The organism is Eubacterium sp. BIOML-A2 (assembly GCF_009680135.1).
GTDB lineage: Bacteria > Bacillota > Clostridia > Lachnospirales > Lachnospiraceae > Faecalicatena > Faecalicatena contortus_B.
Map to the genome: position 1 here is coordinate 1 of NZ_WKZK01000012.1, position 57,671 is coordinate 57,671.

A 57,671-nucleotide genomic window follows, 5' to 3' on the forward strand; every position below is an offset into this window, starting at 1 on the left:
TTATTTCTGTATAGTTTAACATTTGGACTTACCTATGTCCTGAAACTTTTTACTTACCTATGTCCTGAAACTGGACAACACAAAACGTTCAACTTCCGGGAGTTTCTAATGAGAAGATATAGGAGCACTGGGGCAGCACTTTTCTGTGCCGCCGGCAACAATACGCTGCTCCCGTCCGGGATCCCCTCCCGGTATTGGCCACTTGCCGGCTGGGATACACCAGCTGTCCAAAATTGCACTGCGGCAGGCAATCCCTGACCCGAAAACAGGGGTGTCTGGAAGCGTCTTATGGCTGTTAGCAGGAGTTAAGCAAAAAGAATGGAAAACTGAGGGAAATATTGTAATTCCGAATTACAATATTTCCTGGCCCCAGCGCGCGAAGCCATCAGGCTTCGGGTGATGTGGCCAGGTTCCCTCAGTTTTCCACTCTTTTTACTTTACTCCTGCTTACAGACCATAACCAGTTTCCAGACACCCCTGTTTTCGGGTCAGGGATTGCCTGCCGCAGTGCAATTTTGGACAGCGTCCGTTCCCCATTCGCCTGCTCACTCCAATACCTGATACAAAGCCACCTCATCGGTTTCTCGGTTTGCTGATATGAGGATGTCCTCTCCATCTCTGGTGAAGTGATATACGTTTGCGGGGCCGCAGTCATGATCCAGTATTTCTGACTGGTAGGATTTTGTTTCCTTATTGTATGTAAAGGCGATGAGGTTTCTTTCCCCCTGTCTGTGGCCTACGACAAGGGCCGGACGGTTCAGCAGATTTCCGCCGTAGATCGCGTGGGTGAACTCCGCTGGTTTCCCGTATTCGTATACCTGGGTAAATACGCCTTCTTTTCTTTTGTAAATGCTGATCTTATCTCCATGGAACGGAGACAAAACTGCCAGTTCTTTTTCTCCGTCTTCGTCCAGATCAATCAGGACGGCATCACTTGCTGCTGTGTCAAGCAGGGTGCGGATCGTCCAGTCGCCTCCGGCAGACTCCGGCGGGATGAACTGGAATACTCCGCAGTCTGCAGAAATAATGCAGGTGTCGGTTCCCTGGTCGTCTACCCGGTAGTAGCCGTGGTTTTTCAGCATATTGTCTTTTATGACTTTCAATTCCAGCTGGTTGTCTTCCCCGAAACCGCTTAGATCCTCCGGGAGGACTGCTGCATATACTTTGCCCGGCATCGACCAGTCGTCTTTGTATTCATGGCCCGATTTGAGGGCACAGGCGATTAGATATCTTATACCGTTTCGCTCTACGATATCAAATCGGTGTACGTGGGGAAGCTCTGCCAGCGTCCTCACTTCCCAGTTCCCTTTCGAGATCGGAGTGACTATGACGATCCTGGCTTCTTTGGAGTCGTTGGGTGAGTAGAATTTGTGTGTGGCCAGGAACTGACCGTTTGTTCCCGGTACCTGCACCATACTCATTACCCCGCCAGGTTCTTTCCACACGGTGTCCACCTCGCGTCCCTCCTGGTCAAACAGGATGCATCTGTCCACTTTCTCCGCTGCCACCAGGAAATAATTGCTTCCATTATATTTTAACGGCGCTATAGAATAGCACTTTGTCAGATTCGATATTACTTGCTTGCATACTTTCACGAAATCGTTATCTCCTTTCCTCGTCATCCAGTATCTTTCTGAACATTTTGCTCGCTGACTTTAGATCCTCCGCCCAGGTATCGCTTCCGGTATACCAGAATTCGGTGACATACTTACGGATGCCTAATTCCCAAGCCGTATGGACAGCATTTTCAAAATCCACGTGCCCGGTGCCGTATGGAATTTCGCGGAATCTGCCCGGTACCGTCTCTTTGAGATGCATTGCAACCAGATGTCCTTTTCCGATATAGAGGTCTTCCAGCACATCTGTCTTATAGGTATGCGCGGCATTTGTTATATTTCCGATATCCGGGTATACATTCAAATAACTGGAACCCACCAGGGTTACATATTTCATTGCCTTTTCCACGGTGTTCATAAACTCATTTTCCATCGTCTCAAATCCCAGAAGCACACCGGTCCGTTCCGCCATATTGACCGCCTTCTTCAGATTTGTCAAAAATCTTTTTTTCGTTTCCAGGCTGGATTCTTCGTAGTATACGTCATAACCTGCGAGCTGTATGATCCGGACTCCCAGGTCATCCGCAAGCTGTATCGCTTTCTGCATAATCTCCATACCCCGGCCGCAGACCTGCGGGTCACTGCTTCCGAGGGGGTATTTCCTGTGCCCGCTCAGGCACATGGTGCGGATCGGTATTCCAGTCTCTGCCATCAGACGGACCAGCTCCAGCCTCTCCTGGCTGGTCATTTCCAGACGGCTCAGCTTCTCATCGGTCTCGTCTATACTGATCTCCACAAAATCATATCCGGCACTTTTTGCAGCCAGCAGCTTTTCTTTCCACGTTAAGCTGCCGGGCATTGCTTTCTCATAAAGCCCAAGCGTATATCCTTTCATCAAACTATCTCCTTTAAGCCTATTCTTCCAGCAGCCGCATCACAGAATCTATGACAGGCTGTTTCATTACTTCACCGGCAAGCCTCTGTGCCTCTTCATAGGAGGTACTGCGGATCTGGTGTTTTACCCCCGCCGCCTCGCCAGGTGACACACTGAATTCATCCAGTCCCATTCCCAGCAGCATTTTTACCGCTTTTGTATCGCTGGCAAACTCTCCGCACATACCCACCTTTCGGTTATACTTGTGCCCTGCCTGTATGGTCTTGTATATTGCGCGCAGAACCGCAGGATGGTAAGAATTGTACATAGCCGCAATCTTCTGATTTCCTCTGTCCACCGCCAGAAAATACTGGGTCAGGTCGTTTGTCCCGATACTGAAGAAATCTACCTTCTCTGCCAGTTCTTCCGCCATCATAACTGCCGCAGGCGTCTCAATCATAACCCCTGCCTCTATCTCTTCCTGGAACGGAATGCCTTCTTTGTGAAGTTCGTCCTTGCATTCCTCCAGCACCGCATATGCGTCCACCACTTCTTCAATGGAAATGATCATGGGGAACATAATGCGGATATGTCCATATGTACCTGCCCGCAGAAGAGCCCTGAGCTGTGTCTTCAGAATCTCTTTCTGATCCAGGCCGATGCGGATTGCCCGGTATCCAAGGAAAGGATTTTCTTCCTTTGGAAACTCAAAATAATCCAGGCCTTTATCGCCGCCGATGTCCAGAGTCCGAATGGTCAGCTCACGTTCTCCCAGAAGCTCAGCCGCCTGTCTGTATACATTGAACTGCTCTTCCTCCGTTGGAAAATGGTCGCTCTCCATGTAGAGGAACTCACTTCTGAAAAGTCCGATTCCGTCAATCCGGAACTTCACGGCATTTTTCACGTCTTCCAGGCTTCCCACGTTTCCGCATACCTCCAGCTTTCTGCCGTCTGCCGTAACGGTGGGAAGAGCGCTGGATTCTTCCAGTTCCTTCTGGCATCTATCAAACTCGTTTGCTTTCTTTTTATATTCTTCAATTACTTCCGGTTCAGGGTTAATAATAATTACACCACGGGAGGCGTCCATGATTACAAAGTCACCGGGACGTACCGCGTCCATAATTCCTTCTACCCCGACAAGCGCAGGGATACCCATCCCTCTTGCCATGATAGATACGTGGCTTGTCACACCGCCCAGCTCTGTGATAAATCCCAGAATATATTCCAGGTTCAGCTTCGCCGTATCCGACGGCGCTAGATCCCTTGCAACCAGGATCACTTTTTCGGTAATCGAATCAAAATCCCCGTCACCGATCCCTTTCAGCTTACGCATCAGGCGGTTTCTAATATCCAGTATATCTGCAGCACGCTCACGCATGTACTCGTCTTCCATCATCTCAAAGATCATGCGGAATTCTTCCGCGGTTTCATGCAGCGCCTTCTGTGCGCAGTATGACTGCGTTTGAATCCGGTTCAGCACGCCCTCTTTTAACGCGATATCTTTTGCCAGCTCCAGATGCCCTGCAAATATGTCCGACTTCTCGGCCAAAGGCTCCAGATCTGCAATGACTTCCTCGACAGCACGCTCATAAGCTGCCTTCTCAGCGTCCGCCTGCCCGACTTCAATTACTTTTTCCTCCGGACTCAGATCCTGCTCCCTGACCACGAACACATTTCCCATAACAATGCCTTTTGAAGACGTTTTACTCACTTCAATCCTTTTCATTGCTCTGACTCCTTACTCTCCTAATCCGCTTGCAATCGCATCAATGATGGTCTTTAAATCATCTGCTTCCGACTCACCTGCACATTCCACTGTTATCTCATCTCCGCATTTGATGCCCGCTGCCATAAGAACCAGCACGCTCTTAGGATTCACTCTCTTGTCTCCTTTTACGAGAGTAACGTCAGATACGCATTTTGATGCGATATTGGACAGGATTCCTGCCGGTCTTAAATGTAATCCTGAAGGGTTCTTGACTGTGATTTTTTCGCTTACCATGGTTGAATTCTCCTTTTCTTCTTCACTTTTTTACTTTTTCTTCTTTAACAGAAAGTACTGCATTTTGCAAGTTGGCCTGTGTCTGGTATTCCGCTTTGCGAAAGGCCCGCTCCGCAGGGGCATACATCATCAAGTGCGCTTTATTTATACGCACTTTTTCATACTCAGGACGTCATCGAGTGAACTCTGAATATATATATTGGAAACATGCTGTTCCAGCACCCGTAAAACCTCTTTCAGTTTATACTTGCTGAAATACAGCTTATGTTTGCCTTTCTCCGTCTGACAGACCACTTTGATCCTGGAGGTCTGGTATTCATCAATATGTACGGATTGAACCAGATCCCAGTTCACCGTGTAAAATACCTTTTCCATTCCCTTTTCGGAAAACCCTCTCTTAATGCCGGCTGACCCGAAAATAGCCACAAGTATCAGGATATTCCGGATATTCTCTACCACGCTGCCCATGTCCGAGAGCGGAAAGATCATCAATGCAAAAAGTACAATCAGCGTAAATGTAAAGAAATCATCCTTGCCCTTCATCACAATCTTACGGTTTCTTTTGAGGATAAACACCACCTCAACAATTAGAACAACAATAAACACGAAACATAACATATAATTCCATATCATAGCTCTCCACTCCTTTCTTTATGTTCATTATATCACCGTGTTTTTTATAAATCAATCACTTTGTTCTTAATTATATGATTATTTATCCTATTTATAAGATCATTTTTGTCTTATAATAAATACAAAAGAACTTTATGAACTTTTTTCATAAAAATTCACATTAGCAATATACACTGTTCTGCCATGAACATAAACAAAGTGGGCAAGCCCGCTTAAGCTACCTCCCCTCCACATACAAATTGAAAAAACCGCCCACTTCTGAGCGGCCCTTTTCCAGCCTATCCGGACTATTCAATCCTGAACCGCCCCCATGTACCGCCCAGGCCCTCAATTACTGCTCGGTAAGTCCTGTATTTTTCTTCATATACTTCTTTATAAAACGGACGCGGCAATACGGTCTTTGTAATCTTGACGGTGCGGTTCACTGCCTCCCGGTAATCCCGGTAAATTCCTGCTGCAATTCCTGCTGCAATCGCCGCTCCCTGGGCTCCCAGTTCCTTATCTTCTATCACATCCACCGGGATCTGCAGAGCATCTGCAAAGATCTGTACCCACACATCCGAATTGGCAGCACCGCCTGACAGACGGATGGACTTTGGCGCTTCCCGGTTCTGCAGAAGTTTTTTCACATGTGTAAGATGAGAGAATACAACTCCTTCGTACACCGCCCTCAGCATATGCTTTTTACTGTGGTAAGCGCTTAGGCCTGCAAATGTACCTTTTGCAAGTGCATCCTCATTAGAGCCATTCAGAAACGGCAGGAAAATGAGATTGCAATCCTGCGGTTCTACTGATTCCGCCCAGTCATTGGTCAACTCATAGACCGATCCTCCCGCTGTCCTGCATTCTTCTTTCTCATGGCTCATCAGATTCGTAATAAACCACTCCATATTGCCGGCCGAGGTAGGGCTGCTCTCTTCCACAAGGAAATATCCTGGGATACAGAACATGGAATTGAGCGACACGCTGCCGTTGGTCACTGGTTCCCGGCGGATAAATTCGTTAATGCTCCAGGTTCCCGCCACCATGCACATCTGTTCCTCATCGCACAGCCCGGAGGCAATTCCGCAGGCATCCACATCAAACATTCCCGCCGCCACCGGAATACCGGCCGGCAGATTCGTCTGCCGGGCAGCCTCCTTCGTCACATAACCGCAGATATCGGCGGCATATCTGAGCGGAGGGAGTTTGTCATAGATCTCTTCCAGCCCGAACAGCCCCAAAAGCTCTCTGTCATATTCTTTTGTGGTCAGGTTTACCAAATTAGCACCGGAAAAGTCCGTATACTCCGCATATGCCTCCCCTGTAATCTGAAAACGGATATAATCCTTTACCGCAAATATGTGCTTCACATCCCGGAGCACCTCCGGATAGTGGTCCCGGAACCATGCCAGCAGGCTGACAGGCTGACAGGCAAGGATCGTCTGACAGGATCTTTCGAATACCTTGTCCATCGTACCGTCTTTCTCCCAGCTTTCTACATACTCCCATGCCCGCGTGTCCGTAGAAATGATCCCATTATACGCGGGAGTCCCGTCTCCCTTCACCATGTACAGCCCTTTCCCGTGCCCGGAAAAAGAGACACCTGCAATATCAGACGGGCAGATGCCGCTCTTTTCAATTGCCGTGCGCACTGCCAGTACGTTGACCTCCCACAGCTGTGTCATATCCCGCTCCGTGTACCCCGGTTTTGGAGTAATGGTTGTTGTCGGCACGCTGGCCGCGGCGATTTGACTCCCATCTTCATCAAAGACAGCGGCTTTTGAAAACGTTCCCCCGTTGTCTATCCCAACCAAATATCTCATGTTCCGCCTCCTTCTGTGTCCATATTTCCACCCTTATCTCAAATGGCACCCTGCTCGTTGTTATCAGCGGTACTGTACCGGCATGCCAATTTTGCTTTCAACACACCGGCACTTCTTTCACTGTTTTTATCCGCAGACACTTCTCGGCACATCCGGATGGTTCGGGCCAAAATGTTTTAAGAGCACCAGTGGTTCCACCCGGCTCAGGTTCGTGATCGTGACCCCTCTCCCGGCTGCGTCCTCTGAAACAAAAAACTCATCCGTACTCTGCTGCCCAAAGCGGAGCAAGGCAGCCGCTTCCGCATCGTAGCCCCCTATTTTTCCGTGTCCCTGTATAAAGATGCAGCCATAAGCAGCACCATCCTTAATCGTAACCGTCCGGCCCGGATAAACGGTCAGCTCTTTTGCGGCAATATACTCATTGGCATAGGTGATCCAATTTTCAGTATAGTCTTCCGTCCGGGATGCGGTTACCGGCGGCCGGAAGTAATGTTTCCGATAATGCGGATCCACATTTTTCTCCCAGTCCAGGAGGCTGAAAATATAGTCAATGTCGCCCTGTCTGTCCGCCGGACATTCCTCATCCAACATCTCCGGAGGATACACCTCCCCGGAAACTATATTTTCATAAACAGAATTGACATCGGAGTTCCACTGCGGCTCATAGGTCAGCACCGATGCAGGCGCATGAATGACCCCTGCCGGCGTATACCATCCCGTCCCCAGTTCGATCCTGTACGCACGGGAAAGTTCCGTAATTCTCGTATCATCGTCCCCAAAATGTCGGATTCTTTCTTTGACCTCTTCCGGCGTCACATCCGGGTCAAACCCAAAGTAGGTGTAGCCTGCTTCTCCGAAATAATTGTTCAGCTGTTTCGGGAAATAATAACACTCCGGTTTGCCAAGCTTGCCTACCCTTGCCGCGTCTTCAAACATCAGATGGACATGGTGGAAGAGAGGATTTTCATTATCGAAAAACTTGGAATACATGGGCCAGCCGTTATACCGCCCCATCAGCTCTTCTCCCACCAGTTCTTTCCCCAGAACCTTGACCGCATCCCGCAAGGCAAACTTTTCATCAGAATCATATGAGACGCTTACATAGCTCATCCCTTCATCTGCTTTAGACAATTCTCCGTTTTGTGCGGCAATAGTAGATGCAAACCAGCGCTCCGTTATGGAACCTCTGGCCATTCCGAATGCAAAATAGTCGTCCGGGTGCAGTTTTAATCTGCGGCCTGCTTTCCCAAACCTTCTGGGAACAAATGCAGGAAATAAGCGGAGGATCCCTTCGCCCGCCTCAAATGTTTTCCGAATGACCGCCTCATCTTCTGTTGCATCCTTTACCACAAGATTGCCGCTCTTCTTTGCCTCACGTAATCTCTCATCCAGCTCTTCGCTGCTTTTTATGATTAATTCTTTTTCCGTCATATGTGATGTCTCCTTTTCTTTAACCCAGATTTTCAATCTCCTCACGGCAGATTTCAACCCAGCGGCATGCATTATACGGGTTATGTCCCAGCGTATTATTATCCTTCATGATCAATTCCGGGATGCAGTCCCTGGTGCAGGCCAGCGCCTTTCTCACCGTTTTCCTGACCTCATCCTCGTTCATTACCGGAGAGGCAAGCGCTGTGGGCTGTGGTTTGAGCGATGCTATATACCGGTTTCCCAGAAGCTCCGGTATCAATGTCCAGTCCGCCCATGCAGACATGGAGACCCTTCTCAGGTTCGGAATTTGTTTAGCATACTCAAATCTCTCAGTAACAGACTCACAGCACCCAAAGCAGTTCAGCCCGAACCGGCTGGCCAGCCTTTTATGGTATGGAAGTATGAACTCTCCGTACATTTCTGCACTCACGGTATTCGTCTCCTGGCTTTCCACAAATCCCCACATCTCCTTTGTGGTCACCGGCCGTTTCAGTTCCTGCTCTGTAGGAAGCTGATTTGTCCAGCCGAATCCGCCCGAGCCCACATATGCCCCCTCCGTATTTAAGGCAAGCAGGCGCTCCTTCTCAAACCAGTCCAGCCGTTTTTCAATCCCCGTCGTCATCAGATCCATCACCTTATGTATGTACTCCGGCTCCAGAATGAAGTCACATAAAAAGTTATCAAATCCCCTGAGCATAATGTAATCCACCGTCATCCCCAGGGACCACCACCACACCGGATGCCGCCTGACCGTCAGAATCCCGTCAAAAACCTCATGCGCCAGATTCAGCACACGGTCGGACTCTTCATAGTCGATAGTAATAACAGGATAATGCAGTTTTTCAAAGTCTTCCTCATAGTCCCTCAATCCGCCGATCATCTTGTAGGCGCCGCCCATCTCGCCGCCCTCTTTTTTCATCTCTACGCCCCATCCATCGTCGGAAAAGGAATAATGTACGTCAAAATATGGTTCAATCACTTTGTCATCTTTTAGATTTTCATGCCAGTAGATCTGTTTCAGAAGATGCATTTCCCATACCCTGGCCATATTGTCGTGACATTCCAGCATCTCCGGCGTGATGATCTCATTCCAGCCATTTTCCGGATCTATGAATACAAGCGGCTGGGTGGTCTGCAGGTCATTGTGGGCAGTCCAGAGCCTGGCCTTTTCCTTTTGAACGGGCAGCGCCGCAATTTCCGCGACCCGCTTTCCCAACGTGCGGAGACGTTCTATCTCCTGAGGTGTGAACATAAGACTGCTGTTCATCGCCTGGATCGGCGGAAATCCCGTCGCCAGATGCTCTTTGGCCGGATCCCAGGATGTATGATTGCTGTTGCTCACGCTTAAAATAGCGCTTTTCTCTTTTCTCATTTTATCTGCCTCTCTTTCTGTTTCCAACTGCTTCCCCGTCTCTAAATTCCGGCCAGTTCGTCTTCCCTCTTCCGGTTGTTCCATGCATCCAGGATGACAATCGCAACAACAACTGCACCCTGTATCAGCTGCTGGAGATATGCATATGCATTGATATGGGTAAATATCTGGCTCAGCATTCCGATAAATACCATCCCCAGGAAGGTACGAAATACGCTTCCCCTGCCGCCAGGCAGGCTTGTTCCCCCTAAAACCGTAGCAGATACTACAGACATGGAAACGTCGCTTCCATATAAAGGGGAACCAGCCTGCAGTCTGCAAGTCAGAAGAACTCCCGCAAAAGCTGAAGCAAATCCCAAAATCACAAATAACAGAAACTTGATCTTTTTCACACTGATCCCGGCATACTCTGCCACATTATAATTGCCGCCGGTTGCAAATACATTTCGCCCGAAAGCAGTCTTTGTAAGCACATAATGGGTAATAAGGACACAGATAAAAAATAAAATGGCAATGTATGCAATTCCGCCAATATTTCCCGTCCCGAACGCCCTGGTCGCTTGATTGACGGCTGGGATCGGCATCCCATTGCAGAAAGTGAGCATAATCCCTTCCACGGCAAGCATTGTAGACAGAGTCACAATAAAGGCATTCAACTTCAGGATCGAAACAAAGAAACCATTCACCGCACCGATCACGCCCCCCGTGATCAATATAAGGACAATAGACGCAAAGATCCCGATCCTGGGCATCAGATAAGCAAAAAGCAGGGTAGAAAACGGCAGAATAGACCCGACACTCAAGTCGAATTCCCCTCCGATGATCGCTATCGTCATCGCGCATGCCACGATCCCATATACAGAAATCTGTATCAGCAGTCCTTTAAAAGTAGAGAAGGAAAAGTAACTCGGATAAAAAATGGCCATAAACACAAGTAATACTGCAATACAGACAATTACCAGATAAGATTTACAAAATTTGCTGACTCGTTTTATCATCTTTTCCACCTCACACTTTCGTCGCAAGCATCTCGTTTTCAGCCTTTGCGCTGCGCAGATCCATCAGAACCGCTGCCAGTATGATGGCGCCTCTTACAATTTTCTGCGGATAAGCAGTTACACCGACTACGTTCAGGGCATTTGTAAGAACACCCATAATCACAACGCCCATCAGAGTTTTCCAAATACTTCCCGCACCGCCGCCCATCCGGCTGCCTCCCAACAGTACCACTGCTATGGCGTCCAGCTCATATCCGGTTCCCTGTGTGGGCGACGCGCTGCGCACACGCGAACACAGGCAGATCCCTCCAGCCGCTGCCATAAGTCCGGATATCGCATATACGCTGATTCTGATCAGCCTTGTCCGAATTCCGGACAGGCGCGTAGCCTCTTCATTGACCCCGATACAGTACACTAATCTCCCGAAACTGGTCTTCTTCAGGATGATCTGCGTCGCTACAATAAAGATAAGAAAGATTGCAACTGTAATCGGTATCACGCCCCAGTAGCCCTGTCCGATCACCATATAGCTTTTATACTTTGACGCGTATGCGATAGCTCCGTTGGTAATACACAGTGCAGCGGAGCCTAATACCGTTGACATTCCAAAAGTGATAATAAAAGAGCTTCCCATCGTCCCGCCAGTCGCCGATACAAAAATACCGTTAAAAACTCCCAGTACAAGCCCTGACAGCAATGCCAGAACCATGGCGCCAGGAACGCCAACCTGTGGGATCAGCACAACGGAGATTACCCCGCAAATAGACATCAAAGATCCAACCGACAGATCAACGCCTCCTGATATGATAACAAAGGTCATTCCAATGGCCAAAAGCCCGGTCGCCGAAATCTGCTTGAAAATATTAATGATGTTCTGGCCCGTTAAGAAAGCCGGGTTAATGATACCTGCAATAATTATGATAAGGATCAGAATCGAAAGCATGCCGTATTTACTTGCAATATAGTTCAGCTTTCTTCCCGCCTGATTACCCTGACTTTTTATCAATGTATTCTGCCTCCTCTCATTCAATGGCGTATTTCAGCACGGCTTCTGGATTGATCTCTGCGCCCTCAAGTTCGCCGCGTATTTCTCCGTCATGCATCACGATTACCCTGTCACTCATTGCTACCACTTCATTCATATCAGAGGAAATCATAATGATCGCTTTTCCCTGTGCTGCCAGCTCGTTCATGACCATGTAGATTTCGTACTTCGCCCCCACATCAATGCCCCGTGTCGGTTCATCAAAAATCAGGATATCAGCGCCTGAAAACAGCCATTTTGCAATAACTACCTTCTGCTGGTTCCCGCCTGACAGGAAGGAAACCCTCTGCGTAGCGGAGGGCGCCTTAATCTTTAGTGTCTTGAAGTACTTCTGCGCTTCTTCTTTTTCAATGCTTTCACCGATCAGGCGGAATTTATTTTTGACTTTCTCCAGCCCCACCACGCTGATGTTCTGCGTAATGGGCATTTCCAAAAGCAGGCCCTGCGTCTTCCTGTCCTCGGGAAGCAAGACGATTCCGTTCTTTTTTGCCTCCAGGGGGGATTTCATATTCAGCTTCTGCCCTTTTATCTCCACTGTTCCACTGACGGCCTTGTCCGCGCCGACCAGCAGCCTCACTGCCTCGGTCCTGCCGGCGCCAACCAGGCCTGCCAGACCCAGTATCTCTCCTTTTCGCAATTCAAAAGAGACGTTTTTTACTTTATTTCCACGATTCAGCGCGCTTACCTTCAGCACCGTCTCTCCTAATACCGCATCCCTTGCCGGGAATTCCTGCTCCAGTTTTCTGCCGACCATTTTTTCGATCAGCTGCTGTTTTGTCGTATCTTTTACAGCCGATGTATCAATAATCTGCCCGTCTCTGAGTACCGTTACGGAGTCACATATCTGGAAGATCTCCTCCAGGCGGTGCGAAATATAGATAACCGTAATTCCCTTACTTTTCAGATCCAGAACAATATCGAATAAATTCTTCAGTTCATTTTCCGTAAGCACGGCTGACGGTTCATCCATAATAATCACCTTTGCATCAACAGACAGCGCCTTGGTGATCTCGATCATCTGCTTCTCGGCGACACTTAAATTCTCAACGGCCTCTCTCACATCAATGTTGTAATTAAGGCTGTGCATCAGTTCTTCGGCCTTTTTATTAATATCTTTCCATTGAATTGCCTTCTTCCCCTTTTTCAGCCGCCCAATAAAAATATTCTCCGCTACGCTTAAAGACGGAACCAGGTTAAATTCCTGATAAATGATCGACAAGCCATTTTTCTGGGCCTCTAGGGGATTTTTATTCATAACCCGTTTGCCGTGCATCCATATCTCCCCGCTATCCGCAGAGTATACTCCATTGAGTATCTTCATCAGGGTAGACTTTCCAGCGCCGTTTTCTCCTACCAGCGCCCGGATCTCTCCTTTATTGACGCGAAATGAAACATCATCTAAAGCAATAACTCCGGGAAATCTTTTGGTAATATTCTTCATTTCCAATATAACATCTGACATGTCTGACCTCCTAAGTTAAACGGATATTCAACATCCGCATGCTGTTTTATTACAGCCGGCAGCCCGGTGAACAGGCTGCCGTTGAAACAGTAAGGGAGGCGGGCCTCCCTTACGTTTGTTATTGATTATAACCATGATCAATACTTTCACAGTTTTCTTTTGTAACAGCCAGACATTCTGTCTTATACCAGGTATCAACCTCTTTGCCTTTGATCACATCTATAGCAACATCAAGAGCGGTAATACCTTCCCATGACGGAGACTGCGTGCAGGTACCAAGGAGGCTGCCGTCCAACAGAGCTTCTTTGGATTCATCGCCCATATAACCAAGGCCCATAACTTTAATCTGGTCTTCTTTCCCCGCTGCCTTTACCGCTTCGATCGCTCCCAGAGCCATAGAGTCATCCTGTGCAAAGATCATCGCCAAATCCGGATAAGCCGCAATCATATCGTCTGTCGCTGACATTGCTTTTGCCTTGTCCCAGTCGCAGATCACCTGCTGTACGATCTCAATCTTGCTTCCCTTAATTCCTTTTTGGAAACCTTCTGTTCTGTAAATCTGCGCCTCCTGGCCTGCAAAACCTTCCAGTGTGACGCATTTTCCGCCTTCCGGCAGCTGCTCAACGGCAAGCTTCCCAACGACTTCACCCTCATAACTCGGGTCACAGCAGACCAGAGAATCAGTCAATGCTTTCACAGATTCGTCGACACGTGTATTGCAGACAATTAAGGGCAGCCCGGCATCGTGGATTGCTTCTACAATCGAAACAGAACCCGCCATATCGCTTGGCGTCAATATCACTGCATCAAAATCCTGCTCGATAATGCTCAGTGCCTGGTCGAACATCACCTGATTATCCGTTTTTCCGTCCAGGATCTGTAGTTCAACCCCCAGCTCCTTCGCATGCCCTTCCATAGCACTGTTTAAGTATCCGAAATATGGGGTTGAAACCAGTGCATTCAAATAGGCAATTTTATACCCGCCGCTCTTTGTTTCCCCATCCGTCTTTTCCTCTTTGGTCTCTTTCGTATCTTCTGTTTTTGTTTCCGCACTCTTTTTCTCTGATTCCCCTGAGCCACATCCGATTAACATAGACGTAACCAATGCAACACTAAGAACTACACTCAACATTTTCTTTTTCATACGATTTCCTCCTGTTTTTAAATTGTTTTTTGATTATCATTAAAGCTTTCGTCCCAGCTTTAATTTCATTGCATTGATCATGAAAACAAATCAATTTTCCTCAAACTTTCCTGCCAGCTGCTGGTTCAGGTCAAACACTTTGCGGAGGCCATTTACATCATCCCTGGCCTTGCCGGATGCATCTGCAAAAGGACTCTCCTCAATAAAATCTGCTACGTATTCAAGCCACTTTTTTCCGACCTCGCTTTTCCCGAACTTCTCCGTATACGTCGTCATATCCTCACACTCAACGAATACCAATGCTTTGTTTCCCAGCATAAATATGTACTCTTCCTTTGTTCCCGCAGCCTTCAGACATTCCAGCAGCTCATCCCATGGATACAGATGCGCATTTACGTAATCCTCTAAACGCTCCGGTTTAATTTCATTTACAATACAATATTTTTTCATACCCTCACGATGCCCTCCATCACTTTCTCTTTGCGTGAATCAGTTACTTCGCTAATCTGCCTGACGCGGCAGTATAAAATCCCCCCTTCCCTTCTCTGTACCTTTTCCGTTTTATCTGGTTCGTATTCTTTAATGTCAGAAAAACGTTTTTCTAAGAGTCAAAAAAAATTTTGATTGATTGTGTGCCGTCCCTTTTTTACTCTTAAAACTTGTCTTAAGCATATTCCCATAACCCCCTTTTGTCAATGCTTTATAACAGAAAAACGATTTTTTGTATAAAATATAAGATACCACACCCCAAATTTTATACACAATTCACAAAAAACGTTTTTCTCTAGGCGGTTTTTGTGTAAGGGGGTCGCTGCGGGAAGCGGACATAAGGGGGGCTGGAAACGGGTTAGGGCTGTAAGAAGGAGTAAAGCAAAAAAGAAGGGAACTCCGGGCAACCTTGACACATCACCCAAAGCCCGATGGCTTTGCGCGCTGGGTCCAGGAAAATGTGTAATTCGGTATTACAAATTTTGCCCGGGTCTACCAATCGGCCAATATCCAGTCTTCGGGGGCATCTGCCACTGTTGATTTTCGTACCACAAGCCTGCTGTCCATTTTGATTCCCACGGGTGCTCTTTTTTCCCCGGGATTATCGATCCGTTCCATCAGCAGCTTTGCCGCCTCGATTCCGGCATGGCGTTTTCGTATGTGTATGGTGGATATAGCCGGTTCTACAACGCTTGATATGAATACATCATCGTATCCAATCAGTTTTACTTCCTCGGGTATTTTTTTTCCGTATTCCCTCAGGAGCTTCAATGCTCCTACGGCCATCTGGTCGTTTGCACAGAAGACACCGTCCAGGCCCGGTACGTTGTCCAACAGCGCTTTCATTCCCCTGTATCCGCTTTGGTGGCTGTAATCGCCCCTCACGATCATCGTGTTTTTATCCACTGGTAAATCGTTTTTTTCCATGCTGGTTAAATAACCCTGCACACGCTCTTCCGCGACCTCCATGATTTCAGGGCCTGAAATATGAACAATTTTCCTGCAGCCGCAGTCTACCAGATGCTGCACTGCCTTCTGCGAATTCTCATAGGCATCAAAATAGACGGAATCTATACCAAACTGGGTGAAATCTCTTTCCATACTGACAAGTGGGACCGGCTTATACCGCTGGGACGCCTTGATCAGCTTACTCAAATACTTCTCCCTGTCCTCACCGGAAACAAGAGACACAAAAATAATGCCGTCAACACGGCTTGAAATCAGATTCTTGAATATATCCTGCTCCCGTTTTGCCGCATCCTTGTCCCCATATTCCCCCCGCGTGTCGCAGATAACCATATGGTAACCGGCACGCTCGGTAATCGAAGCAATCCCTTTTATAATATAGGGATAAAAAACACCGCAGATATCTTCCGTTATGATTCCGATCGTCCCCGATCTGTTACTCTTCATACTTCTTGCAATTGGATTTACCTCATATGACAATTCCTCTACTGCCGCTTCCACCTTGCGAACCAGTTCGGGACTGACATATTTTGTTTTATTTAAAACATTTGAAACCGTAGAAATAGAAACTCCGGCCTTTTGCGCCACATCTTTTATTCCATGCATCTTCGTTATCCGTACCTCCTCTGAAGGTCCTGCACCGCTATCAATCCATTACATTATAAAGTATTTCCCCAAACATATCAATCGGGATTTAGCGGCGGGTTTTAGCCCAGGCGCGGATGGAAGGGGGACGCTTACCGTGAGCCGGGAGATGCTGCGGCTCACGGTAAACTGGTTCATCCGACCGGTCGGTTATGCCCCGTTACTAAGGTGGCGCTCAAACGGGGGCAGCGGATGAAGTGGGCTATGCGTATCATGCATCTTGCTTAAATAAATTTTAAGGCTTTTATGTATGGGTCCTTTGGGACTGTTTTTGAAGACCAGTATATTCACGGATAACAAGGCAATCTAAAACTTACACCAACAGAAACGAATCACCAGTTCTATCCCATCCGCTGCTACCGTACGGGACCTCTCCAGGGAATGAGCTCTTAACTACCGTTTGGATGCAACAGCGAATGACGAGGTGAGTGCGGGAGCTGGCGGGGCAATGTCTGCTGGTGAAAAGTCCGTAAAGCGAGCGATTAGAAGCTGTTGAAGAAAACGGAACGGGAAGGGAGGGCAGAATTTGCCTTACCAGGCTAATTCTGATGCCGCCTGCGGCGCGAATGCATCGGCATTCGGGCCAAATGCGGCATGTACCTCCCTTCCCATTCCGTTTTCTTCTACAGCTTCTTCGCACAGTGTCAGGATATTTCACCAGCAGACATTGCCCCGCCAGCTCCCGCACTCACCTCGTCATTCGCGTCCCCCCATCCGTCAACAAGTCTAAAGCTTGTTACTACTCCCATATTGATTTGCGGTTTTTATGAGTGCGCAGAGGTTTTCATAAGGTACATCCTCCTGGATCTCCTGGGACGGCCCTGTAATATACCCTCCATTTTCTTTCATGGCTTCTATGACTTTTCTGGCCTCCGCTTCCACTTCCTCCGCAGTCCCATAAGGCAGCACTCTTTGTGTACTGATCCCCCCATAGAATGCGATGCGCTTTCCATAATCCTTTTTCAGCCGGTAGATATCCATGCACTCGGGCTGGATGGGATTCAGGCACTCTACTCCCATCTCTGCAAGGTCATCCATAATCCGTATGATATTTCCACATGAATGTACAAAAACATTTTTCTTGTATTTTTTATTAACTTATACTCTTGGATCTCGCCTTCTTTGATAAGGGTGCGGAAGCACTCGGGGGACATGATCAGGTCATTTTGTGTTCCCCAGTCTGATCCTAGAAGCACGCCGTCTATATATGGGCATGTCAAGATGTTTTCGAGCATAACAAGGTTTTTTCTGATGATGAGCTCCAGCAGTTTACGGCACCACTCTGGGTCAGCCGCCAGGTCGCACAGAAAGTTTTCTATGCCCCGGCTGAAATAGGCCTTTTCCCAGTGGCTTCCCCAAATGGTAACCAAAATGTATGCATCGTAATTCTTTTTCAGATATTCCACCTTTTCAAAAAATGCTTCATAGCTTCCTTTTCCGATTGTATCAGGTAATCCCTCGGGAGTGTCCTCTTCTTTAAACTCTGCCGGAAGGTTAATCCAGTCCCACCAAGGTGCTTCAGCATAAAGAATAAAATTACCAATTGCAAGGGATGCAGCTTCCTTTTGGCTTAGCTTACCCTGCCGATAGTCCGTCTGTATTTTTTCATTTCCATAGTCGTCAATCAGACGGTCTCCGTATAGCCCATACCCCTCTTCTGTCAGATATATAGAATATGGCACTATTCCGGGATCTTCAAAATTCAGAGATTTCTTTACAATCTGCGTTCGGTTCATTACATCCTCCTATCGTTTATACTCTTGCTCCTAAGATAATCTTACTTCCACAATCTGGTGTCCGTTCACCTCCGGGACATGGAATATCACTCTTTCCTTTTCAGATCGGTACTCAAGCGGAACATTCTGCGGCTGGCAGTATACTCCTTTCACTTCTCCCGGTACTTCTACACTGCACTCAATATTATAAACAGGCAGCACATCCTCAATGACGTCAATAGATTCGCAGCGCCTTTCAGGAATGTAATGCAGCAGATGCACAATCCTTCTGTTTTGGGCCGGCTGGTCATTTACAGCGGTAAGCAGTGCGGAAGGTCCGTTATGTGTGATAATCCGTTCCTGAAGAAGCAGACATACCGCATCCTTCACCATCTTTTTGCACCAAAGAGGTGCATTGTATTGATATTGTGTGAAGACAGGATGTGAAAAATAAATGCTATTTCCGTTTTGTACGACAGCCGGCTGTGCTATTTCTCCCGAGCAGGGCGACTGCCTGTGTGAACAAAAGTGCTGGTAATCTCTGTCGAAAACAGAGGCATACGCATTTACAAGCACGTTTGCTCCCTCTTTTGCATCCACGTCAACGCCTCTCGCATACATGACATGATAGTCCTTTGGCAGATCCTTTCCGATCACATCCCCCGGAAGAATATACTGGCAGTAATCTCCTCTGTCATAGATCTTTCCGACTACATCTTCTCCGTATACGTCAACTGGCTGTTCCGCTCTCTTTGTTACGCCGATATCCAGTGCGAAGCTGGCTTCGTCAGGAGTGAGTCCCGATTTACACGTAAATATAACCTTTCCTCCATTTTCCAAATAAACGGAAAGTTTATCGGCAAGCAGCGGATCAACAGGGATTTGATCCGGGAGGATCAGCAGCCTGTATTTTGCGAAGTCACTCTGCGTGTCCACCACGTCAAATTGAAATGCGCATTCCTGGAGCATCCTGACTGCTCCCTGGAGTGATTTCGGCAGATTGTCATTTGAGGCACCCACAAACTCCTCTGCGGTAAATACGCCTATTTCCACTGCGGGTTTCACGTCATCGCACCAGGCCTCTTTTTCTTCTACCTGCTCATACACTTTTCCTATAAGGTCATAAACCGCAGGTGACAGCCTCCCGTCTGGATTGAGCTGATCCCCGATTAGGCACTTTGCCCCCATTGCCAGCATATGAAAACATTCAAATTCCAGAGCTGCCTGATTCTTGTAGGAATGAAAATCACCCCACATGGTATGGAATTTGCCTGTCTGGGCGAGATACTCTTTCCCCAGGTTCCTGGCATAGCGCACTGTGGAGGGAAAGTGAAGATATCCCCAGATACCGCTCGGGAGCGACTCCAGTTCGTAATGGGTATAGGTATCCCCATTGCGCCTCTGATCCGTCCCCACATGTCCTCTGTTGTAAAAGATCGTGGTATTCTCAGATTTGCTGTGGATAAATTCCGTCATTTCTCGCTGCCATTCGTCGATTGTTTTCTTATAAAATTCCAGCCTGTCCCCGCGATCCAGAGGATTGTATCCGTTCTGTTCCATCAGCTTCCTGCAGGCAGGACATGCACAGGGCACGGGAAAAACAATGTCCAGAAACAATCCGTCGATTACCTCAAATGTATCCAGAATCTCTTCCACATGCTCTTTCAAAAATTCCCGGTAACCGGTATTCAGGCACAGCGTCTCGTAAAAGCCTGCCTCAAACGGCTCCTGCTTCCTGCCGGACTCACCGATTGACTGTCCGTTCTCATCGATACAGAGCCACTCCCTGTGCCTCTGTGAGGTGTAGTAGTCCCACTGCACCGTTGTATAGACCGGAGTACGGATTCCAACTTTTCGGCAGGCCTCAATCTGCTCCTTAAGAAGATTTTTATTCATAAGATTTGGATGCACACGCTCCGGATTCTTTTTGGAGTCATAATAAATCATGCCGTGATGGCATCTTGCAAACAGAGTGACCGAATTTACATGTGCTTTCTTTAATGTCTGCGCAAATTCTTCGGGGTCAAATCTCTCCCCTATATTTTTTATCGTCTCATTTGTGTGAAAATCCAGATGAATTTCACGAAATGGCAGTTTTCCCATATATACCTCCAATTTATAATGTTAACAGTTCGGGCATGGCTGAACTGCTGCTGCCCATGCGGGGGTTCCCCCCGCCAGACTATCCGCACTTTTCCGGGCGCGCCTAACCTTTGACCGCTCCCGCCGTCATACCCGCAATGATATTCTCCTGGAAGATGAAGTAAATCAGCATCGTAGGAAGAACTCCTATCATAACGGCTGCACACATCCCCGGAAAATTTGAAAACCGGTCCCCGGCAAACATATTTAATGCCAGCGAAACTGTTTTGAGTTCATTTTTCTTTAATAATATCAGCGCAATAATCATTTCATTCCATGTTCCAATAAAAGATAGCATTCCCATCGTTGCAATCGCGGGCCTGCTCAGCGGTACCACAATTTTTGTAAACGTTTTGAGTCCATTGCAGCCGTCAATCAGGCCGGCCTCCATCAGTTCTTTGGGCAGATTTTTCATAAACCCGCAGATTACAAATATCATATATGGCATTCCCGTAGCTATGTATACGCAGATCAAAAACGGAAGGTTGTTGTATCCGTCCATGTACTTTGCCATGATTGAGATTGGTATAATTAACACCTGGGCAGGAATCAGCATCCCGATTACAAACAGTCCCAGAACTTTATTGGAACTTTTAAAGCGAATTTGTGTAATGACAAAGGATACCATACAGCTGATGACCAGCTGGCACACGACTGTAGTTATGGTGATAAAGAAGCTGTTAAAAATGCTTTTTCCAAACCCCATATCCGCAAACAGCCCTGCATAATTTTCAAAGTGCCAGGTTTCCGGAAGGCCGAACATATTTGTATACATGGAGGTCTGTGTTTTAAACGATGTCAGAAAGGTATAGATCAGCGGGTAGATCGTAATAACCGCCCAAATTATCAGTACAATATAACAGATCAGTTTTCCAATGCTAAAACCACGCTTAATCATCCGAAGCATCTCCTTTCTTTCCCTGGAACCCCTTGAAATACACAAAAACAGATGCAATTGCGCCGACCAGCATGACAAACAGGGCCATCACGCTTCCCCTGCCGAAATCATTTCCCCGAAAGGAGGTGATGTACATATACCCCATAGGAACCATATTGGCTTCTCCAGGTCCGAATGTTCCGCTGGTGATTACATAAAAGACATCGAAGGCTTTCATGGAATTAGACAGAACTAGAATTGTCGCCACCGCCAGTATTTCTTTCATCATTGGGATTGTGATTTTAAAGACCATATTCCAGCTGTTGGCTCCGTCAATCGCAGCCGCCTCATACAGTTCACCCGGTATGCCGATCAGTCCAGCGAGCAGGATTACAAAGGGCATCCCTACCTGAAGCCATGTATTAATCAGCGTAATCACGGTAAAACAAATGTCCGGATCCGTCAGCCAGGACCTTGCCAGTGTCCCCAGACCCATGTTGTTCAAAAGCATGTTCAGCATGCCTTCATTGGTAGATAAAATCATCTTCCACATGAGGGATACAGCGGTTACAGACAATACCGCCGGCAGGAAAAAGGTCAGCTTGAAGAATCTCGAGCCCTTCAGTTTTAAAGAGACAAGATATGCCAGTATAAATCCGATTACCATTTGGGATACAACACTGATCACAACAAAATATATCAAACGCCCAAAGCTGGTCCAGAACTTCGGGTCCGTAAACACCTTTGCATAATTCCGAAGCCCGATAAATGAGAATTCACTGCCTCCAATTCCGCGCCACTTAAAAAAAGACAAAAACGCTGTCTCAAATACAGGGCTTATCATAAATATAATATAAAAAGCGAATGCCGGGAGCAAAAATGCAATTGCGAGCTTTTTATTCTTTTTAAAATCCAGCAACTGTTACACCTCCTGTTTTTCCGGGGCAGGGCATGCCCGGCGCCCAGAAGGGGCGCTCTTCCCCGCATGCTCTGTTTGATCCCTCATTCTTTACTCGCTGTACATTTCCACTTCCGCATCAAGTTCTTTTCCGGCCTGTTCCGGGGTTAGCTGCCCGTTCACCAGTGCAGAGGCCACGTCTCTGATTTTGGTCAGCATTGTGGATACTTTGTCGTAGTTGGTCACGTCGGTCGTTGCTGCGTCCGCGTTATTAATGACATCGGCAAATTTACTATTCAGACGGTTTACCTTTTCAGGATCCGCCTCCACATCTTTATTAGCTACAAGCACCGCATTACTGTTGGCAAGAACCGTCTGTCCCTCAACACCGCAAAGTGCCTTGCAGAGTTTCCAGGATGCTTCAATCTGTTCATCCGAAGCATTGGTTGCAATTCCCAGGGCGATGTCTCCGCCCCCGAAGTTATTCTTCGCAAATTCTTCTTTTCCTTCAAATACAGGTATCTCAAAGAAGTCAATGTCATCACCGACCTCAGAATCCGGGCCCGTATACGCCTCCGCATGAGCTGAGATTCCAAAGTTCAAAGCCGCTTTCCCTGTCTGGAGCATCGTCATTTCGTTCGAAAAATCTACAGATGCAGGCTCCGGCCCAAAGGCTTCCATATCTACCAGCTTCTGCAGTTCCTCCCATGCAGCCACCGCTTCAGGAGAAGAATATTTCATGCTTCGATCGCCAAGCGCCTTGGCCCCTTCTACTCCGTTCATCCTATAGAAAATTGCAGAATACAGGTGTTCTACACGCCATCCGTCTTTTGCGCCTAAAGCCCAGGGAATGACATCCACCGCCTTTAATTTTTCCACACAATCCAAAAGCTCGTCCCAGGTAGCGGGAACCTCTTTGATTCCGGCTTTTTCAAATAAAGCTTTATTATAATAGAATCCGCCCGATACGCTGGAGAACGGTACGCCCCACATCCCCTCTATATCATCATACCGCAGATTCAGGGCATTCAGGGTAACATCAGCAAACTGTGCCTTAAACTCCGGTTCTGCATCCATCTTCTCCGTCATATCCAAAACTTTTCCAGACTGCACTGCCTCATACATCTCAGCGCCGCCCCAGTGCATAAACACATTAGCAAGAGTATCGGAGGCGATCTCGGATACCAGTTTCTCGTGATATTGTGAGCTGGACTGTACCTCCAGTTCCACTTTGATATCCGGATTATCCTTCTCAAACTGTTCTACAAGTTCCATAACCGGTTTGTATCCCGGTTCCGCTTCGCCTAAAGTTGAATAGAATCTGATCGTTACAGGTTCTTTATCAGAACCGGAATCCTCCTGCTTGCTGCTGCATCCTGCCGCAAGTGACGTAACCATTGCCGCCGCAAGCCCTACACTTATTACTTTCTTTAATGCTCTCATTTTCTACCTCCTGTAAATTATAAATTTTCTTTTTCTAAATAAAGTATACGGAAAAATAAGGGAAAGGAAAAGAAACTGAATTCTTATTTTCTATGGCAAAATTCTTTTCCTATATCCAAAGCAATTGCATATTTCCGGTAAATGTTATAACCTAAATTTAATTTAAATAGGAAGGGGGATTTTCATGTTCCGCTCATTCAAAAAACAGCTGACCGCTTTTACCATAGGCTTTGTACTGGCTATAGCCGTTATTATGGCGCTGCTCTGCTACCGGTATATCTATCAGAATATTATTTCTGTCTCCGTACAGTACAATAATCAGATCGCGAACCAACTGTGCAAAAATATTGAACTATTCATGGAGGGGATTGACGAACAGATCGAGTCTGTGGCCTATTCTTCCGAGATCCGTTTTTTCGGAAGCCATTTTATTACTCCCGGCATTTCTTCTTCCCGCAGCGATGTAAAAAAGGTACTGTGGAGTGCAGCCACCCAGCAGAATGGTTTCGATGATATTTCTATTATATATAACGGCAAAAAAATGATCTCCTTGTTTAACATGTATGATGAAAAAAGCCTGCTTGAACTCTGCGATTATTATGACAAGAGCGAGGTTTATCTTAATGCCCGATTCGTCCCTCTGATTCACAGCAATAACAATGGGCATTACTCGCTGTCCTGTATTAAGTCCGTATCGAATTCCTCCGTTACAAGCGGATATTACGTGATTGGCAGCATTATCATAGATGATATTTTTGAGATGCTCAATAACGTCGATCTGGGGGACGGCAGCGGCGCCTGCCTCGTAGATGCCAATGGCTCTGTACAATATTCCACGCTCGTGGAGGGTACCTTTACCCAGGATATGACGAATCTGATACAGACAACTAATTTCAAGAAAGACTCCGGTTTTACTGCACGCCTGAACCGTGAAAATTATATTATATCGGTCTATCCCCTGAATCATTCCGACCTGAGTACGGTTGTCTATATACCTTTGTCCAACGTCACGAAGGCAGCCGCGCCTCTGCTCTATACAATGCTGACCATCATTTTTCTTTTCTTAATCGTCAGTATTGTAATCAGTGTCAAGCTGTCCAACCGCCTGACTTACCCTGTCACCGCCCTGGCCGTTCATGTGCGGAACTGGGATGGCTGCAGCAATCAGTTCCCAAAGGTAAAGGGAACGGAAGAAACTGATATTCTTTATCATTCATTCCAGAAGATGACCGAACATATCCAACTGCTGATGGAGAAAAATGCGCAGGAAAACCGGCAGAAGAGAAAGGCCGAACTGCTGGCCCTGCAGGCACAGATTAACCCCCATTTTCTTTATAATACGCTGGATTCCATCAATGCCCTTGCAATATTGAATGACGATCAGGATATCTCCAATATGACAACCTCCCTCGCCCATCTGCTGCGGCTTTCCATCGGGCAGCCGGATGAATTTGTAACAATTGATGATGAGATCAAGCATATAAAGGCCTATCTCACCATCCAGAAAATCCGATACAATGATAAATTTGATGTGGAGTTTCATGTAGACAGCAGTATCGGCCAGTTTCCAATTATCCGGCTAATCCTGCAGCCACTGATAGAAAACTGCATTTATCATGGATTTGAGACTAAGGAGGGAAAAGGGCATATCATAATAAGTGCAGGGGAAAGCGCCGGCCAGATCGTCATTCAGATCATGGACGACGGTTTGGGTACAGATCCCGTGACGGAAAAAGAAATCCAGAATAATCTGGCTTCCGTAAAAAAACCTGGGAATGGTTGTTCTGTCGGAATCTACAATGTTAACGAACGCCTGCGGCTGTACTATGGCGATAAATCCTCGCTCACTTTCCACAGTGTCCAAAATAAAGAAACCGTAGTCACAATCCGTCTGCCAAAAGAAAAAGGAGAATTGTAATGTTTAAAATAGTGATTGCCGAAGATGAATTTCTGCTCCAGAAGGCCCTTCAAAAAATAATTACCGGACAAACCCGCTATGAGATCAGCTTTACGGCCTCTAACGGCAAGGCCGCATTAGATTACCTGCTTTTGCACAGAGCCGATATTCTAATTACGGATATCCGCATGCCTGTGATGGACGGCCTTGAACTTGTCACAAAGATCAAGGATTCCGGTATTAGAATAAAAACCATTGTAATCAGCGGATACAATGATTTTGAGTATGCTAAGCATATGCTGAAACACGGCGCTTTTTCCTACCTGCTGAAGCCTCTTGTTACGGAAGAGCTTCTCTCAACTTTGGCTGAGGCCACCCGTACCATCCAGGAAGAAGAGAGTAAGCGCAATATCTTGAAGTCTCACAAGTTTAATGCGCTTCAGCAGAATGGCTATGTACATTTTACGGACGAGCTCCCCTCTGTTTTACTGAATTCCCACAGACTTTTTGCCTGTTGTACGGATTTCAAAAGTTCACCGGCCAAAACCGACATAGCGGATTTTCAGTTTGACCTGGAGACCCGCTTCTACCCCTGCTGCTGTTTCATGCTGGACAACTATCTATATCTGGTTACCAGTCTGGAGGACCCGGAACGGGACCGGATAGAAATTGTGACCGAACTGCAGTCTTATTTTACTGACAGAAATATTTCGGTTAAGATTGGAATCGGGCTCGCTGTTTTGAGCATGATGGAGGTATACCAGTCTATGAAACAGGCCCGCCATGCCCTGCGTTTCTATAAAGCGCTTCCCTTCGATGAGTTCGTGGACTATGAAAGGATCCCCTTACTGGAAGTTCCTGCAATCCCTTACCCGCTCACCGAAGAAAAGAACCTGCTGGAAAGTGTCTACTCTCACAGCCCTGACCGGATCCAGCAGCACATCACACAGTTTTATACCTATCTCTCCGGCCAGGATAAAGATGTCATCTACCAGACGCTGGCGGAGCTGGCAGTAAGCTGCAAACGCGAATTTTCCGGCTATCAGCTGGAATACTGCGATTGGGATGAGATTCATTTCCAAATCCAGCACCGGCAGAAATGGAGCGGCATCCTATACGGGATAAGAAAAATCCTCCTGTACATACAGCTGCAGCTGACGGAGAGCAGAAGACTGGCAAACTGTTCCACCGCTATGACAGCCCGGAAATACATCGAGGATCACATGAAGGAACCGCTCACACTCGATGAGGTTGCGAATGCCTGCTTCCTGAGCAAAAGCCACTTCTGCAAGATATTCAAGGAGGAGACCGGCCGAACATTCAAAGCTTATTTGAACGACATACGGATCGAACGCGCAAAAGACCTGTTGAAAAACAGTACTCTGAAAAACTACGAGATCGCACAGGAAATAGGCATTGAAGACGCCAGTTATTTTAATGAACTCTTCAAGAAGATAACGGGAATGACGCCTGTCGAATTCCGTGCGCTTTAAACTACTCAGCAGGCCAGTACTTGAAAGGAGCGGCCCCTGGCAGCGTATGCTCACACTTACAGTACCAGTAAGGTATTTAGTGTAACTTAATACCAGAAACCGCTCCTCCTTTAAAGCATCCTTCTGCTGCGGTATTCTCTGGGAGGCATTTTTTCGTATTTGCGGAAAAACCTGGAAAAATAAAAAGCATCCTCAAAGCCTAATTCCACGGCGATCTCGGATATCCTCATATCCGTTGCTGCCAGCAGCCTTTTGGCCCTGTTCATTAACAGCGTTTCCATATACTCCTTGAGTCCGATCCCCGTATCCCTCTTAAAATTCCTGGAGACAGCGTAATACGATCCCCCTAAAGCTGCTGCGACTTCACTTACCTTTAATGCCCCGCTCAGATGGTTTTCCACATAACTTATGGCTCTCTGTTGTTTTTCATACCCGCTGTAATTTTCCTCCATGCCTTCCCGCCTGGCTATTTCCAAAAAGCGTGATATGACCGCGAGCAGCAGGGACTTTGCAGCTATGATTTTATCCATTGTTTTCTGTTTCAGATTCTCCAGCAGCAGCTCCATTTCTTTTGGTATCTGGGGCAGTTCCATTGCCTCCATACACCGGGAAAACAGGTCGATCCCCGGTATCAGCTGTATCTGGAAATGTATATAAAGCTTTTTCATACGGCCCCCCGCTTTATAATCGTAGGTAGCTCCTGCCGGTATCAAATATAGGTGTCCTTCTTTCAGGCCCATCTGCTGCATGTCGTTGTGTATATGGCCTTGCCCCTCCAGTATAAAGTATAATCTGTTAAACGGGGATACTACCTGTTTATAGTCCCACTCCTCCCCCGCCGTAAGAAGCCCACTCTCCACAATTTCGAATTTAATCTCATTTATCTTTTCTTCCAGCATTGCAAATTTTTGATTTTCCATAGCAAAAAACTCCATTTATTTTTATATTAATTGCATGTACATTTTCCCTGTATTTTCTATAATTATAGTATACAAAATAATAAGCAGGAAGGAAAGTGATAATTAATATGTCTTATGAAAATGGCCTCAGCGCCCTAAATCTCGAGATGCCACCAAAAATTCCCCGCACAGAGTATTCCGCACACTTCCACTGGGATCTTGTGCAAAAAGTTACAGGAATTGAAGTCTCTTCATACAGTTCCGGGCAGACCCGCATACATGCCTCAGAAGAATTCATTAAAGCATGGGACTACGGCTTTTTCTGGAACATTATTCCTTTTGATGAACAATTCGGCGAGAATCACACAAAAATGGGACATGCGTCCTATCAGCAGAATAGCACGGATTATTCAGACGATGTCCATGTATTCATCGAGGAGCCGGAAGATGTTTTCGATTTGGATTTTTTCGAGACCTATGGGGAAAAGGATAAAAGCAGGCTGATTACAGATTTTAATCAGGACTACCAGAAAATGATCCGGGAACATCCGGATACCGTAAACATGACCGGAATTTACACAACCTGTATGTCCGGGGCCATAGAGATCCTCGGCTGGGATATGCTGCTTCTGGCGGCAGGTGTGGACAGCAGGCTGTTCGGAGAATTTATGAACCGTTATACAGAGTGGAATCTGCAGTATTTTGAAGCATTAGCCGAATGCGAATCTCCTGTTGTCATGGTACACGATGATATTGTATGGACAAGCGGAGCTTTTCTGGCGCCCGAATTCTACAAAACCTTTATTTTTTCTAATTTAAAAAAGCTTCTGGCGCCTTTGCAGGAAAAAGGTAAAAAGATACTTTTTACATCGGACGGTAATTTTACACAATTTGTGGATGATATCGCAGCTTGCAGTGTCAATGGTTTTGTTATGGAGCCATGTACCGATATGTCTTATATCTGCGAAAAATACGGAAGTACACACGTCATTGTAGGAAATGCCGACACCCGGATCCTGTTGTGCGGGGATAAAGATGATATAGAAAATGAAGTAAAAAGGTGTATCGCTCTCGGAAGAGACTGCCCCGGATATTTTATGGCCGTAGGCAACCACATCCCGCCCAATACACCTGTTGATAATTGTTTATATTACAATGATTTTTACGAAAAATACAGCCGGAGATAGCGGCATATTTATGTACTGTTGAAATCTAAATATCACAAAAAGCGGGCTGAACCTGCCCGCTTTCTCCAATCTTCTTTAACGCTTTACGCTATTTACCCTGCCCGTAGTATGCCCCTGGCCCATGTTTTCTCAAATAATGTTTATCCTGCAGTACCTGCGGAGCAGAAGTCACTTCTCTGTTCAGCTGTTCCGTACGGAAAGCCATCTTTGCCACCTCTTCCAGAACAACCGCATTGTGCACAGCCTCAGCAGCATCTTTCCCCCAGGTAAACGGTCCGTGGTTGGAGCACAGAACCCCCGGCACACTGGCAGGATCTTTTTCTTTAAATGTTTCGATAATCACAAGCCCCGTATTCTTTTCGTACTCCCCGTTGATCTCTTCCGCGGTCAGGGATCTCGCGCAGGGAATCTCTCCGTAATAATAGTCCGCATGTGTGGTCCCATAGCAGGGAACGCTTCTGCAGGCCTGCGCCCAGGATGTTGCCCAGGAAGAATGGGTATGTACGATTCCGCCTACCCCCGGAAATGCCCTGTACAGTTCCAGGTGGGTCGGCGTGTCTGAAGAAGGATTATATCTTCCTTCTATTTTGTTTCCTTCCAGATCCATCACAACCATATCGTCCGGCATCAGCGTCTCATAATCCACACCGCTGGGCTTAATAACAAAAAAACCGGACTCTCTGTCTATCCCGCTGACATTGCCCCATGTATAGGTCACAAGGCCGCGGCGCGGCAGTTCCATGTTTGCTTCATATACCTTCTGCTTTAACTCTTCTAACATCTCTTTCTCCTCTTCCTTTATTCCTGGAAATCCACAGGTACCCCATCTTTTGTTACCTGCACTACGTTTACTTCATACTCCCGGAAACCATCGACAATCTCTTGGGGCGCTTTTTCATCTGTAATTACATTCAGAATAGAGTCCGTAGGGCAGCTCACAAAGCTGCTGTTTCTACCCAGCTTGGTGTGGTCGGCTAGGATGTAGGAGGTGTCTGTAACCCGCTGCAGCATCAGCTGGTTAATATTTACCTCGTTCAGTATCTCCGTAGTCATCCCGCTTTCCAGGCTCAGACCGGAACATCCTATAAAGCTCTTCTTCGCAGTTACTTTACTGATATTGTTGGAGGCAAATTCGCCCACCATGGCCTCTTTGATCTCGCGCAGCTCCCCTCCGCTTAGTATCACAGATACCTTGGAAGAATGCTCCGTATAGATGGCTTTCCCATTGTTTGTGATCACAATCACTCTTTTATCCTTAATGTATTTTATCATCTGCAGCGCCGTCGCGCTGGTATTTATAAATATAGTATCTCCGTCCTCTACCAGAGATGCCGCATACTGGGCGATCCTCTTCCTGTAAAGCTTGATCTCATCCTCTTCTGTATTAATCTCGGTTACGCGGTCGGTCACGGTAGCCCCGCCGTAAAAACGTTCCAGCTTTTTCTGGTCCTCAAGATACTGAAGATCCCTTCGGATGGTAAGGGGAGATACCTGCAGCTCTTCTGCCAGTTCCTGCACTTTTACAAAGCCGTTGTTCTTCAGCGACTGCAGCACTTTATTTCTTCTGTTATCAACTAATGCTCTGCTTCTTTTCATATCTTTTCCTCTTTCCACCACTTTGACAGGCTTTACTTTCTAAAGAATATATGATTAGATCATGTTATTAAGACAATTATATGAATGTTTTTCTGAATCGTCAAGTAGTCTTGACAATTGTTGGACGGGGAGGGGGGCGCGAAATGAAGAGACAGACGCAAGCCTCCCAAGTGCATATGTGCCGCTTTAGCACCCTGAAACGGCACATATGCACTTGGGAGGCTTGCGTCTGTCCCTTCATTTCGCTGGGTGCATCCAATCGGCAGAAAAACTTGTCAACCCGGGGAGGCTCCGAAGCGGGGCAGCGTATGAATTCTCTTGGCGGAACATATACTCTTACGATGTCTCCCGGCTATCACTTTATGATGCGCCAACCTTGAACCCGTCTCGAAAGCTACCGTACTTTTCAAAGCACTCCAGCGCATAGAGCATGGATTCCTTGGTTGTGCCAATGGCATCCAGATAACCATATTCCACTCCTATAAGACCGCCTTTGGGCGTGGCCCACTTCTCTACCAATTCTTTTGCTTCCTGTTCGATCAGTTCCTTGTCGCCTGTCGGGAGCGTTGCCTGAATGTCGATGGCTGCTTCGAAGCAGATGCGGCCCTGTGCGATCTTTGATACTTCGTCTATACCGACCAGTCTTGGCTGATGAATATTGATTATGTCTACCCCCAGTTCGATCAGGTCCTCCAGGATATCATTGATCTTACCATCGGTATGGAAACGGATATCCATGCCGCACTCATGCGCTTTATCAAATATCCTTTTATACTGCGGTTTGAATATTTCTCTGAATATGTCCGGGGATATCATCAGATTGTTCTGTGTCCCCCAGTCATCGGTTGTATCATAACAGTGAATTCTGCCTTTGCCCAGTCTGTAGGCTTCTTCGATAATGCCAATCTGATAATCCGCAAGCCTTTCAGCCATAACCTCAATCTCTTCGGGCTCCACAAGACAGTCCATTAATGTATTTTCAAAACCTCTTAAGAAATGCATGCGTTCAAAGATACACTGCGGGCTGTTCAGCTGCACGTAGAGGCCTTTTTTCTCCGCCTCATCAAGTGCCTCCTGAAGTCCCTCAAAACGCCCTTCCGCCTTAGGATCCGGGAATACATAATCATCCATATCGTCCCATTCCTCTATCGGAATGTTCGTTACCTGGCCCATATCAGAGCCGCTGGCATCATCGCTTTCCCACATACATCCCCATTCATCATATTCCCCGTTCTTAGGGCGCACCTTTTTGGAAACTGTATAGTCCGCGCCCTCCGGCCATGTGCTTTTTGGCGGCAGGACGAAAATACGGCATACGTCCCCTTTACCGGCGATCCGGTCAAAGCGGAGTCCAATTCGATCCGGCCCCGTAAATTTCACGTTTCCTTTGATAATCTCATAACCAGTCATTTTCATCCTCCTAAAAATCTAAACAGTTAACGAGTGCCTCCCGGCGTAAATATACCGGTAGGCACTAAGCCTTACTTTATTTCATTTGGAAAATGTTCTTTTACTGCGGCGAGAAGCGTCTCTGTCACAGCAGCCGTATCAATCAGGTTCTTTGTCTCTGCAATGACAGCATTGCTTGGCGGAAGCATCCCCGCCCACTCAGGACTGGTCAGAACCAGATCCGTTGTTGTGATAAAAGACAGCGCCTCACCAAATGAACATGATTCCACAGCGGCGTCAATATTGTGCTCATCACAAATTTTCTTTACACTGATCTTTAAAATCGTGCTGGTTCCCATACCATTTCCGCACACACATAAAATATTAAGCATCTTTTTTACCTCCTGTTTTAATTGTTCAGATCCATGAACAGTTACCTTGTTTTTTCAGTGAATTACCTAACCTGCTATCGGAATTCCCAACAGACTTCCAATTCCTTTGAAGATCGCGATAATTACTACCCATATTGTCGCATAATCTGCGCTTCCCTGCCACCATGTTATTTCCATCATCTTAACAGCGAGGGCGGAACCAAGTATCTGAACCAGACCATTTGCCGTACAGATCAGGGCTGCTGCCTTCCAGCCGCCGAACTTGTTTGCAAAGATTGCGATGGTCGCATTGTCGAAGAACAGCGGTATAAAGCCGGGTACCAGGAAGATCGGGGACTTGAATACCAACAGTCCGACAAGACCGATGATCTGTCCCAGAGCTCCGAAGAGCAGACCAAGTACTACTGATTTAGGAGCAAATGCAAAGATCGCTGCACAGTCAACACCTGCTACCGCGCCCGGAAGCAATTTCTCTGAGATACCCTTGAAGGACACCATCAGCTCTCCCACGAACATACGCACACCACTCAGCAATACGACGATGTTGGCTGTCAGTGTGATGGCAATCCAGATAAGAAATACTACGTTGTTTGTCAGGCCCGCTTGATTCAGCCCTTCTGCTCCTCGGAGCCAGTCGATCTGCTCTTTTCCTACCACAAGCATAATAATTGCAGTTGAAATGAACATAACAAGGGCCGTTGCAATAATGTTATCCTGAAGGAAATTCAGTGATTCCGGTAATTTCTTTTTCTCAATATCATCTTTTTCCGGGTTGCCGATCTTTGGAGCCACTTTGTAGGCAATATAGTCAACAACCATCTGCTGATGGGCTACCGTAAAATCTGCGCCTGTGATTTTCTTTGTAGGCTCGATCAGCAATGTGGAACAAATACCCCAGTAAAGAGCGGTAACTACGGCTGCGATCAGGACTGTCGGCAGCATTCCGAGCCCCAGGAACCTCCAGACAATATATGTACTGATACCTGCCTGAACGATCATAGCGTTACCTGTCAGGTAAACGGCACGGATTCTTGTAAACTTTCTCAGCGCCACAAGAACCAGATTCAGGATAAATGCTACAAGCAGCGTGTAAATCCCCCATGCAGCCCCTGTTCCCTCTCCGAGAATCGCATCCATCTTCTCGTAACCGGCAGTCATGGTCGGGTATGTATTAAGTCCTGCCCCCTGGATACCTGTTGCGTTCTGAAGAGCCGTCAGAAGTTTTCCGAAGTTCGCAATCAGGGCGCCGGATCCCATCCCCATAACAATAATACCGATGGATGCTTTTGCCGCACCTGCAATTGCCTTGGACACCTTCTGCTTCATCGCAATATAACCGATAAATACGATGATTGCCATCAACAGAAAAGGCTGTCCGAAGATTTGTTTTAAGAGTAAATCAAGAATTGAGTTTAACATTATTCCTCTCCTTCCTTTGTAACAAAATTTTCCTATCTCTTTGTGCAAAATGCATTCTTGATACTTTGTATTATAGTGTTCGTTATGATAATTGTCAATCTTATTATATGATTATTTATCGTTTTATATGAACTTTTTGCTCTTTAAATAAGTTTTACGCCTCATTAATTACCATTTCATTGCTATATATTTGTTTTACGTTCGTTATAATTCATATAATCACTGTTTGGTCACAATTCCCAACTCTTTTTCCAGGTATCTTGCCACACCATCGTCATTATTGCTGAATGTCACACTGCTGGCCGCGTCTTTCAGTGCCTTTACGCCGTTTTCCATGCAAATTCTATAATCCGCGCATGCAAACATACTCAGATCGTTTTCATAATCCCCGAATACACAGACGTTTTCTTTACCGATCTTCATCTCCTGCATAATTGTCTCAAGAGCAGTTTTTTTGGAGACCTGACTCTGAAATGCACCTAAAAGGCCATACCCCGTTGGTTCATGGTGCACGTTTGCCAGACTGTCAACGAAACTTATGTACGCTTCCATTGCTGTTTCGTTTTCCACGTAGGCCACGATTTTTGCAGCAGTCTTGTACCCCAGCACAGAGCCGCTCCGGAGGAACTCCCTGACCTTGAGTTTTACCGGGCAGCCTGCTTTCTGAGACAGCGCCTCGTAATCCCGGATCCTCTTTTTCAATTTTTCGCTTCCCTCAGAAAAATACATTTGTTCTGCAGAATACATCATAAATGTCATCTGCTGTTCATTCAGATAGGCCAGAAGACTGGCGGTATCCTCCTCTGCCAGAAAATTACAGCAGATCACCCGCTTACCGCTTCGCACAAGTGCGCCATTATCAGACAACATGTATTCACAGCCGCCAAGCTGTTTTTCATAGATGGACATCATCTGTTCATCCCGTCCGGAGGCAAGGCAGAAAGCAATCCCCATCTCCCTGACTTTTTTCATCACAGATACCGTATAGGGGGTGATCATTTTCTCGTCATTTAAAAGTGTCCCGTCCAGATCGCAGACGACAAGCTTAATTTCGCTCATAGTTCTCTCCTTCTTTTATACAGCGTATTTGTTCCTGCAGCTCCCGGCATATAAGTTCAAATAATTCCCTGCCTTTTTCCGCAGTCGCTGCGGATGCATCTCCGAAGGCCCCGCTCTCTATAAAAGTTCTCCATGGCACCGGCTTTTTACCATAAAGAAGCGGAACCGGCGGGAATTCTGTGGTCACAGCTTTCATATCCACCAGTTCCTCCTTAACATAGAGCATCAGAGAAGTCTCCAGTTCTCCCGCATGCCATACACTTCCGTTCCACAGAGGCGTAGTCAGAATATGTCCTGCTTTCTTTTCAATTCCGGCAGCCTTCATATGATACACATGATCTCCGGTCCCGCGATCGGCCAAAGTTCGAAGAACCTCTTCAATGACCTTATGATTTCCGTTATGGAAAGAATACAAAATAATCCGCCTGGGGCTGGCACGCATCACACTTTCCACGGCCTGCAGGCAGTAATTTTCAAGACATGCCGGACTGATAGATATAGTGCTCTCAAACTCCCTGGCGGACCATACCTGTCCATAGGTTATACATGGATAATAATACATGTCCTCTCTTTCACAGATCTCTTGTGCAAATGCATGCGCCAGTATTGTATCCGTCCCGAGAGGCAGGTGGAGGCCATGCTCCTCCACTGAACCAAGGGTTAACAGAACACCTTCGCTCTCCCGTATATTCCTGCTCGCAGTTGTCCAGTTCTGATAAAAAAGATTTCTCATAGCTCAGAATACTTTGCATCCAGTGCAAGAAGTTCTTCTTCATCCTTAACATTCATCAATGCATCCATGATATCGGCTGTCAACAGCATATTGGCCAGTTTTTCCATGTTTTTCATATGTTCGTCGTGGTCTTTGGAAGCCAGAACAAAGAACAGCTTGGCGTCTTTTTCCGGATTACCTTCTTCAAAATGTACAGGTTCCTCCAGTTTCATGAATGATACTGCCGTGTCATTCACTCCCACAGCGCCTTCCTGCGAATGCGGCATTGCGATATTAGGTGCAAACACTATGTAAGGGCCATATTTTTTCACGCAGCCGATTACAGCATCAATATATGCCTGCTCGATAGAGCCATCGTCCAGAAGAGGCTGGCAGGATGCCGCTACCGCTTCTTCCCATGTATCAAATCCTTTATGAAAGCAAACTCGTTTTTTCTCCACTAATTCTCTTAATAACATTTCCGCATTCTCCTTTTTCCCGAATATTTTTTTACAGAATGGAACGGTAAGGCACGTTTGGCTCATCTGTAAAGCAGTCTTCAAATCCTCTTCTATAATGGAACTGTTTTTTATCTTTGTCTAGGGGCCAGATATATTTTCCACCCACATCCCAGATGAATGGTGTGAACTGATACTGTAACACATCTTTTTTAAAGTTGTAAAGCATCAAAATCTCCGCCGGGTCTGCCTTAAAGTTCGTCCATACATCATAATGGAACGGAATCACGACCTTACACTGCAGAGCCTCTGCCATTCGAAGGATATCCACAGATGTCATCTTATCCTGATTTCCGGCCGGGTTTTCACCATAAGAACCAAAAGCAATGTCTATATCATAGTCTTTGCCATGTTTTGCATAATATGTAGAGTAATGAGAGTCCCCGCTGTGATAAACGGTTCCAGCCGGTGTTTTGATCAGGTAATTGACCGCTTTTTCATCCATATCGTTGGGGCAGGTATTCCGAATATCCTCATCCGCGGTTACAAGACAGGTTCTGTCAAAGGAATCCAATACCACAATCTCGCAGTCTTTTACCCGAATCACATCTCCCGGTTTTACAATTCTGCATCTTTCTTCCGGAACTCCATAGCTGAGCCACTTTTCAACGCTCTTGAGGGGCCCGATAAATGGGACGTCAGGCTCACAGTTCTGCATAACCGCTGCCGCAAAGAACGGGTCAATGTGGTCATTGTGGTAGTGGGTGGACAGTACCGCATCCACAGTTGTAACGGCAAACGGATCGTAAACAATCGGCGCCGCACGCAGGTTTGGCTGCGTCATCCTTCCCCCTGTCATATTGCGCATCTGATGGAACGGAGCCATCTCCTTTGTCTTTTTGCTTCTTTTACCATTGCCGAACCACAGGTCGATTGCAATGTTCGTACTGTTCTCGGATTTGATCCAGAGCCCGGTGCATCCAATCCACCACATGGCGAATGTTCCCGGGGCAACTACTTCCTCATCAATTTCCTCGTTCAGCCAGGTTCCCCATTCCGGAAATGCTCCGAGTACCCATTTCTCTCTTGTCAGTTCATTCACTTTGCTCATTTTGCTTCCTCCTGCCTTAAATGATTGTTATTTTTCATTAAAACTATCGTTTATTATCTTTTCACGCTTATTTTATCATTTATTATGAATGTTTTCAATGCATTTATATGATTATTTTGTTTTTATATGAATATTTCACGTATCACTTGACTAATCATAAATCTCATGCTATCCTATAGGTGTATTTTCATCGGAGTTAGATTTCACATATTTTTGTAAGTCATTATGTTCCATTGATAATGCCTTACAAAAATATGTGATTTTTTATTTTCTGAGATTTACAAATATTATATTTAGGAGGTACCTATTATGAATAACGGTACAGTAAAATGGTTTAACGCACAAAAAGGATTTGGATTTATTACAAACGATGCTAACGGAGAAGACGTATTCGTACACTTTTCAGGAATCGCTTCCGATGGTTACAAATCTCTGGAAGAAGGACAGAAAGTATCATTTGACATCACAGAAGGAAACCGCGGACCTCAGGCTGTTAACGTAGTTGGAGCATAATCCGGTTTTAGTGATTCGTCAGATTTGAATTCTATGCAAACCTAAGTCAAATCCCCCGCAGGAGTCTGCGGGGGATTTGTTTTTTCCTGTATTATCTTCAAAATATAAATGGAGAGCATCTTATGATTCTCCTTTTTATTAAGTCTATGTTTTCAACATTATTCCCTTATTTTTCAACAATAAACACATTGCTTTTCCTCATCCGGATATGATATCCTGTCTGCACAAATCTTTATTTCTATTGAAAATCTATTTTTTTCTGACACTCGTCAAAGAATCCAGATTTGTAATCACTCTGCTGCTGTTTACACATTACTTGTTCACAACAGCAGCGCCCATTTGAAAGAGGTGCTGCCTATTGAGGGTTTAAAGCCACAGTAAATTATGTTACGAACTGTTACCTGCTTCAAACCGAGCATGCTATAATGGAGGTACTAAATGAATGATCAAATGCTGCAATGGCATCCCATATTTGGAACAGCCATTCAGCTCAATACGGCAGAGGAGGCAGAAACCATAACATTCCAAACGGAACTTGGATTGAATAAAATGCCCATGCGTATTGATCTGGTTTTAATTAAAAAGGACAAAGAGCCGCTAAAGAAGGATTTTGGGAGAATCCTGCGCGGTCATAATATCTTCGAGTATAAGAGCCCTGGGGATACATTAAACATAGACGATTTTTATAAAACATATGCATACGCCTGTTTCTACAAAGCTAATACGGAACATGTTGATGAAATTTCTGCCCAGGACATAACCATCTCTTTTGTATGCAGCCAGTATCCAAGAGAGATGTCCAAAAAGTTAAAAAAGGAAAGAAATATTACCATCGGCCAGGTATCTTCAGGTATTTACTATCTGAGAGGAGATCCTATCCCCATGCAGTTAATACTGATCCCCCAACTGCCCTATAAGGAAAACCTCTGGCTCAGCAGCCTGCGCACAGATTTGGTGCCAGGAGAACATCTGGATATGCTGATGGAGGACTATCAAAAGCATAAACATTCCAAAGATTATCAGGCTATGATGGACGTAATAGTCCGGGCAAACCATAACACATTTGAGGAGGTGAAAGATATGTGTGAAGCATTACATGAATTATTTGCTGAAGATGTACAAAAAGAGGTGGCAAAGTTTACTAATCTGATTGCTCTGGATGTAATTGAGCAGGTGACTGAAGACGTCACTGAAGAAGTTACCGAACAGGTTACCAAACAAGTTACCGAACAGGTCACCAAACAAGTTACCGAACAAGTTACCGAACAGGTCACCAAACAAGTCACGCAGGATGTTATGCGTCAGGATATTTTACTTTTCGTACAAGCTCTAACTGATGATGGCTATACCGATGAAGTTATTGCCAGTCGGCTCAGAAAGTATTTTTCGCTGACGGAAGAAGATATCCGGTACTATCTCCAGGCGGAACAATTGTAATAGTAACTGGACACGGGAAAGAAATATTTTGCTGAAGCATTCTGCCACAACACGATTTCCCCCGTGTCCGTTTTATCTATATAATACCTATACCTGCCTGTTTAAGCTGGATGTTTAACAAGTTTCCATAACCTGACATTTATTACAGTCACGGCACTTTTCGAAATCAATCTGCGGTACACGCTGTCCGATGATTCCCAGATCATTCAGATCCGGTTTCACACAGTTATTTGGACATCCGCCTGCCGCAATCTTAAACTTGTCCGGCAATTTCACGCTGGAATACCCGTGATAAAAGCGTTCGTGTATCTCCTCTGAAAGCCCAAATGTATCGATCAATCCATACTGGCATGTTGTGCCTTTGCAGGATACAACCGGACGGACCTTCGATCCCGTCCCCCCAGTCTCGAGGCCTGCCTGCATCAGATATTCTCTAAGTGGCTCTATATTATCATATGGTACTCCCTGAATCTCGACGGTTAGCCGGGAGGTCATCGTCACTTCACCACTTCCGTAGAGCTCAGCAGCTTCTGCAATTGTACGGGCCTCTTCCGCAGTGATCTTTCCATTTCTTGTGATAACACGTCCGTTAAACTTATCGGAGGTCGTCTTATCTCTGATGAAGACAAGTGCCTTAATCCTTGTTACATCTTCCGCTGAAACTTCAGCCTACGTCTTTTTCACCTTCACATCGTTGAAAAAGACACCGCCTTCTAATGCTGCCGTGTTTGCATAACCAAAGTATCTCAGTCTGTTTTGAAGGAAATACGCCCGTTTCCCCTTTGTACAGACTAACAGCAGTTTCTCATCTTTGCCAATCCCCTCAAGTTCTCCGTTTACCGTGCCCAGATTAATATATTGCGCTCCACGGATAGACGGGGACAGACCTACATCCAGAATACGCCATCCATCCGCTTTTCCTTCTGCGTATTCGGCAGGAGTCATACTCACAAGTTCTCCATTGATCTTGTTCAACAGAATATATACCGCCTGGACAAAGGGATGGATTGCTGTTGAGAATGGAGGTGCATATGCGAAATCAGCGTTTTCATAATCTTCCAGGACTGCACCCATGTTGATTCCCATCACCGCAATGTCAACCATCTTATTTACCGCTCCGGGGCCAAATACCTGCGCTCCCAGAAGCTTATGCGTCTCTTTATCCGCAATCAGCTTTGTTACAAAAGATGCGGCTCCCGGATAGTAGTGTGCCTTATCTTCTGTTACTGCAAGGGCCGTCACCACCTCATATCCCGCTTCTTTTGCCTGTGCCTCTGTCAGTCCCGTACGCCCGCAGTTCAGATTCGGGAGCTTCACAACGCCGGTTCCCAGGACTCCCTTGTATTCTTTGACGGCGCCTGTCAGAACCTGTGCAAGTGTCCGGCCTTCCATATTAGCAGAAGAGCCCATGGGAGACCACTGTCTCTTCCCTGTGATCCGGTTTGTTACCATCGCGCAGTCGCCTGCAGCATAAACATCCTCCAAACTGGTCTTCATCTGTCCGTCTACCAGAATAGTTCCTTTGAACATTTCAATGCCGCTTTCATTTAAAAATGCCGTATTTGGCCGTATACCTGCAGCCATAATCACCATTTCGCAAGGCAGCGTTCCCGCAGTTGTTTTCACAGCAGTTACACTGTCCGTACCCATGATCGCCTCGGCCTTTGTACCCGTTATTACACGTATACCCTCCTTCTGAAGATGCTTTTTCGCATAGGCAGCCATTTCGGGATCCAGAATATTGGGTAGAATCTGGGCAGCAAAATCAATCACTGTGACCTGTATCCCCCTCGCTTTCAGGTTTTCAGCAACCTCCAGGCCTATAAAACCGGCTCCAACTACAACTGCTTTTTTCACTCCGCGGTCTTCTGCATAAGACCTTACTCCAATTGCATCATCAGGTGTTCGCATACGAAATACACCAGCAAGCTGCATCCCTTCTACCCGCGGTACGGACGGAGAAGCGCCTGTAGCAATGATCAGCTTATCATAGGAATACTCTTCTTCTGCCTGGGATTGAAGATTTCTGGCTTTTACGACTTTCTTATCTGAATCCAGGCCCACAGCTTCTATGCCGATCCTAACCTCCACACCGGTAAGCATAGAATACTTCTGTGGTGTATTGACAATTAATGCTTCTCTCTTTTCAATCATTCCACCCACGTAATATGGCAGACCACAGCCTGCATAGGATATATCCTGATCTTTTGTTATAATCATAACTTCAGCACTGCGATCCTGGCGCTTTAATTTTGCTGCAGCCTTCGTACCGGCAGCCACTCCTCCAATAATCAATACTTTCATATTTATTCTCCTTTGGTTTTATAATATATCCATACTATTTTCTATGACAGCAATGCAATTCATTGACACATTCCGGTTTCATAGCACGGCATACGATCACATCGCCGCCTTCGATTCTGATACTTCTGCCATTCACCATGGCATCAGCCATTTTCTGTCTTGCCTCATTATAAATTCTCGTAACGGTAGGACGGGATATATCCATCTTCTTCGCACACTCTGCCTGAGTAAGCTGCACATAATCCAGCAGTCGGATCACCTCGTACTCATCATATCCGATTGTCACCGTCCCATTAGGAGTACTGCCCTCAGGCAAAAATCCCGTAGTCCCCGGAATGGAACAGATGCATCTGCACTTTTGTGGTCTGGCCATATCATCACCTCTTTTCCTTTTTTCAGTATACCTCATTATGAACATATGTCAATAATAAAATCAAAAAATTATATTGAAGTTTAATTTAAATTTAGACAATATCTGTAATATATTCCAGCCATCCTTTACCTAAACAACTACATGCCCCTTACAAACGCTAACCCAGCTGCAGGAAAAAATATTATCAGGAGCCGCCAAACCAGATCCCAAATATCCGGTTCGACGGCTCCTGCCGTTTCGGAGTTCCATCCTGCGACTTACCTGTTAAATTCTTTCACCGCATCAATCATTGCTACTACATTTTCCACAGGAGTCATTGCCTGAATGTTATGTATCGTGTTAAAAACAAACCCGCCGCCTTCTGAAAAAATCCGGCACATTTCCAGTACTTCTTCCCGAACCTGCTCAGCTTTTCCAAAGGCAAATGTTTTCTGCGTATCCACTCCGCCGCCCCAGAATACAATATCTTTTCCGAACTCCTTTTTCAGCTCCCGGGGATCCATATTTTTCGCTGTCCACTGAACCGGATTCAGAATATCAAATCCGCATTCGATCAGCTCTGGGATCAGAGCCTTAATTGACCCACAGGAGTGTTTAAATGTCTTCCACGATGTATTTGCATGGATCCATTTATTAATTTTCTTATAATACGGCATATACAGATTCCGGAAAGTTTCATTCGAGCAAAATGGACACTTTTGGGTTCCAAAATCTGTGCCGCAGGTAAATGCGGCCTGAGGAACATCTCCTACTGTCTCTTTTATTTTTTTTAGATTCTCAAGAGCTATATCCGTCTGTTTTTCAAAAACTGCGTGAAGATAATCCTGGTTTGTCAAAGTGGCAATATACCATTCCTCAATATCCCGGATTCCCTTTGGATGTTTAAGCATACTGCCGGGTACAAATGCCACATCACCGATACCGGTGCCTCCGAACGCAGCTATAACGCCATAACCACTTTTGTCTGCCGATTCGCACTGTGTCCGGATAGATTCCAGATCTTCATCCGATATATAACCGAATTCCTCCAGGTTATCCTCCACATGCAGATTGTCCTCATCATAGTCCTCTCCCCTTAACAGGCAGTCAAAAAAATAGCTGCCCAGAGGCATTTTTGCGGTAGGAGGAAGGCTTCGGTCTCCTGCCACATATAGGAACACATCTCCCCTGGCATCCGTAAACGTTTCAAAGTTATCCGGTACTAAAATATCCTGCCCCCATGGAGTCCGCCACTCCTTACATCCTTCATCCCTGAAACCAAAAATCGTGTTTGGATTCCAAATCTGCGTAGTATCTATTCCCATTACCTGCTTCAGATCCTCATCTACCGTACCCAGCATCTGAAGCGGCTCCATCAGACGCACCGGACGTTTTTCCAAGCCATAATACTCTCTTAGTTTTTCTACAATTGATATATGCACCCCGGTCACCGAGGTTGCGCCGATATCCAATGGTACCGGGCCGCTGCGATGCGCCAGAGCCCTGCTGATTTTTTCCCTGCTATCCATATAAGCTTCTCCTTTCACAGAGGGGTCTGACCCCTTTGCTCACCGTTTTCAGAATATTCTCATTTTTTCTCAGATCACATTTTCTTTCTTTTCTTCCCCAGCTGGTCAATCAAAACTGCCGTAAGCAGCGTTGCACCGGTTACGAAAGTCTGCCAGTAAATATCCACCCCCAACAGTGTAAGGGAATTGGTGATCAGTGCCATCAGAAGTGACCCGAGGAAGGCGCCGAAAACACTTCCTTCACCGCCCTGCAGGCTGGCCCCGCCAATAATAACAGCCGTGATCACGCGAAGTTCCAGGCCCGTGCCCTGCTGTACGGATGCAGTTCCCATACGGGCTGTTGCCACGATTCCTGCAAAACCTGCCAGCAGGCCGACGGTCACATAGTTCAGAATCTTGATCTTGATTACTTTGATTCCGGAAAGTTTTGCGGATTTTTCGTTTCCGCCTATGTAGTAGTTCTGCCGGAAAAACCTGGAATGCCGCATCAGGATGTCGCCTATGATTACGAGTATTATGGCATACCAGATCGGCGCCTGCACACCCAGTACCACCTTCTGCCCTATGGCGTTGAATGCATCCCCCAGCCCGCTTACATTCTGGCCTCTTGTCACGATCAGAGTCAGGCCGCGGAACAGGCTGAGTGACGCCAGTGTTGTTACAAATGCATTGATTTCCAGTTTTGCAATAATAAACCCATTAAACAGTCCTACCAGCCCGCCGATTACTATTCCTACCACAACCGCCACAATTGGCGGCATTCCTGCTTTGAGCACCAGCCCCGCACAGACTCCTGAAAATGCCAGTATGGACCCCACAGACATGTCAAATCCGCCGCTGGCCATAAGATTCGCCATCCCCACTGCAATGATTACCTCAATGGACATGCCCAGAAGCAATGCCACAATATTCTGATATGTCAGGAAAACAGAGGATGCAATCGTCATAATGATGGACAGTCCCAACACAATCAGCACAATTGCCGCCTCCCTCTGTTTTAATAATTTCTTAATCATATTCATATCTGCCTCCGCTCTGCCGCCAAGCGGCACCTTTACTCTGTACTAACACAGTCACCCTTTGCTACGCCGGATGCCAGGGAGATTACTTTCTCTTCTGTTGCTTCCGAAGCCGGGATGATTCCCACATTCCTGCCTTCTCTGATCACCATAATCCGGTCGCTGACCCCCAGAATCTCAGGCAGGTCGGACGAGATCATGATAATACCCACGCCGGTTTCCGCCAGATTTCTCAGAAGATTGTATATTTCACTTTTCGCCCCTACATCCACACCTCTTGTTGGCTCATCAACAATCAGCACCCGCGGGCGGATCCCGAACCAGGCGGCAAGAAGCACCTTCTGTTGATTCCCTCCCGAGAGTTTATTGACCAGCTGCCGGATTCCGGGCGTAGAGATGCGAAAGTCCTTTACCGCATCCTGCACCATCTGGTCAACCTGGTTTTCCCTCAGGAATCCTCTTTTCGAAAAATGGCGCAGCTGGTTAGCAATCAGGTTCTGCCTGATGTCAAATTTTACATACAGCCCCTGCTCTTTCCGGTCCTCGCTCATATAACCGATACCCTGCCGGATCGCATCCTGCGGGCAGCGGATCTGCAGCGGTTTCCCCTCCAGCACTACCCTTCCGGTCTCCAGAGGCTCTGCTCCGAAGATTCCTCTTCCGATTTCTGTCCTGCCGGCTCCTACCAGACCCGATACGCCGAGAATCTCTCCTCTTCTGACCTGAAAAGATATATCTTGGAATGCTTTTCCCCTGGAAATTCCTTCAGCCTCGAAAAGCACCTCCCCTATCTTCTGTTCCGGCCTCCGGCGCCCGTAAATATTTTCAATTTTCCGGCCTACCATGTTAGTTATCAGAAAGTCCTCGCCAATATCTGTGACCCGCGCTTCCGCGATATATGCCCCGTCCCGCAGGATCGTTACACTGTCTGCAATCTCAAAAATCTCCTGCAGGTGATGTGATATATAGATAAAGCTGATTCCCTGTTCTTTCAGGATGCGGATATTCTGGAACAGCTTCTGCTTCTCCACCTCCGTAAGAGAAGATGTGGGCTCATCCAGTACAAGTACTTTCGGCCTAAAAGACATTGCTTTCAGGATTTCCACAACCTGCTGGTTGGCAATCGCCAGTTCCTTTACAGGCGTGGCGGGGTCGATATTTTCAATCTCAAACAGTTTCAGCATTTCCTTCGTTTTATTATACAACTCTTCTCTTTTGATCAGATTTAACTTATTGACCGGCTGGCGGTTGGCAAATATATTTTCTGCCACACTCAGGCACGGAACCAGGCTCAATTCCTGGTGTACGATACTAATTCCCTTCTGCAGTGCATCGTGGGCGGAAGTAAATACCACTTTTTCTCCTTCAATCCAGATCTCCCCCTCGTCCGGCTTATGGATCCCGCCGAGTGTCAGCATCAGGGTACTTTTACCTGCACCGTTTTCTCCCACAAGGGCATGCACTTCTCCCTTTTTCACTTTCAGATCTACCCCGTCCAGGGCGCGGACCCCCGGGAATATCTTGACGATTCCTTTTGCCTCCAGTATGTATTCAGACACAGGCGCCCTCCTTCCTTTTTACGAATTCCTTTTTATGCATTTATTTTAAAATTACTTTTTTGAATCCCTTTATAATTCCTTTAAAATAGTATGGACGGTGTAATCCCGCCCATACCCTTGTCTTTATCTCTTGAAATACTCGTAATTTGATTCATCCACAATGATAGCGCCTGTGTCAATATAACCGGGTACTCCGAGTACGCCTGCCGCTGCATTATCCGATGTGATCTCCACCTTGGAGTTATTCAGATTAATCAGAAGCTGTGTAGCATAATATGGCATTAACGCCGTCTGCTGAGCAACAGATGCGGAAATAATACCATCTTCAATCGCCTCCAGAATCTCATTGGAACGGTCCATTGCGATGATCTTCACATCTCCTGTACGTCCTGCTTCTCTGACTGCAGTGGCCGCTGCCGTGCCGCCGGTCGCATCCACACAGACGATTCCGTTCAGATCCGGATGTTTCTGCAGAACTGCCGCGATATTCTGTGCCGCAATTACGCTGTCCTGTTTGGTATCCACTTCCTCGATAATCTCGATTCCCGTTCCCTCAAATGCCTGCTTATAGCCTGCCACACGTTCTTCCAGGTTCGTCTGGCCCGGATTATACATGATCGCTACTTTTCCGCTGTCGCCCAAAAGCTCTTTCATCTTCTCTCCGCCTGTGATTCCCGCTTCCACATTTCCGGTTCCGACAAATGCAATTCTGCCTGAATCCGGAAGATCGGCATCTACCGTAACAACCGGGATACCTGCGTCCATGGCTTTCTTAATTGTCGGAGTCAGCTGCTCGTTGAAACCTACCACCACGATTCCGTTCGGTTTCTTTGCAATTGCCTGCTCAAATGCTGTAACCATGGCATTCATGTCCAGTTCCGCAGGCCCCACGAATTCTGTGCGCACACCCAGCTCTTCGCCTGCCATCTCCATGCCCATTTTGTGGTCGTAGAAATAAGGGTCTGACCCCAATGCAGATACCTGAATATAAAGCTGATCCGACAGATTGCTCTGTGAATCCCCATCCGTTCCCTGCGCATCACTCTTCGTGTCTTCCGTCTTTGCCGTGCTGTCCGCATCCTTGCTTCCTCCCTGACAGGCAGTAAGACCTATCGCCATCGCCAGAACCAAAACAACCGCAACCATTTTCTTTTTCATAACATAACCTTCCTTTCCTTTTTTCACTTCGTTCATGTTAATTTCATTTTACATAAACATTTCGGTTCTGTAATCAACAATAGCTTACTAAATTAGCATATTTTTATAATATTTCCCCCACAATATTCTACACTTTTTATAAATTGCCTCACTTGGACTTTAAAATAATGCTAATTTCTTACATCTTTCTTGTTTTTGCACTGGTGCAAATGTAATATATACTTATAGTATAGAGGAAACGATATATCTTAACAGGCAGCGCGGTCTGCCTCGACACTCATTTTTATAAAATGTATTTGGGTAAAAGGAGGTTTTTACATGTCCGCAGAGACGATTTCCGTCCGGAATTTTCTGGTTACGGTTTCCCAGGCAGCCTATCTCGAACAGGCTCCTATGACGCTGCATTTTATCAACTGCTTCAGCAGTTACTGGAGGTATATCAGCCGCCCGGATAAGGCGGCGCCTTTAAAACAGGAGCTGGACATGCTGATGCTGATCCGAGAAGTTTTTATCTCGATCCCCTTCTTTCAGATGCTGGATGAGAATCTCCCGGATATTCCGGAAGATCTGCTGATTCCAAGAAACTGCATTCTGGCACAGATCTGGGAAAATCTGGAGCAGCTCTCCAATGCCTCCCAGACCTATACTGCCCTTTATTTTGCCTGGAACAGCCCGCACAGTTCCCTGGAACTCACCGGCATGCTTCCCGGTGGAAGCATTTCTGCCCTGTACGAAATTACGATTTAGGAGGCCCTATGTATTCTGTAATCATAGTAGACGATGAAGCTTTATCCAGGTATGCGCTGCACGTAATGCTCAGCAAAAATATGCCTGATCTGAACGTGGCTGCTGAATGTGAGGACGGAGCCTCTGCGGTTCAGGCCGCCCTGAGATACAAGCCCGATATTGTAATCATTGATATCAAAATGCCCGGCATGAACGGACTCACTGCATCGAAAACAATTCTGGAGAATCTGCCGGGAACCACGATCCTGATCCTTACGGCTTACGACAGCTTTGAATATGCAAGAGAAGCGCTCATAATAGGCGTCAAAGGATATTTGTTAAAGCCGCTGATAGAAAAGGAAGTCACGGAAACACTTCAAAAAATCACAGACAGCCTGTCCCAAAACAGAGCAATAAAAAATAAAGATGTGGAGGAGAAGGAGATTGTCTCTCTGGCAATCCCGGTTATAAAAAGGAATCTGGTAGCCAGTTATATCAATGGCACGGCTGCGCCGGCTCTGCTGGCGGAATACAGTCCTCTGCTGCCCGGGCTGACCGACTCAGGCTTTTTTATGCTGTTCCCACTTACCCAGTCCCCGGACAGCACCCTGCCTTTTTCGCCCCAGCCACCGGCAGATACATACAAACAGATCATCGAAAGCATTTCCCAGATGATAAGCTTTCATAAGAACGTACTGATCGGGGAAGTCTCTTTTCATGTTCTCCCCCTGTTCTTCCACATTTCACCGTCCGATCCGTCCTGGCACGAGACAGCCTGCATGCTGGCGCGCAAGATTATCACTCTTTTAAACCAGCGTTTTAAGTTGAAAAGCGGAGCGGCCTTTGGCGGCGTCTATCATACCTGCCAGTTATTTAAATCATCCTACCAGGAGGCATTGGAGGTGCTCCCTGCGCTTCTGCCCGGCACCGTCATAGAGTACACCCCGGTTTTCAATTCCGCCCATGCCGTCTACCCATACTCTTTGGAAGAACTGTTTATTGACTCCCTTCGCAGCAGGAATACGGAAAGGGCCCATGAGTATGCACAGCAGCTTTTGAACGAGATCTTTACGGCCCGGAATTCTCTGCAGATTTCAAAAGAATATTCCATCCAGTTTTTGTCTGCCCTAAAAAGCCTGCTCCACCAGCTTGGTTTCAGGCAGACCAGCTTTGACCTGTATCCATTCCTATGCCAGATCCAATCCAGTGTCTCTGAACACCAGTTAAAAGAACACGTCAACTATGCACTGAATTCCTTTTTAGAGTTCCTCCAGAATGAATCTCAGGAAAAAAACTATGCACTTATGAAAAAGATCAATTATTATATGGAACGCGAACCGATACAGATGGTATCCCTGGAGGGCCTGTCCAGTTATCTAAATCTGACCCCACAGTACGTAAGCAAAGTATTTAAGGAGGAATACCATCTTAATTTTACAGACTATATCACGCAGAAAAAGATCAGCCTTGCCAAACCACTCCTGGAAAAAGGTACGCTTTCCGTTCAGGATGTCAGTATTCAGGTGGGCTACAGCGACCAAAACTATTTCTGCAGAATATTTAAGAAAATAACAGGGCTTACCCCAAAGGAGTACCAGAAATATGCGAAAACTCTTTAACTCCGCCTCCAGGCTGTCCACAAGGCTCTTACGGTATTTTTTAATCATTATCCTGATCATGTCCGGGATTTCTTTCTATTCCATACAGTCCAGCCGCAGCCTGAACCGGGCAAACAACGAGACGCTGGAGCATATCCAGAGCCTCCAGCTTCTGCTTGTTTCCCTGGAAGAATCCGCTACCACCGCGTCCAATTACTATGCACATCCATCCCCCGACTACCGCAGAAAGTTCCAGGACCAATGTTTAGACGCAATAGCCTGCAGCGCTTCTATGCGGCTTCTTTACCCGGACTCTTACCTCTACCGGGATATTCAGGTCATGACCGAGTCCTATATGGATGCCACAACCAAATTATTTGACAACTATAACCCGGATGCCGCCTCCTACCTGTATACAAGAGAGCGCGTCAGTTTGGACTACATAAGAAATAACATCTACAATTATATTTATAAGGGAATGTCCACGGAACTGGAACTGGCGGATGCGCGGATCCGCCAGAATACAAACGGCCTGAATACCAGCCAGAGCAGTCTCTATATTTTGCTTGTATTCTTCACCATGTTCTGCCTGTTTATCTCCTATCAGATATCCGCATATTTTGCAAAGCCGATTGTGGAGCTGAGCAAAAAATTCCGGCTGGTTGCACAGGGAGACCTGACGGTCAGTTATACGCCTCCCTCCCGGCAGAATGATGAGATTTGCCTGCTCGCCAGCTCTTTCAACAAGATGGTGCTGCAGCTGCAGGAAAACCAAGAGCGCCTGCTGGAAAAACAGCGCGTAGAAGCCCGGCTGCAGAATGAGATGCTGAAAAATATCGAGATGCAGAATTCCCTGAACCGTTCAGAACTGGAGTATCTTCTGATGCAGATCAATCCGCATTTTCTGTATAATACACTGAATACGATTTCCGCCATGGCGATTATTGAGTCTGCCGCCCTCACAAAGGACATGCTGGACTGCCTCTCCGGGCTGCTCCGTAACAGCCTGACCGTTATGTCCGAGACCATCCCTCTCGCAACGGAAATCCAGACACTCACCTATTACCTGCAGATCCAGAAAGTCCGATTCCAGTCCCGGCTTCAATACAGGCTGGATGTTTCCCCTGACTGCCTGAACGAGAATATTCCAGCCATGATTCTGCAGCCGCTTGTGGAAAATGCGATTATCCATGGGCTGGAGGATCGGCCGGAGGAAGGGAATATTCTGATTACTGCAGAGAAGACCGAGGATACTCTTGTACTTTCCGTGGCAGACAACGGGATCGGTATTGCTCCTGAACTGCTGGAAGAACTGCAGACTGATAGACATTCTGCTAGGAAGGAGCAAAAACGCAGTATAGGTATTTACAATGTAAAGAAACGGCTTCATCTGATTTACAGCCTTAACGTCATGGAAATCACGAGTGCCCAGGGGGAGGGCACTTGTATTACGCTGCGGCTGCCGCTTTTGGAGCCGGCCGCAGGCCAGGAAAATCAGGAAAATTATTAAGCCCGCCAAAGGCAGGCTTATAAAATAATTTATCTGGCAGGAGGGATATTGCAATTTCATTTTCAATATCCCTCATTTAACGCTGTATATTACATAATTGAATCAGTGTTCCATTATATCATGCCAGCATGGATGCCATAACGATTGTCTTATACTTCAGTTCCGCGGGGGCACCGCGGCTTACGCATACAATCGGACATTTTGCCCCGGTTATAATACCAAGCGGTTCTGCTCCCAGCATTTCTATAGACTTGCTGTACACATTGCCCGTCACAAGGTTGGGCATAATCAGCACGTCGACATCCCCCGCACAAGGGCTTTCATACTGTTTTGCCCTGGCCACATCCGGCTTCATTGCAAGGTCCAGTGAGATTGGGCCTTCTACGATACAGCCCGTGATTTCTCCCTCCCGGTTCATCCTTTTCAGCTCCACTGCATCCACAGACTCCTGGATTTTGGGTGAAAATGTCTCTGCAGCACAAAGGATTCCGACCTTAATATGATCGCCATATCCCAATCTATGCATGGAATCTACAATTAACCGGATCATTGCCGCTTTCTGTTCTAATGTGGGATAGACAACCAGACCGCCATCTGCAAAAAACAAAAGTTTATGATACCATGGAAGTTCTGTGATAGCGATATCCGTAATCAGTTTTTCATGTGGAAGGCCGTGCTCCTTATTCAAAACAGCACGCATAATCTCTGCCGTATTGATACTCCCTTTCATAAGAAAGTCCGCTTTTCCATCGCGTACCAGTGCAACCGCCTCATCCGCGGCCTCCTCACGGTTCTTTTTATCGATCACCCATTCGTCTTCTATCTCCGTCTTTAAATCATTTGATACTATTTCTAATATTTTGTCTCTGTTTCCAACCAGGAGAGGCTTTACGTACCCCTCCCTGGCTGCCCTGAGCACAGCTTCCAGCGTATGCGGATCTTCCGGAACCGCCACACTCAGCACCTTTCTCTGCTTTCCCGCGGATGCAGCCCGGATGGCTTCCTCAATTGTTTTTAATACCATAGTTCTCTTTCCTTTCCGGCCGTCATATTATAAGCCCCATTTTCTTGCAAGAACAAAGTTGGCAATACCGGCAATGACTGAAATGATAACGATGGACCAGATACCGCCCATAATACTGCCTGCCGTATCAGAAATATATCCCGCTACAATCGGTCCAATAATTCCGCCGATCTTCGTGACAATTAATGTAATCCCCATCAGCACCATTCCAAACTGTGGCGTACACATTTCATTCGGCATAACCCACTGAGGCCCTGCCGCGAAATGCATGATCAGATAAGATGCCAGGCACAGCATGGATAATGTCATGATCGAAGCCCCTGAATTGATTGCCATAGGAAGGATAATCAATGGGATCACGCTCCCAATAAACGCGATACCGCTGATCGCTGCCCTCCGCCCTTTCAGAAACTTATCGGATATCAATCCGCCGACCGGACTGCCAATGATTGCCCCTAAAAACGTCAGCGACTGGATTGCCGCACTTTGCTCCGGAGTAAATCCTTTTTCATTAAAGAGGATCGGCAGGACGAACGCGAGACAATATACATTCCAGCAGTATAAGAAAATTGGCACCATAAATGTCCAGAAGGAACCGCTCCTTATCATTTCTCTTGTATTCTTATAAGGGGTAAATTTTTTATTTTCATAAGTTTTCACCTCCGCTGTCTCGTCAAGCTCCGATCCCTCAATGATCTCGTCTATATTGGTACAGCCGTATTTTTTCTCGATATCCACATATACAAATAAAAACAGGAGGAATCCGGCCAGGTTCATTGCCACCAAAAGTATTCCGAATACCTGGTTCCATTCAAATCCATGCAGGAACATCTGGGTACAGATATTGGTGGATATCAGGTTCCCCATACCATACATACATGCCATAAATCCGGAAGCGAGGGAACGTTCTTTTCTTGGGAACCATACAATAGCCAGTGACATTACACAGCACGACATCAGTCCTGACCCAAATCCCTGGAACAGACGCGTAGCAAACATCAGGCCATAACTGGACGGCTTCAGGAAGAAAAGCAGGCCTGCAGCTACATATACAAGCATACCGCTCATGCAGACTTTCTTTGCTCCGATTTTGCGGACAAGCAAAGCGCCTATCAGTTCAAAGATTCCCATACCAACCGTACAGACTGTCTGCAAATAAGAAAGCCCGGTATCCCCTATACTGAACCATTCTTTCAGCTGTACTCCGGCCTGCTGCACCAGACTTGTCCCGACATAAATCTGACAATATGCAAGTACAACCAGAAGATACGGTATGAAGCGGTATGCCGGCGCTTTTTTTAATTTTATCTGATTTTCCATATTCTCTCTCCTTTTTACCCTTCCTCAAAACAAGGGAATATAATCTCACAAATTCCTTCTACATACGTAATCTCTTTATCTCATCCACCAATACAGGCAGCACCTGGAACAAATCTCCCACCACGCCGTAATCCGCAATATCAAAGATAGGGGCGTCAGCGTTTGTGTTGACTGCCACGATGCAGTCAGCCCCGCTCATACCTGCCGCATGCTGGATGGCCCCGGATATTCCACAGGCAATATAAAGCCTCGGCGCTACCGTCCTTCCGGTCTGCCCCACCTGATGATTATGTGCAATCCAACCGGCATCTACCGCGGCTCTGGAGGCCCCCACTGCCCCGCCCAGAGCATCGGCCGCCGCCCGGATAGTATCAAAGCCTTCCGGCCCTCCAACTCCTCTGCCGCCCGAGACAATAATTTCGGCTCCTTCCAGATCTACATCCTCCGCATTCATGTCCTGAATCATTTCTACAATCCGGGTACGGATATCCTTCTCGTGTATATGGATATCTTCATAAATAATCTCTGCGTGGGATCCCTTCTCTTCCCCTTTTTTGAATACTCCGGGGCGTACCGTTCCAATCTGCGGGCGATGGTCCGGACACTGGATTGTTGCCATAAGGTTTCCCCCAAATGCGGGTCTCGTCCATGCCACATTTCCATTTTCTTCATCAATATCCAGGGCCGTACAATCTGCGGTAAGCCCTGTCTTCAGCCTGCATGCAATACGAGGACCCAGATCCCGCCCGTTATTGGTAGCCCCAATCAGCATGCTCGCCGGCTTATACTTTCCGACCAGCGCATACAAGGCGTCCACATAGGCATCTGTCCGGTATTGCTTGTATTCCGGCCCGTCTACGACAATGATTTTATCCGCTCCCAGCCGGCCGGCCGACTCTGCCGCCGCTGCTGTCTGATAACCAATAACTAACGCGGCAAGCTGACCTCCCTGCTTATCTGCCAGGCCACGTCCCGGATTCAGGAGTTCCAGGCCGACCTTGACCGCACTGCCGTCCTCCTTTGTCTCAATAAAGACCCATAAGTCATTTGTATTTGTATCCAAAACCACTCCTCCTTTAGACTACTTTTGCCTCATCCAGAAGCGCTGCTAATTCTTTGCCGGCTTGTACCGCATTCTTTCCGGTAATTTTAATCCCTCCCACTTTCTTTTGCGGAACGAACGTCTTTTTTACCTTTGTCGGCGAACCTTTTAATCCTATCATGGCATCCTCGATGTCTGTCGTATCTGCATACGTAATGACATGGATCTCAGCTTTTCTGGATGCAAGAAGACTTTTGATTGTCGCAAGCCTTGGCTCCCATGATGCTTTCGTAAAGGTAACGACAGCCGGGAGGTCTGCTTCGATAATCTGAAAACCTTCCTCCACTTCCTTTTTGATGCGGATACATGCCCCCTCCCTTTTCGCTTCCAGTCCGTATGTAATCTGGGGATATCCAAGATGTTCTGCAAGCTCCGGCCCCACCTGGGCGGTATCTCCGTCAATTGCCTGTTTTCCGCAGAATATGAGATCTATATTTCCTTCCCGTTTTTGGACCTCTTTAAGGCCCTGTGACAGTATATAGCTCGTAGCCAGTGTATCCGATCCCCCAAACGCTCTGTCCGACATCAGATAAGCCGCATCAGCCCCCATAGACAGGCATTCTCTGAGAACCGCCTCTGCTGCTTCTGGACCCATGGACATTACTATGATCTTAGTTCCTTTTGGATCCGCATCTTTCAGCCTGGCCGCCGCTTCCATAGCGTATGCATCAAAAGGATTCAGAATACTGGGTACTCCCGCACGAATCAATGTATTCCGTACCGGATCAATCTTAATTTCAGTTGTGTCCGGTACCTGCTTCACACAAACAAGTATATTCATGATATTTCTTTTTCCTTTCTCTTCCTTTGCCTTCCTATATAATTGCCTGCATATTCCTGCTCTCACCCTCATAAACGGCCGGCTGTTCCTCTCCGTTGAGAACACGCAGAGCCCCCAATGCCAGGGCTTCATTCTCAAACCCGCCGGGATAAGTACAAAGAGGAGCTAATTTTCCAACTCTCTGCCGTATTAGTTCGACCAAAGCGGTACTGTGGGACATTCCCGCCGTCAGAACAATTGCATCTGCCTCTCCGCATAATGCGGCATAGCAGGCTCCGATTTCCCTGGAAATCTGATATGCCAGCGCCTTGAATACCAATTCCGCTTCGGTGTCTCCTTCTTCAATCCGCTTTTCGATTTCCCGCAAATCTTCCGTTCCAAGATATGCTTTAAGCCCGGCTTCCCCTTTTAATAGTTTAAATACCTGTCTTTCCGTATACTTTCCGCTGTAACAGAGGTGTACCAGCTGGCCTGTTGGGAGTGTCCCAGCACGGTTTGGTGAGAATGCGCCGTCGCCATCACCGCTGGAATCATTGACGTCGATGATCCGTCCATGTTCATGCGCCCCTACGGAAACGCCGCCTCCCATATGCACCACAATCAGGTTCACGTCTTCGTACCTGCTGCCCAGGTCTTTAGCAGCCCTTCTGGCTACTGCCCTGTGGTTCAGCGCATGGAACGACGCCCTCTTATAAAACAGTGGATTCCCGGTAATCCGCGCCTCCGGAAGAAACTGGTTTACAGTAGAAGGATCCGTTGTCAGCAGAGGTATTTCTTTCTTTATCCCTTCCTGCAGGCGCATTGCTATTTCATAAGTCAGATAGGTTGCGTGCGTTGCAGATTTGTCCGGATGGTACATGGATTTCAAATGTTCTTCCAGAGCACCTTCCACCACAAAGGTGCCGCCCTCTCCCCCATAAAACATTCCGCCAAAACGGGGTGCAATTGCATCAAAATCAGCGACCTCCATATGGATGGAATTCAGCCACTCCAAAACTTTCTTTGTTTTTAGCTCCACTTCCTGTTCAGAAGTCAGGCTGAGGTCGATTTCTTCTTGTGTATAATCCATCGAATAGTCTTCCACACAGATTTCGTCTTCCCAGACCGATAATTTTGCAGACGTACCGCCGAAATTTAAAGTCAGAATTCTATACATTTTTTCTGTCTCCTTTCCTGGGATTATATTTCTTTCCAGATCTCCGCTTCTGTAGGAGACTCTTTGCCGGGAACCGTATAGAAAAGTCTGGTATAGTTCAGAAGGTGCTCAAAAGTCAGATTTTCTCCCAGCACGTTCTGCTGCCAGTAACCGCAGCCAAGACCGGTTGTTGCAATGATTCCATTGGTATAATACGGTTCACCGCCGATAATGCCATTGTTATTGTTTACGATCAGGCGGCAGACCGGAAGTTCCAGACCGGCATAGCGCTGGTGTTCCTTATTCAAAGTATAGATATCACTGGAATGTCCGGCCCCTTCGTTCAAAAGATTAGCCTTTGCAATTGCAACACCCTCCGCCCAATCTCCGGAATAAGTAATATAATTAGTCACCGGACACATCTTTTCCTTACAGAGAAGTTCATCCTTTCCATATTTATGGATCTCTACAAAGAAGGACTTTACTTCAGCAGGTACATCCAGGCCGATTGCCTTTCCTATTGTCTGTACAGACTGTCCGACATAGTCCGGATTAGCACGATAAGAGCCCCCTTTCTCCTCGAATAGCAGGTTCCTAAGTTTTGCCACGGTTTCCTCCTCTTTGATTACCATAGCCCCATGCTTCACAAACGCCGCAACGATTGCTTCCGCGTCCTCCTCCGGCATGATCACCGTCTGTTCTCCGGTACATGGAATTCCACTATCCCAGATGCGGTTTTCGATAGCACCTTCCGCCAGCGAGTCAAAGTAGTCCTGCATCCCTTTATCAATCACAACCTGACAGTTTCCCTGTCCAACGCCGAGCGATGGCTTTCCGCTGCTGTTTGCAGCCTTTACCATGCCTGGACCGCCCGTAGCGATTACAACGTCACAGGCTGCCATTGCCGCTGCCGTCATCTCTATGGACGGCTCCTCAATCACCTGTACCAAATCTGCCGGTGCGCCTGCTTTTACGATGGCTTCCCGCATTAGCTGTCCACAGTGATTCGATACATTTTTTGCTCTTGGATGGGGACAGATAATGATGGCGTTCCCGCTTTTCAACGCATACATCGCATTACCTCCAAAACAAGTGGTCGGATTTGTTACAGGCTGTACTGCTGCGATAACACCTATGGGCTTCGCAATTTTGAGGATACAATCCACATCCAGCTTACCTTGCTCCCAGCCAACGACGCCGGTTGAGATCTTATCTTTTGTATAGCACCATTGTGTCGTCATCGCGGCACGCTGTTTCAGTATCTTTCCTTCCACGGTTCCCATGCCTGTCTCTTCCACTGCTTCTTTTGCAAAAATTTCTGCATTGTCATACACACAACGTGCCGCTGCTCTTGCAGTCCGGTTCAGCCCTTCCTGGTCAAACGAAGCATACACTGCCTGTGCCTCTCTTGCCTTTTTTACCAATTGGTCTATATATTCCTCTGTTGCTGCTGATATTTCCATATTCACTGCTCCTTTCTTAAATCATCCGTGCG

Annotated in this window: 52 protein-coding genes (1 of these 52 running past the window's edge); 8 read left to right on the forward strand and 44 right to left on the reverse strand. The window is 46.7% G+C overall.

The window, feature by feature from the left end; genetic code table 11:
- Window positions 1-545: 545 nt before the first annotated feature.
- The 20 genes from GKG43_RS06395 to GKG43_RS06490 all read right to left on the reverse strand — a co-directional run bounded on the left by GKG43_RS06395 (window position 546) and on the right by GKG43_RS06490 (window position 23,497).
- The gene (locus GKG43_RS06395) at window positions 546-1,595 is read right to left on the reverse strand and encodes a hypothetical protein (RefSeq protein WP_025655812.1); all 1,050 of its coding nucleotides are present in this window, start codon (window positions 1,593-1,595) and stop codon (window positions 546-548) included.
- Between the two features lie 7 nt (window positions 1,596-1,602).
- The gene (locus tag GKG43_RS06400; protein WP_025655811.1) at window positions 1,603-2,451 is read right to left on the reverse strand and encodes an L-ribulose-5-phosphate 3-epimerase; all 849 of its coding nucleotides are present in this window, start codon (window positions 2,449-2,451) and stop codon (window positions 1,603-1,605) included.
- Window positions 2,452-2,470: 19 nt separating this feature from the next.
- Window positions 2,471-4,156, reverse strand: coding sequence for a phosphoenolpyruvate--protein phosphotransferase (ptsP, locus tag GKG43_RS06405; RefSeq protein ID WP_055153742.1), 1,686 nt, complete (start codon window positions 4,154-4,156; stop codon window positions 2,471-2,473).
- Window positions 4,157-4,168: 12 nt separating this feature from the next.
- Entirely contained in the window at window positions 4,169-4,432 is a 264-nt protein-coding gene (locus GKG43_RS06410; RefSeq protein WP_025655809.1) for an HPr family phosphocarrier protein, read from the reverse strand.
- 144 nt (window positions 4,433-4,576) lie between these two features.
- Window positions 4,577-5,065 carry a hypothetical protein gene (locus GKG43_RS06415; RefSeq protein WP_025655808.1) on the reverse strand — a complete coding sequence of 163 codons (489 nt, stop codon included), beginning with the start codon at window positions 5,063-5,065 and terminating at the stop codon, window positions 4,577-4,579.
- Window positions 5,066-5,352: 287 nt separating this feature from the next.
- Window positions 5,353-6,870: an FGGY-family carbohydrate kinase gene (locus tag GKG43_RS06420; protein WP_055153744.1), complete on the reverse strand. Its 1,518-nt coding sequence runs from the start codon at window positions 6,868-6,870 to the stop codon at window positions 5,353-5,355.
- Between the two features lie 126 nt (window positions 6,871-6,996).
- Complete coding sequence (locus GKG43_RS06425; RefSeq protein ID WP_025655806.1) at window positions 6,997-8,301, reverse strand: hypothetical protein; 1,305 nt, start codon at window positions 8,299-8,301, stop codon at window positions 6,997-6,999.
- Window positions 8,302-8,320: 19 nt separating this feature from the next.
- Window positions 8,321-9,673: a uroporphyrinogen decarboxylase family protein gene (locus tag GKG43_RS06430; RefSeq protein WP_242857603.1), complete on the reverse strand. Its 1,353-nt coding sequence runs from the start codon at window positions 9,671-9,673 to the stop codon at window positions 8,321-8,323.
- 41 nt (window positions 9,674-9,714) lie between these two features.
- Window positions 9,715-10,671: an ABC transporter permease gene (locus tag GKG43_RS06435; protein ID WP_055153746.1), complete on the reverse strand. Its 957-nt coding sequence runs from the start codon at window positions 10,669-10,671 to the stop codon at window positions 9,715-9,717.
- A 10-nt stretch (window positions 10,672-10,681) separates the two neighbouring features.
- Window positions 10,682-11,677, reverse strand: a complete 996-nt coding sequence (locus GKG43_RS06440; RefSeq protein WP_055153748.1) for an ABC transporter permease — start codon at window positions 11,675-11,677, stop codon at window positions 10,682-10,684.
- Window positions 11,678-11,693: 16 nt separating this feature from the next.
- Window positions 11,694-13,178 (reverse strand): sugar ABC transporter ATP-binding protein, encoded by a 1,485-nt coding sequence (locus GKG43_RS06445; protein WP_044926797.1) that lies wholly within the window; start codon window positions 13,176-13,178, stop codon window positions 11,694-11,696.
- Between the two features lie 118 nt (window positions 13,179-13,296).
- Window positions 13,297-14,322: a sugar ABC transporter substrate-binding protein gene (locus tag GKG43_RS06450; RefSeq protein ID WP_055153750.1), complete on the reverse strand. Its 1,026-nt coding sequence runs from the start codon at window positions 14,320-14,322 to the stop codon at window positions 13,297-13,299.
- Window positions 14,323-14,412: 90 nt separating this feature from the next.
- A complete protein-coding gene (locus GKG43_RS06455; protein ID WP_055153753.1) occupies window positions 14,413-14,772 on the reverse strand; it encodes an L-rhamnose mutarotase in 360 nt (119 codons plus the stop codon).
- A gap of 531 nt (window positions 14,773-15,303) precedes the next feature.
- Window positions 15,304-16,383 carry a LacI family DNA-binding transcriptional regulator gene (locus tag GKG43_RS06460; RefSeq protein WP_055153755.1) on the reverse strand — a complete coding sequence of 360 codons (1,080 nt, stop codon included), beginning with the start codon at window positions 16,381-16,383 and terminating at the stop codon, window positions 15,304-15,306.
- Between the two features lie 765 nt (window positions 16,384-17,148).
- Window positions 17,149-17,460 (reverse strand): uroporphyrinogen decarboxylase family protein, encoded by a 312-nt coding sequence (locus GKG43_RS06465; RefSeq protein WP_055153757.1) that lies wholly within the window; start codon window positions 17,458-17,460, stop codon window positions 17,149-17,151.
- On the reverse strand, window positions 17,433-18,158 hold the full coding sequence (locus tag GKG43_RS06470) for a hypothetical protein (protein WP_055153759.1): 726 nt from the start codon (window positions 18,156-18,158) through the stop codon (window positions 17,433-17,435). The genes GKG43_RS06465 and GKG43_RS06470 overlap by 28 nt, the downstream gene beginning before the upstream one ends.
- Window positions 18,159-18,188: 30 nt before the next feature.
- Entirely contained in the window at window positions 18,189-20,240 is a 2,052-nt protein-coding gene (locus GKG43_RS06475; protein ID WP_055153761.1) for an alpha-L-fucosidase, read from the reverse strand.
- Window positions 20,241-20,343: 103 nt separating this feature from the next.
- Window positions 20,344-21,177 (reverse strand): carbohydrate ABC transporter permease, encoded by an 834-nt coding sequence (locus GKG43_RS06480; RefSeq protein WP_025655798.1) that lies wholly within the window; start codon window positions 21,175-21,177, stop codon window positions 20,344-20,346.
- Complete coding sequence (locus GKG43_RS06485; RefSeq protein ID WP_025655797.1) at window positions 21,170-22,075, reverse strand: sugar ABC transporter permease; 906 nt, start codon at window positions 22,073-22,075, stop codon at window positions 21,170-21,172. Before GKG43_RS06485 ends, GKG43_RS06480 begins: the two co-directional genes overlap by 8 nt.
- A gap of 90 nt (window positions 22,076-22,165) precedes the next feature.
- Window positions 22,166-23,497 carry an extracellular solute-binding protein gene (locus GKG43_RS06490; protein ID WP_055153763.1) on the reverse strand — a complete coding sequence of 444 codons (1,332 nt, stop codon included), beginning with the start codon at window positions 23,495-23,497 and terminating at the stop codon, window positions 22,166-22,168.
- Window positions 23,498-23,681: 184 nt separating this feature from the next.
- Between GKG43_RS06490 and GKG43_RS06495 the strand changes: the two genes are divergently transcribed.
- Together GKG43_RS06495 and GKG43_RS06500 are read left to right on the forward strand one after the other, a co-directional pair.
- Window positions 23,682-25,415, forward strand: coding sequence for a sensor histidine kinase (locus GKG43_RS06495; RefSeq protein ID WP_055153765.1), 1,734 nt, complete (start codon window positions 23,682-23,684; stop codon window positions 25,413-25,415).
- Window positions 25,415-26,887, forward strand: a complete 1,473-nt coding sequence (locus tag GKG43_RS06500; RefSeq protein WP_055153767.1) for a response regulator — start codon at window positions 25,415-25,417, stop codon at window positions 26,885-26,887. The genes GKG43_RS06495 and GKG43_RS06500 overlap by 1 nt, the downstream gene beginning before the upstream one ends.
- 110 nt (window positions 26,888-26,997) lie before the next feature.
- On the opposite strand, the gene GKG43_RS06505 is transcribed toward GKG43_RS06500, so the two are convergent.
- On the reverse strand, window positions 26,998-27,807 hold the full coding sequence (locus GKG43_RS06505; RefSeq protein ID WP_055153769.1) for an AraC family transcriptional regulator: 810 nt from the start codon (window positions 27,805-27,807) through the stop codon (window positions 26,998-27,000).
- 95 nt (window positions 27,808-27,902) lie between these two features.
- Between GKG43_RS06505 and GKG43_RS06510 the strand changes: the two genes are divergently transcribed.
- The gene (locus GKG43_RS06510; RefSeq protein WP_242857604.1) at window positions 27,903-28,973 is read left to right on the forward strand and encodes a uroporphyrinogen decarboxylase family protein; all 1,071 of its coding nucleotides are present in this window, start codon (window positions 27,903-27,905) and stop codon (window positions 28,971-28,973) included.
- An 88-nt stretch (window positions 28,974-29,061) separates the two neighbouring features.
- Here the strand turns inward: GKG43_RS06510 and GKG43_RS06515 are convergent, their stop codons facing one another.
- The 9 genes from GKG43_RS06515 to ulaG all read right to left on the reverse strand — a co-directional run bounded on the left by GKG43_RS06515 (window position 29,062) and on the right by ulaG (window position 37,109).
- A complete protein-coding gene (locus GKG43_RS06515; protein ID WP_025655791.1) occupies window positions 29,062-29,754 on the reverse strand; it encodes an L-ribulose-5-phosphate 4-epimerase in 693 nt (230 codons plus the stop codon).
- Between the two features lie 17 nt (window positions 29,755-29,771).
- On the reverse strand, window positions 29,772-30,569 hold the full coding sequence (locus GKG43_RS06520; protein ID WP_025655790.1) for a DeoR/GlpR family DNA-binding transcription regulator: 798 nt from the start codon (window positions 30,567-30,569) through the stop codon (window positions 29,772-29,774).
- A 360-nt stretch (window positions 30,570-30,929) separates the two neighbouring features.
- Window positions 30,930-31,979, reverse strand: coding sequence for a uroporphyrinogen decarboxylase family protein (locus tag GKG43_RS06525; RefSeq protein ID WP_055153773.1), 1,050 nt, complete (start codon window positions 31,977-31,979; stop codon window positions 30,930-30,932).
- A gap of 71 nt (window positions 31,980-32,050) precedes the next feature.
- A complete protein-coding gene (locus GKG43_RS06530) occupies window positions 32,051-32,350 on the reverse strand; it encodes a PTS sugar transporter subunit IIB (RefSeq protein WP_025655788.1) in 300 nt (99 codons plus the stop codon).
- 66 nt (window positions 32,351-32,416) lie between these two features.
- Window positions 32,417-33,769, reverse strand: a complete 1,353-nt coding sequence (locus GKG43_RS06535; protein ID WP_055153775.1) for a PTS transporter subunit IIC — start codon at window positions 33,767-33,769, stop codon at window positions 32,417-32,419.
- Between the two features lie 219 nt (window positions 33,770-33,988).
- Window positions 33,989-34,828: an HAD family hydrolase gene (locus GKG43_RS06540; protein WP_055153777.1), complete on the reverse strand. Its 840-nt coding sequence runs from the start codon at window positions 34,826-34,828 to the stop codon at window positions 33,989-33,991.
- Window positions 34,815-35,561: a creatininase family protein gene (locus GKG43_RS06545; RefSeq protein ID WP_055153779.1), complete on the reverse strand. Its 747-nt coding sequence runs from the start codon at window positions 35,559-35,561 to the stop codon at window positions 34,815-34,817. The genes GKG43_RS06540 and GKG43_RS06545 overlap by 14 nt, the downstream gene beginning before the upstream one ends.
- Window positions 35,558-36,019, reverse strand: coding sequence for a PTS sugar transporter subunit IIA (locus GKG43_RS06550; protein ID WP_025655784.1), 462 nt, complete (start codon window positions 36,017-36,019; stop codon window positions 35,558-35,560). The genes GKG43_RS06545 and GKG43_RS06550 overlap by 4 nt, the downstream gene beginning before the upstream one ends.
- Window positions 36,020-36,050: 31 nt before the next feature.
- The gene (ulaG, locus tag GKG43_RS06555) at window positions 36,051-37,109 is read right to left on the reverse strand and encodes an L-ascorbate 6-phosphate lactonase (RefSeq protein ID WP_055153781.1); all 1,059 of its coding nucleotides are present in this window, start codon (window positions 37,107-37,109) and stop codon (window positions 36,051-36,053) included.
- Between the two features lie 309 nt (window positions 37,110-37,418).
- On the opposite strand from ulaG, the gene GKG43_RS06560 reads away from it, so the two are divergent.
- Together GKG43_RS06560 and GKG43_RS06565 are read left to right on the forward strand one after the other, a co-directional pair.
- Window positions 37,419-37,622: a cold-shock protein gene (locus GKG43_RS06560; RefSeq protein WP_009001509.1), complete on the forward strand. Its 204-nt coding sequence runs from the start codon at window positions 37,419-37,421 to the stop codon at window positions 37,620-37,622.
- Between the two features lie 438 nt (window positions 37,623-38,060).
- Window positions 38,061-39,059, forward strand: coding sequence for a hypothetical protein (locus GKG43_RS06565; protein ID WP_055153783.1), 999 nt, complete (start codon window positions 38,061-38,063; stop codon window positions 39,057-39,059).
- Window positions 39,060-39,173: 114 nt separating this feature from the next.
- Here the strand turns inward: GKG43_RS06565 and GKG43_RS23670 are convergent, their stop codons facing one another.
- The 7 genes from GKG43_RS23670 to GKG43_RS06595 all read right to left on the reverse strand — a co-directional run bounded on the left by GKG43_RS23670 (window position 39,174) and on the right by GKG43_RS06595 (window position 46,980).
- Window positions 39,174-39,698 (reverse strand): hypothetical protein, encoded by a 525-nt coding sequence (locus GKG43_RS23670; protein WP_330377681.1) that lies wholly within the window; start codon window positions 39,696-39,698, stop codon window positions 39,174-39,176.
- Between the two features lie 30 nt (window positions 39,699-39,728).
- The gene (locus GKG43_RS06570) at window positions 39,729-41,363 is read right to left on the reverse strand and encodes an FAD-dependent oxidoreductase (RefSeq protein WP_347561972.1); all 1,635 of its coding nucleotides are present in this window, start codon (window positions 41,361-41,363) and stop codon (window positions 39,729-39,731) included.
- A 34-nt stretch (window positions 41,364-41,397) separates the two neighbouring features.
- A complete protein-coding gene (locus GKG43_RS06575) occupies window positions 41,398-41,736 on the reverse strand; it encodes a DUF134 domain-containing protein (protein ID WP_050640754.1) in 339 nt (112 codons plus the stop codon).
- A gap of 257 nt (window positions 41,737-41,993) precedes the next feature.
- Window positions 41,994-43,244 carry a uroporphyrinogen decarboxylase family protein gene (locus GKG43_RS06580; protein ID WP_055152588.1) on the reverse strand — a complete coding sequence of 417 codons (1,251 nt, stop codon included), beginning with the start codon at window positions 43,242-43,244 and terminating at the stop codon, window positions 41,994-41,996.
- 74 nt (window positions 43,245-43,318) lie between these two features.
- Window positions 43,319-44,266 (reverse strand): ABC transporter permease, encoded by a 948-nt coding sequence (locus tag GKG43_RS06585; RefSeq protein WP_050640756.1) that lies wholly within the window; start codon window positions 44,264-44,266, stop codon window positions 43,319-43,321.
- 32 nt (window positions 44,267-44,298) lie between these two features.
- A complete protein-coding gene (locus GKG43_RS06590) occupies window positions 44,299-45,822 on the reverse strand; it encodes a sugar ABC transporter ATP-binding protein (RefSeq protein ID WP_050640757.1) in 1,524 nt (507 codons plus the stop codon).
- Window positions 45,823-45,945: 123 nt separating this feature from the next.
- On the reverse strand, window positions 45,946-46,980 hold the full coding sequence (locus tag GKG43_RS06595) for a substrate-binding domain-containing protein (protein WP_070102382.1): 1,035 nt from the start codon (window positions 46,978-46,980) through the stop codon (window positions 45,946-45,948).
- Window positions 46,981-47,298: 318 nt separating this feature from the next.
- Between GKG43_RS06595 and GKG43_RS06600 the strand changes: the two genes are divergently transcribed.
- Genes GKG43_RS06600 through GKG43_RS06610 form a run of 3 tightly spaced genes read left to right on the forward strand, consistent with a single transcriptional unit; the run spans window position 47,299 to window position 50,814 of the window.
- Window positions 47,299-47,727 carry a hypothetical protein gene (locus GKG43_RS06600; RefSeq protein ID WP_055152592.1) on the forward strand — a complete coding sequence of 143 codons (429 nt, stop codon included), beginning with the start codon at window positions 47,299-47,301 and terminating at the stop codon, window positions 47,725-47,727.
- A gap of 8 nt (window positions 47,728-47,735) precedes the next feature.
- Complete coding sequence (locus GKG43_RS06605; protein ID WP_055152594.1) at window positions 47,736-49,325, forward strand: response regulator; 1,590 nt, start codon at window positions 47,736-47,738, stop codon at window positions 49,323-49,325.
- The gene (locus tag GKG43_RS06610) at window positions 49,309-50,814 is read left to right on the forward strand and encodes a sensor histidine kinase (protein WP_055152596.1); all 1,506 of its coding nucleotides are present in this window, start codon (window positions 49,309-49,311) and stop codon (window positions 50,812-50,814) included. Before GKG43_RS06605 ends, GKG43_RS06610 begins: the two co-directional genes overlap by 17 nt.
- A 118-nt stretch (window positions 50,815-50,932) precedes the next feature.
- Here the strand turns inward: GKG43_RS06610 and GKG43_RS06615 are convergent, their stop codons facing one another.
- The 7 genes in view from GKG43_RS06615 to GKG43_RS06645 are tightly spaced (at most 58 nt apart) and all read right to left on the reverse strand, a layout consistent with a single transcriptional unit that may run on beyond the window.
- Window positions 50,933-51,838 carry a phosphate acyltransferase gene (locus GKG43_RS06615; protein WP_050640763.1) on the reverse strand — a complete coding sequence of 302 codons (906 nt, stop codon included), beginning with the start codon at window positions 51,836-51,838 and terminating at the stop codon, window positions 50,933-50,935.
- A 27-nt stretch (window positions 51,839-51,865) separates the two neighbouring features.
- The gene (locus GKG43_RS06620; protein WP_050640764.1) at window positions 51,866-53,158 is read right to left on the reverse strand and encodes an MFS transporter; all 1,293 of its coding nucleotides are present in this window, start codon (window positions 53,156-53,158) and stop codon (window positions 51,866-51,868) included.
- A 58-nt stretch (window positions 53,159-53,216) separates the two neighbouring features.
- Entirely contained in the window at window positions 53,217-54,221 is a 1,005-nt protein-coding gene (locus GKG43_RS06625) for an electron transfer flavoprotein subunit alpha/FixB family protein (protein WP_055152598.1), read from the reverse strand.
- A gap of 13 nt (window positions 54,222-54,234) precedes the next feature.
- Entirely contained in the window at window positions 54,235-55,041 is an 807-nt protein-coding gene (locus GKG43_RS06630) for an electron transfer flavoprotein subunit beta/FixA family protein (RefSeq protein WP_055152696.1), read from the reverse strand.
- A 34-nt stretch (window positions 55,042-55,075) separates the two neighbouring features.
- On the reverse strand, window positions 55,076-56,197 hold the full coding sequence (gene buk / locus GKG43_RS06635; protein WP_055152600.1) for a butyrate kinase: 1,122 nt from the start codon (window positions 56,195-56,197) through the stop codon (window positions 55,076-55,078).
- Window positions 56,198-56,220: 23 nt separating this feature from the next.
- Window positions 56,221-57,639 (reverse strand): aldehyde dehydrogenase family protein, encoded by a 1,419-nt coding sequence (locus tag GKG43_RS06640; protein ID WP_055152602.1) that lies wholly within the window; start codon window positions 57,637-57,639, stop codon window positions 56,221-56,223.
- 16 nt (window positions 57,640-57,655) lie between these two features.
- Window positions 57,656-57,671 carry the end of an FAD-dependent oxidoreductase gene (locus tag GKG43_RS06645; RefSeq protein ID WP_055152604.1) on the reverse strand. Its footprint extends 1,970 nt past the window's final position, so only the last 16 of its 1,986 coding nucleotides appear in the window; its start codon lies beyond the right edge, outside the window; its stop codon occupies window positions 57,656-57,658.

Bases quoted from the DNA above. Each gene is read 5' to 3' on its own strand.
- GKG43_RS06445 (WP_044926797.1), bottom strand. From the start codon at position 13,178: ATGTCAGATGTTATATTGGAAATGAAGAATATTACCAAAAGATTTCCC.
- GKG43_RS06450 (WP_055153750.1), bottom strand. From the start codon at position 14,322: ATGAAAAAGAAAATGTTGAGTGTAGTTCTTAGTGTTGCATTGGTTACG.
- GKG43_RS06425 (WP_025655806.1), bottom strand. From the start codon at position 8,301: ATGACGGAAAAAGAATTAATCATAAAAAGCAGCGAAGAGCTGGATGAG.
- GKG43_RS06410 (WP_025655809.1), bottom strand. From the start codon at position 4,432: ATGGTAAGCGAAAAAATCACAGTCAAGAACCCTTCAGGATTACATTTA.
- GKG43_RS06640 (WP_055152602.1), bottom strand. From the start codon at position 57,639: ATGGAAATATCAGCAGCAACAGAGGAATATATAGACCAATTGGTAAAA.
- GKG43_RS06560 (WP_009001509.1), top strand. From the start codon at position 37,419: ATGAATAACGGTACAGTAAAATGGTTTAACGCACAAAAAGGATTTGGA.
- GKG43_RS06600 (WP_055152592.1), top strand. From the start codon at position 47,299: ATGTCCGCAGAGACGATTTCCGTCCGGAATTTTCTGGTTACGGTTTCC.
- GKG43_RS06470 (WP_055153759.1), bottom strand. From the start codon at position 18,158: ATGAACCGAACGCAGATTGTAAAGAAATCTCTGAATTTTGAAGATCCC.
- GKG43_RS06495 (WP_055153765.1), top strand. From the start codon at position 23,682: ATGTTCCGCTCATTCAAAAAACAGCTGACCGCTTTTACCATAGGCTTT.
- GKG43_RS06580 (WP_055152588.1), bottom strand. From the start codon at position 43,244: ATGGATAGCAGGGAAAAAATCAGCAGGGCTCTGGCGCATCGCAGCGGC.
- GKG43_RS06430 (WP_242857603.1), bottom strand. From the start codon at position 9,673: ATGAGAAAAGAGAAAAGCGCTATTTTAAGCGTGAGCAACAGCAATCAT.
- GKG43_RS06540 (WP_055153777.1), bottom strand. From the start codon at position 34,828: ATGAGCGAAATTAAGCTTGTCGTCTGCGATCTGGACGGGACACTTTTA.
- GKG43_RS06530 (WP_025655788.1), bottom strand. From the start codon at position 32,350: ATGCTTAATATTTTATGTGTGTGCGGAAATGGTATGGGAACCAGCACG.
- GKG43_RS06605 (WP_055152594.1), top strand. From the start codon at position 47,736: ATGTATTCTGTAATCATAGTAGACGATGAAGCTTTATCCAGGTATGCG.
- GKG43_RS06455 (WP_055153753.1), bottom strand. From the start codon at position 14,772: ATGAAAAAATATTGTATTGTAAATGAAATTAAACCGGAGCGTTTAGAG.
- ulaG (WP_055153781.1), bottom strand. From the start codon at position 37,109: ATGAGCAAAGTGAATGAACTGACAAGAGAGAAATGGGTACTCGGAGCA.
- GKG43_RS06595 (WP_070102382.1), bottom strand. From the start codon at position 46,980: ATGAAAAAGAAAATGGTTGCGGTTGTTTTGGTTCTGGCGATGGCGATA.
- GKG43_RS06420 (WP_055153744.1), bottom strand. From the start codon at position 6,870: ATGAGATATTTGGTTGGGATAGACAACGGGGGAACGTTTTCAAAAGCC.
- GKG43_RS06565 (WP_055153783.1), top strand. From the start codon at position 38,061: ATGAATGATCAAATGCTGCAATGGCATCCCATATTTGGAACAGCCATT.
- GKG43_RS06610 (WP_055152596.1), top strand. From the start codon at position 49,309: ATGCGAAAACTCTTTAACTCCGCCTCCAGGCTGTCCACAAGGCTCTTA.
- GKG43_RS06615 (WP_050640763.1), bottom strand. From the start codon at position 51,838: ATGGTATTAAAAACAATTGAGGAAGCCATCCGGGCTGCATCCGCGGGA.
- GKG43_RS06575 (WP_050640754.1), bottom strand. From the start codon at position 41,736: ATGGCCAGACCACAAAAGTGCAGATGCATCTGTTCCATTCCGGGGACT.
- GKG43_RS06435 (WP_055153746.1), bottom strand. From the start codon at position 10,671: ATGATAAAACGAGTCAGCAAATTTTGTAAATCTTATCTGGTAATTGTC.
- GKG43_RS06400 (WP_025655811.1), bottom strand. From the start codon at position 2,451: ATGAAAGGATATACGCTTGGGCTTTATGAGAAAGCAATGCCCGGCAGC.
- buk (WP_055152600.1), bottom strand. From the start codon at position 56,197: ATGTATAGAATTCTGACTTTAAATTTCGGCGGTACGTCTGCAAAATTA.
- GKG43_RS06460 (WP_055153755.1), bottom strand. From the start codon at position 16,383: ATGCATGGAATAAAAGATGTGGCGCAAAAGGCCGGAGTTTCTATTTCT.
- GKG43_RS06520 (WP_025655790.1), bottom strand. From the start codon at position 30,569: ATGAAAAGAAGCAGAGCATTAGTTGATAACAGAAGAAATAAAGTGCTG.
- GKG43_RS06515 (WP_025655791.1), bottom strand. From the start codon at position 29,754: ATGTTAGAAGAGTTAAAGCAGAAGGTATATGAAGCAAACATGGAACTG.
- GKG43_RS06630 (WP_055152696.1), bottom strand. From the start codon at position 55,041: ATGAATATACTTGTTTGTGTGAAGCAGGTACCGGACACAACTGAAATT.
- GKG43_RS06480 (WP_025655798.1), bottom strand. From the start codon at position 21,177: ATGATTAAGCGTGGTTTTAGCATTGGAAAACTGATCTGTTATATTGTA.
- ptsP (WP_055153742.1), bottom strand. From the start codon at position 4,156: ATGAAAAGGATTGAAGTGAGTAAAACGTCTTCAAAAGGCATTGTTATG.
- GKG43_RS06585 (WP_050640756.1), bottom strand. From the start codon at position 44,266: ATGAATATGATTAAGAAATTATTAAAACAGAGGGAGGCGGCAATTGTG.
- GKG43_RS06490 (WP_055153763.1), bottom strand. From the start codon at position 23,497: ATGAGAGCATTAAAGAAAGTAATAAGTGTAGGGCTTGCGGCGGCAATG.
- GKG43_RS06620 (WP_050640764.1), bottom strand. From the start codon at position 53,158: ATGGAAAATCAGATAAAATTAAAAAAAGCGCCGGCATACCGCTTCATA.
- GKG43_RS06505 (WP_055153769.1), bottom strand. From the start codon at position 27,807: ATGGAAAATCAAAAATTTGCAATGCTGGAAGAAAAGATAAATGAGATT.
- GKG43_RS06535 (WP_055153775.1), bottom strand. From the start codon at position 33,769: ATGTTAAACTCAATTCTTGATTTACTCTTAAAACAAATCTTCGGACAG.
- GKG43_RS06415 (WP_025655808.1), bottom strand. From the start codon at position 5,065: ATGATATGGAATTATATGTTATGTTTCGTGTTTATTGTTGTTCTAATT.
- GKG43_RS06545 (WP_055153779.1), bottom strand. From the start codon at position 35,561: ATGAGAAATCTTTTTTATCAGAACTGGACAACTGCGAGCAGGAATATA.
- GKG43_RS06500 (WP_055153767.1), top strand. From the start codon at position 25,415: ATGTTTAAAATAGTGATTGCCGAAGATGAATTTCTGCTCCAGAAGGCC.
- GKG43_RS06570 (WP_347561972.1), bottom strand. From the start codon at position 41,363: ATGAAAGTATTGATTATTGGAGGAGTGGCTGCCGGTACGAAGGCTGCA.
- GKG43_RS06525 (WP_055153773.1), bottom strand. From the start codon at position 31,979: ATGACTGGTTATGAGATTATCAAAGGAAACGTGAAATTTACGGGGCCG.
- GKG43_RS06475 (WP_055153761.1), bottom strand. From the start codon at position 20,240: ATGGGAAAACTGCCATTTCGTGAAATTCATCTGGATTTTCACACAAAT.
- GKG43_RS06465 (WP_055153757.1), bottom strand. From the start codon at position 17,460: ATGGATGACCTTGCAGAGATGGGAGTAGAGTGCCTGAATCCCATCCAG.
- GKG43_RS06550 (WP_025655784.1), bottom strand. From the start codon at position 36,019: ATGTTATTAAGAGAATTAGTGGAGAAAAAACGAGTTTGCTTTCATAAA.